The organism is Hydrogenophaga sp. (assembly GCF_025699295.1).
Lineage (GTDB): Bacteria > Pseudomonadota > Gammaproteobacteria > Burkholderiales > Burkholderiaceae_C > Hydrogenophaga.
In genome coordinates, this window is record NZ_JAILWB010000006.1 from 111353 (window position 1) to 169023 (window position 57671).

The 57671-nt window shown below is 68.2% G+C and carries 49 protein-coding genes (1 of these 49 cut by a window edge); 15 read left to right on the plus strand and 34 right to left on the minus strand.

Translation table 11 applies throughout. From position 1 onward, the window contains the following. Nucleotides 1-502: the 3' portion of a fumarylacetoacetate hydrolase family protein gene (locus K5880_RS07890; protein WP_297650514.1), read on the plus strand. It extends 200 nt beyond the left edge of the window; 502 of the gene's 702 nt are visible here — the last part of the coding sequence; its start codon lies off the left edge, out of view; it ends in the stop codon at nt 500-502. Between the two features lie 6 nt (nt 503-508). Here K5880_RS07890 and K5880_RS07895 read toward each other — a convergent pair whose 3' ends face one another. The 17 genes from K5880_RS07895 to K5880_RS07970 form a co-directional block, all read right to left on the minus strand. Continuing rightward, on the minus strand, nt 509-1084 hold the full coding sequence (locus K5880_RS07895; protein WP_297650515.1) for a hemerythrin domain-containing protein: 576 nt from the start codon (nt 1082-1084) through the stop codon (nt 509-511). Between the two features lies 1 nt (nt 1085). Next, the gene (locus K5880_RS07900; RefSeq protein ID WP_297650518.1) at nt 1086-1490 is read right to left on the minus strand and encodes a ribonucleotide reductase subunit alpha; all 405 of its coding nucleotides are present in this window, start codon (nt 1488-1490) and stop codon (nt 1086-1088) included. 13 nt (nt 1491-1503) lie between these two features. Further along, complete coding sequence (locus K5880_RS07905; RefSeq protein WP_297650723.1) at nt 1504-2088, minus strand: nitroreductase; 585 nt, start codon at nt 2086-2088, stop codon at nt 1504-1506. An 83-nt stretch (nt 2089-2171) separates the two neighbouring features. Next, a complete protein-coding gene (locus tag K5880_RS07910; RefSeq protein ID WP_297650520.1) occupies nt 2172-5726 on the minus strand; it encodes an LAGLIDADG family homing endonuclease in 3555 nt (1184 codons plus the stop codon). Nucleotides 5727-5740: 14 nt separating this feature from the next. Next, nucleotides 5741-6973: a nitronate monooxygenase family protein gene (locus K5880_RS07915; RefSeq protein WP_297650522.1), complete on the minus strand. Its 1233-nt coding sequence runs from the start codon at nt 6971-6973 to the stop codon at nt 5741-5743. Then, nucleotides 6951-7652: a carbonic anhydrase gene (locus tag K5880_RS07920; RefSeq protein ID WP_297650524.1), complete on the minus strand. Its 702-nt coding sequence runs from the start codon at nt 7650-7652 to the stop codon at nt 6951-6953. The genes K5880_RS07915 and K5880_RS07920 overlap by 23 nt, the downstream gene beginning before the upstream one ends. Next, entirely contained in the window at nt 7649-8506 is an 858-nt protein-coding gene (locus tag K5880_RS07925; RefSeq protein ID WP_297650526.1) for a peptidylprolyl isomerase, read from the minus strand. Before K5880_RS07925 ends, K5880_RS07920 begins: the two co-directional genes overlap by 4 nt. A gap of 27 nt (nt 8507-8533) precedes the next feature. Continuing rightward, nucleotides 8534-9247, minus strand: a complete 714-nt coding sequence (gene narI, locus K5880_RS07930; protein ID WP_297650528.1) for a respiratory nitrate reductase subunit gamma — start codon at nt 9245-9247, stop codon at nt 8534-8536. Continuing rightward, nucleotides 9244-9957, minus strand: coding sequence for a nitrate reductase molybdenum cofactor assembly chaperone (gene narJ, locus K5880_RS07935; RefSeq protein WP_297650529.1), 714 nt, complete (start codon nt 9955-9957; stop codon nt 9244-9246). Before narJ ends, narI begins: the two co-directional genes overlap by 4 nt. Nucleotide 9958: 1 nt before the next feature. After that, nucleotides 9959-11491, minus strand: coding sequence for a nitrate reductase subunit beta (gene narH, locus K5880_RS07940; protein WP_297650531.1), 1533 nt, complete (start codon nt 11489-11491; stop codon nt 9959-9961). After that, nucleotides 11488-15372, minus strand: a complete 3885-nt coding sequence (locus K5880_RS07945) for a nitrate reductase subunit alpha (protein ID WP_297650533.1) — start codon at nt 15370-15372, stop codon at nt 11488-11490. Before K5880_RS07945 ends, narH begins: the two co-directional genes overlap by 4 nt. A 160-nt stretch (nt 15373-15532) precedes the next feature. Continuing rightward, complete coding sequence (locus K5880_RS23125; RefSeq protein WP_366882674.1) at nt 15533-17161, minus strand: antiporter; 1629 nt, start codon at nt 17159-17161, stop codon at nt 15533-15535. A gap of 27 nt (nt 17162-17188) precedes the next feature. Continuing rightward, on the minus strand, nt 17189-18457 hold the full coding sequence (locus K5880_RS23130; protein ID WP_366882676.1) for a nitrate/nitrite transporter: 1269 nt from the start codon (nt 18455-18457) through the stop codon (nt 17189-17191). A gap of 162 nt (nt 18458-18619) precedes the next feature. Then, nucleotides 18620-18949 (minus strand): cupin domain-containing protein, encoded by a 330-nt coding sequence (locus K5880_RS07955; RefSeq protein WP_297650535.1) that lies wholly within the window; start codon nt 18947-18949, stop codon nt 18620-18622. A gap of 6 nt (nt 18950-18955) precedes the next feature. After that, nucleotides 18956-19654 (minus strand): response regulator, encoded by a 699-nt coding sequence (locus K5880_RS07960; protein ID WP_297650537.1) that lies wholly within the window; start codon nt 19652-19654, stop codon nt 18956-18958. Beyond that, the gene (locus tag K5880_RS07965) at nt 19651-21552 is read right to left on the minus strand and encodes a type IV pili methyl-accepting chemotaxis transducer N-terminal domain-containing protein (protein WP_297650538.1); all 1902 of its coding nucleotides are present in this window, start codon (nt 21550-21552) and stop codon (nt 19651-19653) included. Before K5880_RS07965 ends, K5880_RS07960 begins: the two co-directional genes overlap by 4 nt. Nucleotides 21553-21561: 9 nt before the next feature. Then, the gene (locus K5880_RS07970) at nt 21562-22086 is read right to left on the minus strand and encodes an Rrf2 family transcriptional regulator (protein WP_297650540.1); all 525 of its coding nucleotides are present in this window, start codon (nt 22084-22086) and stop codon (nt 21562-21564) included. Nucleotides 22087-22197: 111 nt separating this feature from the next. Between K5880_RS07970 and ytfE the strand changes: the two genes are divergently transcribed. The 3 genes from ytfE to K5880_RS07985 all read left to right on the plus strand — a co-directional run bounded on the left by ytfE (nt 22198) and on the right by K5880_RS07985 (nt 23788). Beyond that, nucleotides 22198-22896, plus strand: a complete 699-nt coding sequence (ytfE, locus tag K5880_RS07975) for an iron-sulfur cluster repair protein YtfE (RefSeq protein ID WP_297650542.1) — start codon at nt 22198-22200, stop codon at nt 22894-22896. A 68-nt stretch (nt 22897-22964) separates the two neighbouring features. Then, nucleotides 22965-23372, plus strand: coding sequence for a SirB2 family protein (locus K5880_RS07980; RefSeq protein ID WP_297650544.1), 408 nt, complete (start codon nt 22965-22967; stop codon nt 23370-23372). After that, a complete protein-coding gene (locus K5880_RS07985) occupies nt 23369-23788 on the plus strand; it encodes a YbaN family protein (protein WP_297650546.1) in 420 nt (139 codons plus the stop codon). Before K5880_RS07980 ends, K5880_RS07985 begins: the two co-directional genes overlap by 4 nt. Nucleotides 23789-23875: 87 nt before the next feature. On the opposite strand, the gene K5880_RS07990 is transcribed toward K5880_RS07985, so the two are convergent. From K5880_RS07990 to K5880_RS08005, 4 genes are all read right to left on the minus strand, one after another. Further along, nucleotides 23876-25072 (minus strand): phosphoglycerate kinase, encoded by a 1197-nt coding sequence (locus tag K5880_RS07990; protein ID WP_297650548.1) that lies wholly within the window; start codon nt 25070-25072, stop codon nt 23876-23878. Nucleotides 25073-25147: 75 nt separating this feature from the next. Continuing rightward, entirely contained in the window at nt 25148-26911 is a 1764-nt protein-coding gene (locus tag K5880_RS07995; protein WP_297650550.1) for a phosphoethanolamine--lipid A transferase, read from the minus strand. 65 nt (nt 26912-26976) lie between these two features. Further along, on the minus strand, nt 26977-28335 hold the full coding sequence (locus tag K5880_RS08000; protein WP_297650552.1) for a histidine kinase dimerization/phospho-acceptor domain-containing protein: 1359 nt from the start codon (nt 28333-28335) through the stop codon (nt 26977-26979). Further along, nucleotides 28332-29039 (minus strand): response regulator transcription factor, encoded by a 708-nt coding sequence (locus K5880_RS08005; protein WP_297650555.1) that lies wholly within the window; start codon nt 29037-29039, stop codon nt 28332-28334. The genes K5880_RS08000 and K5880_RS08005 overlap by 4 nt, the downstream gene beginning before the upstream one ends. 103 nt (nt 29040-29142) lie before the next feature. Here K5880_RS08005 and K5880_RS08010 point away from each other — a divergent pair, with 103 nt between their 5' ends. After that, a complete protein-coding gene (locus K5880_RS08010) occupies nt 29143-31818 on the plus strand; it encodes a sulfatase-like hydrolase/transferase (RefSeq protein WP_297650557.1) in 2676 nt (891 codons plus the stop codon). A gap of 23 nt (nt 31819-31841) precedes the next feature. Here the strand turns inward: K5880_RS08010 and K5880_RS08015 are convergent, their stop codons facing one another. The 4 genes from K5880_RS08015 to def form a co-directional block, all read right to left on the minus strand. Beyond that, entirely contained in the window at nt 31842-32177 is a 336-nt protein-coding gene (locus tag K5880_RS08015) for an AzlD domain-containing protein (RefSeq protein ID WP_297650559.1), read from the minus strand. Continuing rightward, on the minus strand, nt 32170-32913 hold the full coding sequence (locus tag K5880_RS08020; protein WP_297650561.1) for an AzlC family ABC transporter permease: 744 nt from the start codon (nt 32911-32913) through the stop codon (nt 32170-32172). Before K5880_RS08020 ends, K5880_RS08015 begins: the two co-directional genes overlap by 8 nt. Continuing rightward, a complete protein-coding gene (gene fmt, locus K5880_RS08025) occupies nt 32913-33893 on the minus strand; it encodes a methionyl-tRNA formyltransferase (protein ID WP_297650563.1) in 981 nt (326 codons plus the stop codon). Before fmt ends, K5880_RS08020 begins: the two co-directional genes overlap by 1 nt. A 93-nt stretch (nt 33894-33986) precedes the next feature. Continuing rightward, on the minus strand, nt 33987-34508 hold the full coding sequence (gene def, locus K5880_RS08030) for a peptide deformylase (protein ID WP_297650565.1): 522 nt from the start codon (nt 34506-34508) through the stop codon (nt 33987-33989). A gap of 277 nt (nt 34509-34785) precedes the next feature. Here def and K5880_RS08035 point away from each other — a divergent pair, with 277 nt between their 5' ends. Then, complete coding sequence (locus K5880_RS08035) at nt 34786-36024, plus strand: LysM peptidoglycan-binding domain-containing protein (RefSeq protein ID WP_297650567.1); 1239 nt, start codon at nt 34786-34788, stop codon at nt 36022-36024. A 14-nt stretch (nt 36025-36038) separates the two neighbouring features. Then, nucleotides 36039-37148, plus strand: a complete 1110-nt coding sequence (dprA, locus tag K5880_RS08040) for a DNA-processing protein DprA (RefSeq protein ID WP_297650569.1) — start codon at nt 36039-36041, stop codon at nt 37146-37148. A gap of 27 nt (nt 37149-37175) precedes the next feature. Here dprA and K5880_RS08045 read toward each other — a convergent pair whose 3' ends face one another. The 5 genes from K5880_RS08045 to K5880_RS08065 form a co-directional block, all read right to left on the minus strand. Beyond that, nucleotides 37176-39578 (minus strand): DUF1631 family protein, encoded by a 2403-nt coding sequence (locus tag K5880_RS08045; RefSeq protein WP_297650572.1) that lies wholly within the window; start codon nt 39576-39578, stop codon nt 37176-37178. Nucleotides 39579-39661: 83 nt separating this feature from the next. Continuing rightward, nucleotides 39662-40612 carry a protein translocase subunit SecF gene (secF, locus tag K5880_RS08050; RefSeq protein WP_297650574.1) on the minus strand — a complete coding sequence of 317 codons (951 nt, stop codon included), beginning with the start codon at nt 40610-40612 and terminating at the stop codon, nt 39662-39664. A 15-nt stretch (nt 40613-40627) separates the two neighbouring features. After that, on the minus strand, nt 40628-42499 hold the full coding sequence (gene secD / locus K5880_RS08055; protein WP_297650576.1) for a protein translocase subunit SecD: 1872 nt from the start codon (nt 42497-42499) through the stop codon (nt 40628-40630). Nucleotides 42500-42619: 120 nt separating this feature from the next. Beyond that, nucleotides 42620-42940 (minus strand): preprotein translocase subunit YajC, encoded by a 321-nt coding sequence (yajC, locus tag K5880_RS08060; protein WP_297650578.1) that lies wholly within the window; start codon nt 42938-42940, stop codon nt 42620-42622. Between the two features lie 114 nt (nt 42941-43054). Beyond that, a complete protein-coding gene (locus K5880_RS08065) occupies nt 43055-46654 on the minus strand; it encodes an indolepyruvate ferredoxin oxidoreductase family protein (protein ID WP_297650580.1) in 3600 nt (1199 codons plus the stop codon). A gap of 183 nt (nt 46655-46837) precedes the next feature. On the opposite strand from K5880_RS08065, the gene K5880_RS08070 reads away from it, so the two are divergent. The 7 genes from K5880_RS08070 (at nt 46838) to K5880_RS08100 (ending at nt 52750) form a co-directional block, all read left to right on the plus strand. Further along, a complete protein-coding gene (locus tag K5880_RS08070) occupies nt 46838-47347 on the plus strand; it encodes an Lrp/AsnC family transcriptional regulator (RefSeq protein WP_297650582.1) in 510 nt (169 codons plus the stop codon). Between the two features lie 202 nt (nt 47348-47549). Continuing rightward, nucleotides 47550-48107, plus strand: coding sequence for a hypothetical protein (locus tag K5880_RS08075; protein WP_297650584.1), 558 nt, complete (start codon nt 47550-47552; stop codon nt 48105-48107). Between the two features lie 142 nt (nt 48108-48249). Further along, on the plus strand, nt 48250-48909 hold the full coding sequence (locus K5880_RS08080; protein ID WP_297650586.1) for a hypothetical protein: 660 nt from the start codon (nt 48250-48252) through the stop codon (nt 48907-48909). A gap of 35 nt (nt 48910-48944) precedes the next feature. After that, a complete protein-coding gene (locus tag K5880_RS08085; RefSeq protein ID WP_297650588.1) occupies nt 48945-49367 on the plus strand; it encodes a hypothetical protein in 423 nt (140 codons plus the stop codon). A 7-nt stretch (nt 49368-49374) separates the two neighbouring features. Then, nucleotides 49375-50205: a hypothetical protein gene (locus K5880_RS08090; protein WP_297650590.1), complete on the plus strand. Its 831-nt coding sequence runs from the start codon at nt 49375-49377 to the stop codon at nt 50203-50205. Between the two features lie 8 nt (nt 50206-50213). After that, nucleotides 50214-52187, plus strand: coding sequence for a carboxypeptidase-like regulatory domain-containing protein (locus tag K5880_RS08095; RefSeq protein WP_297650591.1), 1974 nt, complete (start codon nt 50214-50216; stop codon nt 52185-52187). An 86-nt stretch (nt 52188-52273) separates the two neighbouring features. Beyond that, entirely contained in the window at nt 52274-52750 is a 477-nt protein-coding gene (locus K5880_RS08100) for a hypothetical protein (RefSeq protein ID WP_297650592.1), read from the plus strand. 7 nt (nt 52751-52757) lie between these two features. Here the strand turns inward: K5880_RS08100 and K5880_RS08105 are convergent, their stop codons facing one another. Further along, nucleotides 52758-54020 (minus strand): MltA domain-containing protein, encoded by a 1263-nt coding sequence (locus tag K5880_RS08105; protein WP_297650593.1) that lies wholly within the window; start codon nt 54018-54020, stop codon nt 52758-52760. On the opposite strand from K5880_RS08105, the gene K5880_RS08110 reads away from it, so the two are divergent. Next, complete coding sequence (locus K5880_RS08110) at nt 53953-54108, plus strand: hypothetical protein (protein WP_297650594.1); 156 nt, start codon at nt 53953-53955, stop codon at nt 54106-54108. The genes K5880_RS08105 and K5880_RS08110 overlap by 68 nt on opposite strands. A 12-nt stretch (nt 54109-54120) precedes the next feature. Here K5880_RS08110 and K5880_RS08115 read toward each other — a convergent pair whose 3' ends face one another. The 3 genes from K5880_RS08115 to K5880_RS08125 are packed head-to-tail and all read right to left on the minus strand — an operon-like array spanning nt 54121 to nt 57661. Beyond that, complete coding sequence (locus tag K5880_RS08115) at nt 54121-54750, minus strand: response regulator (RefSeq protein ID WP_297650595.1); 630 nt, start codon at nt 54748-54750, stop codon at nt 54121-54123. A 46-nt stretch (nt 54751-54796) separates the two neighbouring features. Continuing rightward, nucleotides 54797-56854, minus strand: a complete 2058-nt coding sequence (locus K5880_RS08120) for a nitrogen regulation protein NR(II) (protein WP_297650596.1) — start codon at nt 56852-56854, stop codon at nt 54797-54799. Continuing rightward, nucleotides 56855-57661 carry a carbon-nitrogen hydrolase family protein gene (locus K5880_RS08125; protein ID WP_297650597.1) on the minus strand — a complete coding sequence of 269 codons (807 nt, stop codon included), beginning with the start codon at nt 57659-57661 and terminating at the stop codon, nt 56855-56857. Between the last annotated feature and the right edge of the window lie 10 nt (nt 57662-57671).

Here is a 57671-nt window from a genome sequence, read left to right on the forward strand (position 1 = left end):
CGCGACCACGCCCTACCCGAGCGAGACCGCCAACTACCACTTCGAGATGGAACTCGTGCTGGCGATCGGCAAGCCGGGTTTCCGCGTGAAGGCCGACGACGCACACGAGATCATTTACGGCTACGCCGCCGGCCTGGACATGACGCGGCGCGACCTGCAACTGGTGGCGCGCGACAAGGGCCGGCCCTGGGACCTGGGCAAGGACGTGGAGCACTCGTCCGTGTGCAGCGAGATCGTGCCCATGCCGGGCGTGGTGATCGAGCACGGCGCGATCCAACTCTCGGTCAACGGCGCGGTGAAGCAGCAATCCGACGTGGACAAGCTGATCTGGAACATCCGCGAAATCATTGCCGACCTCTCGCTTTTCTACCACCTGCAACCCGGCGACCTGATCTACACCGGCACACCCGAAGGCGTGGGCGCGGTGCAGCCGGGTGACCGCATCGCCGGCTCGGTGGAAGGTGTTGGCGGCGTCGAACTGACGGTGGGTCCTGAGGCCTGAACGTCCTCAGCCGGGCTCCAGCCCCCGCCGCCGCATCATGTCGGCGCTCATGGCCTGCAGCGCCTCGGGTGTCAGGCAGGTCCGCGCCGCCGGGTACACCAGACCGTCCTCCTCGTGCAGGTGGCGGTCGTAAAGGCGCGTGAAGTCGGTGAGCGCGGCGGTTTCCAACGGGCTGAAGTGCGCCCATCCGGACGGTGGCGCCTGCGCCACGGACGCCAGCACCTTGCGCGCCGCCACCCAGGCCGCATCCATGTCGCGGTGGTCCTGCTGCAGCCTCAGCACCACCTTGCGCATCACGGCGTCGCCTCCTGCCAGCAGGGGTGCAAACACGTGGCGCTCCTCGTCTTCGTGGTGCAGCGGCGCGGCCACATCGAAGTAACGCATCACGTCGCGCGCCGCGCTGGCCACGCTCTCGTCCCAGCCGCGCACCAGCACGTGTTGCTGCAGTCTGGCCAGCAGACCCAGCATGCGTTCAACGCGTTCGTGGCAGGCCTCCAGCATCTCGAACGGCGCCTCGAAACCGGCGGCGGGCGCTCGGTGCCCGGGCAGGCCGATGGATGACAGCGGGATCGAGCTGGCCATCTCAGCCCAGGGCCACGGCCTGGCCTTGCGGATCGAACGGGATGAAGGCGTGCAGCTGGCCCTGGCGGATCGCCTCGACCATGTCCTGCAGCGGCTGCTCGGCCTCGACTCTGCCGGGCGGGCGGCCGGGTGCGCCCGCAAGCGCGGCGGCGAACACCATGCCCCAGGGTTGACCGAAGGCCTCGGCCTCGCGCACCAGCTGGTCGAACGAGGCGAGTTCGTCCAGCCCCTTGTCCACACACATCCGCGGCACCAGTGCGCCGCCTTCGCCGCGTTCGAATCCGAGCCGCTGGGCTGGCGTGGCGTCGTCGGGCAGTTCCACACCGGCAAACACGAACAGCAGGCGCTGCGGCAGCGGCTGGCTGCGCGCGGCGCTCAGCAGGTCATCGAAGGTCTGTATGTTCACGGGGTCTCCAGGTTCATGGGGCGTTGTCGGGCGCGGGGCCCAGCGTGCGGCAGTAGTCGGCCACGGCCGGGCGCGCGCGCGCGGGCCGGCGCGCTGCCACCGTGCCCACACTCAGGAAGCACAGGGCCTGTTCGCCCGCATGCAGACCGAAGCGCTGGCGCAGGGCGGTGGAGCCGAGCGCCTTGCCGCTGGTGAGCGCCGAGCCGTATCCCATGGCGGTGGCCATGAGCAGCATGTTCTGCACCGCGCACCCGGCCGAGAGGATGCGCTCGGACAGGTCCACCGCCGGGTCGCCGCGCTGGCCATCGACCACCACCAGCAGCAGCAAGGGCGCGCGGTGCGCCTTCTCTCGCGCCTGGTCCAGTTGCACGGGCGTGGCACCGGCATCGCGCTCGCGCAGGGCCTGGGCGAACACCTCGGCCAGCGAGCCGCGTTCGCTGCGGGGCACGATGACGAAGCGCCAGGGCAGCAGCTGCCCGTGATCGGGCGCGGCGGCGGCCGCGCCCAGCAAGACCTGCAGCTGGTCGGCGTCGGGCCCGGGCGCCAGCAGGCGTTTGGGCAGCACGGTCTGGCGCGCGTGGATCAGGTCGGCGGCCATGCGCGCGCATTCGCGTTCGACGGCATGGCCCCCCGTCTCACCCAGGTCGTCGGCGCGCGGTGGTCGGGCGTGCAGCGCCGTGTTCATCCGCAGACCCCGAGGTGGCCGCACTGCGTGCAGTAGTCGCAGCCGTCCTTGCGGATCACCGCGTGCGCGCCGCACTCGCCGCACTTCTTGCCCGGCATCACGCCCGGCGTGAGCGCCACCGCCACGGGTGGCGCGGGCAGGGTTGTGGGCGTGACACCGGCACGCTGCGCGATCAGGGTCTGCACCGCGTAGGCGATGGCGGCCACCACCGAGTCGTGCCACATCGGCACGTGCGTGCCGTCGGCCTTCTGGTGCGTGCCCATGCGCACCGGCCCCCGGTCCCACACCACCTTGCGCATGTCGCGCAGGGCGCGCTCCAGGAAACCACCGCGCGCGGCCAGCGAGAGCAACCGCATGCTGGACGACACCCACTGCTGCGACTCGCCGCTCTGCCCCACCGGCATGAAGAACTCGATCGCGCGTTCGACCGTGCCCGATCCATCCGCCGTGGGCACCGGCAAAAAGGACACCAGCAGGTACAGGGTCTGGTGGCCCTCCTGCGTCCAGTACTCGATCTTGTCGGCCACCGCCGGCAGCGCGCCGGGCGGGCGGCTCTCGATCACCGTGCGCATCGGGTCCACGGTGGCCACGCTCGCGGTCGTCTCGGGCGTGGGACCGGTGTCGAGCACCGAGCCCAGGACGGCGTTGGGCCGGTAGGTCGCCAGGCCCTTGAGCTGCGCGCGCCAGGCCTGACGGTACAGGTCCTTGAAGTCGTCGTAGGGGTAGTCGGCCGGCACGTTCACCGTCTTGGAGATCGCCGTGTCCACGAAGGGCTGCACCGCCTCCATCATGGCCAGGTGGTCGGCGGCCGGCATGGACAGCGCGCTCACGAAGTACTCGGGCAACTGCGCCATGTCGCCGCCAAGCTCGCGGTAGAGCCGCCAGGCGTGGTCTTCCACCGCGTAGTCGGTGGTGCTGCCGTCGGCCTCGCGCTTCTTGCGCCGGTACATCCAGGAGAACGGTGGCTCGATGCCGTTGGAGGCGTTGTCGGCAAACGCCAGGCTGACAGTGCCGGTGGGCGCGATCGACAGCAGGTGGCTGTTGCGGATACCGTGCGCGCGGATCGCGATGCGCAGCGCCTCGGGCAGGCGGCTGGCGAAAGTGCCTTCGGCCAGGTAGCCCTCGGCGTCGAACTTCGGGAACGCGCCCTTCTCCTGCGCCAGCGCCACCGAGGCCGCGTAGGCCGCGTCGCGCATGCGCTCGGCGATCCGCGCCGCCAGGGCGCGGCCCTCGGCGCGGTCGTAGCGCACGCACAGCATGGCCAGCGCATTGCCCATGCCGGTGAAGCCCACGCCGATGCGGCGCTTGGCCATGGCCTCCTCGCGCTGCTGCGGCAGCGGCCAGAAGGTCAGGTCCAGCACGTTGTCCAGCGCGCGCACCTGCAGCGCCACCACCTGTTCGAAGGCCTCGAAGTCGAAGCTGGGCAGGCCACCGAAGCCGAAGGGGTGGCGCACGAAACGCGGCAGGATCACCGGCCCGAGGTCGCAGCAGCCGTAGGGCGGCAATGGCTGCTCGCCACAGTTGTGCACCACGAGTCCGTTGGCGTCGAAGGCATGCACGTCGTCCACCGTCACGTCGTACACGGTCTCTTCGCCATCGGGCTGCAAGCGATCGACAGTGGCCACGAAACGCTCACGGTTGGGCGTGCGCCGATAGTCGCTGAGTACCTGATCCAGACGAGCCGCCTTGTCGGAGTCCCTGAAGCCGATGCGCTCGGCGAACACTTGCAGGTTGTCGCCACTGATCACCAGTTCGTGCTGGGCCTGCGTCGGGTAGTCGGCCTCGCCGCCGCGACCGTTGGGCAGGTTGCGCAAGCCGGCGGGCCGCCGTTCCCGATACACCGTCGAGACAATGCCCAGGCGCAGCAACATGCGCTGCGCCGCCTGGAGCAGTGCGTCGTCGCTCTGCGAAAGACGCACACTCACCCCTTTTTCCTGCGCACCCTGCACGCTGCCGTCAGCATCGAACAGTCCTCCCAGCAAACCTTCGGCAAAGTCGGAAGAACGTTGTTCCATCGCGGGCGTGATGCCCTTCGCCCCGGGCGCCATGCCCAGTGAAAAAGCAAGATCGCGCAGCGGCGCGCTGGACAGGCGGGTCTCGCCCCGCCCAGCCAGTGGACGCTGAAATCCCCGAAAGTCGGCACGGTGCGCGAGGCTGGCCGCTGCCGCCTCCGCCGCTTCCACGATGCCTGCGGCACCCGTCGCGGCGAACGCCACAGTCTCCCGGCCCACGACGCGCAACTCGGGCGCCCAGACCGACAACACAGCCTTGTCGGCCTTGAGCGTGCCGTCGCCGATGAGCAATCCCAGCAGATAGCCTTCGTCGCGGGTTCCTGCACCGCCCCACCCTCGCAATGCCCGGTGATTGTTCAGCACGATCTCGTCACCCGGCTTGAGACGGTTCGCCTCGGTCCAGTCCAGCTCCATGCTGTATCGGGTTTTCCGGGCCACACGCCGCACCCTATGGTCTGCGGTCAGGCGCAGAGTTTGGCCTTCGCGAGTCGTCAGGCGCCACACGGGCTTGTGTCCGGTGGCAAAAAACCCTTTGCTTCGCACCGCATGGCTGCGGCCATCAACGACGGCGTGGAACGGCTGTCCGACGAGTTCGCTCACGGTGCGGGGACCATGCTCGGTCAGAACCCAGGTGTCGGCCGTCACACACGGATTCGTCGCCTCGATGGTCTCGCAGTAGCGCAGGTTGTTGTCCTGCTGGATGGGGTCGAGGAACAGGATGCCGGGTTCGGCGAAGTCGTAGGTGGAGCGCATCACCGTGTCCCACAGCTCGCGCGCCGGCAGACTGCGGTAGACCCACAGGCCGTCGGCCCGCTGGTGCGCGCCCTGGGCCAGCAGCGCGGCGCCGGGGCGCGCGCGGTGCACCAGCTCCCAGGGCTGGTCGTCGGCCAGGGCCCGCATGAAGGCGTCGCTCACGCCCACCGAGACGTTGAAGTTGTTCCAGCGCCCGGGCGTGCGCTTGGCGGTGATGAACTCGAGCACGTCCGGGTGGTCGATGCGCAGCACGCCCATCTGCGCGCCGCGGCGCGCGCCCGCGCTCTCCACCGTGGCGCAGGACTGGTCGAACACGTTGATGTAGCTGCACGGACCCGAGGCCAGCGAGGCGGTGGCCTTCACCTGCGCGCCGCGCGGGCGGATGCGCGAGAAGTCGTAGCCCACGCCGCCGCCCCGGCGCATGGTCTCGGCGGCTTCGCGCAGGGCTTCGTAGATGCCGGGGTAGCCGCCGTCGTCCACGCCCTGGATGCAGTCGCCCACGGGCTGCACGAAACAGTTGATCAGCGTGGCCTGTATCGCCGTGCCGGCCGCGCTCATGATGCGGCCGGCCCCGATGGCGCCGGCCTGCAGGTTGTCGAAGAAGCGCTGCTCCCACCGGGCGCGGTCGGCCTCGGGCTCCACCGAGGCCAGGACGCGCGCCACTCGGCGGTAGATGTCGGGCGCGCCGGTCTCGCCTTCCTTGAGGTACTTCTCCTGCAGCACGTCCAGCGTGATGGGTTGCTGGCCGATGGCGGTGCTGGCGTTCTTGATCGCGTCGCGTTTCATGTTCGAGGATTCCTTCAGACGGCCAGGGCGGGCCGCACGCCGCCCAGAAGCCACATCATGAGGTCCTGCACCGGGCGGATCTGCTGGCCAAAGGGCAGCACACCCGCACCCCGGAAGAACAGGCCCTTCTGCGCGTCACCGTCGAGCGCATGGCCGAGTTGCTGGTCGATGCAGAACTGGCCCATCTCGCCCTTGCCGTCGCGCAGGCCGCAATGGGCCAGGCAGTCAAACGCCATGTTGCACTTTTTCTTCACATGCGCAACCGCCTTCAGTCGCGGCTCCAGGCGCAGGTATTTGTCCAGCCAGGGCGTGCGCACGGCCCGCGCGGGCAGGCCGGCCACGCTGACGAACTCCACCAGGTCTTCAGGTCCGGCCTCGGCCAGCACGCGCTTGAACCCGGCATCGGCGTCGCACTCCAGGGTGACGGCAAATGCCGTGCCCAGTTGCACGGCGCTGGCGCCCAGGCCCTGCAGGCGCAGGATGTCGTCGCGGCTGCCGATGCCGCCGGCGGCGATCAGCGGGATCTCGCGCTCGATGCCGGCGGCCCGGAAGAATTCGAGCACCTGCGGGATCACGACCTCGAAGTCGAAGCGGGTGTCCCGCAGGTCGTCCACCTTCGCCGCCCCGAGATGGCCACCGGCCAGCCGCGGGTGCTCGATCACGATGGCATCGGGCAGGCGACCCTTCTTCTCCCACTTGCGCACCAGCAGTTGCACGCCACGCGCGTCCGACAGGATGGGGATGAGCGCGGCGTCCGGGTGGTCGCGCGCGAGCTCGGGCAGGTCCAGCGGCAGGCCGGCGCCCACCACCACCGCGTCGGCGCCGCTTTGCAGCGCCTGGCGCACGTACATCTCGTAGGCACTGAGCGCCTTCATCACGTTGACGGCGACCAGGCCACGCCCGTGCGCGATCGCCTTCGCGCCCCGGATCTCGCGGTCCAGCGCGATCAGGTTGGCCGCGTCGATGCGCTCCCGCGCGTCGGCTTCCTTGTCCAGGTGGCCGGTGCGCGCCATGAGGTCCGGGTGCAGGCGGCGCAGGTCGACCGAGGAGACCGTGCCCACGCCGCCCAGGCCGGCCACCGTGCCCGCCAGCGAGGCCGCCGATACCCCCACGCCCATGCCGCCCTGCACCACCGGCAGCAGCTCGCGGCCGCGCAGCCGCCAGGTGCGCAGGCCGCCCTGGCTCGCCAGGGCCCGCAGTTCGGCCGCCCGTGCCACCGCGTCGTCAGTCGCTGATGATTTGTCCATCGTGCTCCACATAAGGTTGGTACGGCCCGGTGCCGCTGTTGGAGGCTAACGAGGCCGCGATGAAATCGCCTTGCTGTGCATCAAACACATGCACTTCCCCGTCCTCGATCACGTAGTGCCAGCCGTGCAGGGTGAGCGCGCCGGCCTCGACCTGGCGGCGCACCATGGGGTAACCCATCAGGCGCTCGAGCTGCAGCACCACCGCGCGCTGTTCGGTGCGGCGCAGGGATTCCGCACACGCCTGCACCGGCAACAGGGCTTCGTCCACCAGCTTGAGCCAGGCCGTGAGCGCCACCGCCTCTGCGGGTGCGCCGTCGTAGGCGGCGCGGATCGCGCCGCAGTGGCTGTGGCCACAGACCACGATGCGCTCCACCTGCAGGCTGAGCACGGCGAACTCGATCGCTGCCATCGTTCCGTGGAGCCCGTGCGACCGGTCATGAGGCGGCACCAGTGCACCGACGTTGCGCACGATGAAGAGTTCGCCCGGGCCGGCGCCGGTGAGCAGGTAGGGCACGAGGCGCGAGTCGGAACAGCCGATGAACAGCGTCTTGGGGTGCTGGCCCTCGGCCACCAGGTCCTGGAAGCGCTGCTGGTGGCGCGGGAAGTAGTCGGAGCGGAAATGCCGCAGGCGCAACAGCAGCTCGTCCGCTGCTGCTGCGTCGGCGGCCGGTCCGCTCATTGAACGAGAGGCGTGTCGGCCCCCTCCAGCTCCACACCCTCCAGTTGTGCCTGGCCCACCAGCAGCTGCAGGTACTGGCGCAGCGCCGTGGCCTGCGACTGCAGGGCCAGCCGCGCACCGATCTGTGCCTGCAGTTCGGCGAAATCGGGCAGGCGGCCTTCCTGGCGCTCCAGCACCTCGACGATGTGCAGGCCGAAGCGGCTGTGCACCAGGCGCGGGTGCAGGCCCACAGCCTGGATGGCGTCGTTCTGCAGGAACAGGGCCCTGGCCAGCTCGGGCGCGCAGTCTTGCGGCGTGATCCAGCCGAGGTCGCCGCCCTGGGCGCTCGACGGGCAGTTGGAGAGTTCGGCCGCGAGCTGCGCGAAACGATCGGCCGGCACGCCCTGGCGCGAGAGTTCCAGCAGCGCGGCCTCGGCGCGCTGGGCCAGCGCGTTCACCGGCACGCCCGGCGTGACCGCGAACAGGATGTGCCGCACATGCAGCGCCTGGCCGACCACGAAGCGCGGCTTGTGGGCCTCGTAGTGGCGCCGGCATTCCTCCGCGCCCGGCTCGGGCGAGTGCACCTCGGCTTCGAGCAAGGCCTCGATGGCCGCGCGCGTGTCGGCATCGGGCTCGGGCGCGCTCAGGCCGGTGAAGCGCGGCAGCAGGCCGGCGCGCACCGCCTGCTGGCGCAGCAGCTCGGCACAGGCGCGTTCGCGCAAGGTCTGCGCGTCCAGCATCTCGCCAGCTTCGTGCAGGGCGATGCCGTTGACGCTGGCGATCGCGGCCGGGGCCGCAGCGGCCTCTGTGCCTTTGCAGGCGCAGGCGCTGCTGCCGCAACCGGTGGAAGCAGAGGCGGAAAGGTCGTGATTCATGGCGGACTCCCTTCTGGGTGACTGGTATCAGCGGGGCTTGTTCGGGCTTTGCGGCACACCCAGGCGGCGGCTGCGCACGACCTGGTAGGGCCGCACCAGGTAGGCCACGCTGGCGAAGCCGCTCCACACATGGACCAGGCGCGAAAACGGGAACAGCAGGAAGATCGTCATGCCCAGCACCAGGTGCACCTTGTAGGGCCAGTCCATGTCGACCAGTGCGGCCGCGTCGGGGCGGAAGGTGACGATGCGCTGCGCCCACTCGGCCAGCACCAGCATGGCGCTGCCGTCGGCGTGCGCATACGAATACGGCAGGGTGATCAGGCCCAGCACCAGCTGCACCCACAGGATGACGAGGATGGCGAGGTCGGTGCGGTGGCTGGTCAGGCGGATGCGCGGGTCGAAGATGCGCCGGTGCAGCAGCAAGGACAGGCCCACGAAGCAGATCACGCCGGCGGTGCCGCCCGCATAGATGGCCAGGCGCTGCTTGACCGCGGCATCCATGAAGCCTTCGTAGAAGAAGTGCGGCGTGAGCAGGCCCACGAAATGGCCGAAGAACAGGAACAGGATGCCGATGTGGAACAGGTTGCTGCCCCAGCGCAGCTGGCCCCGGCGCAGCAGCTGCGAGGAATCGCTTTTCCAGGTGTACTGGTCGCGGTCGAAGCGGGCCAGGCTGCCCATGAGGAACACGGCCAGGCAGATGTAGGGATAGACGCCGAAGAGGAAGTGGTGCAGAGAGGTCATGCCTGCGCTCCTGGTGAAGGGGTAGGGTGGCGGCCGGGGGCCGCCTTCAGGATGCGGATCGGTTGTGGCTGACCGGGTTTGGCCTGGCCGTCGGTGGAACAGCCGCCGAACACCTCGGGCTCGGCCCAGCTCTCGTCGATGCCGGGGTCGGCGGCCACCGGCACGGGCTCGGCCTTCTCGCCCGCGAGCTCGAGCACCGCGGCCAGTGCGCTGGCATACGGACTCTGGCGCTTGAGCAGCGCGCTGAAGATGGCGCGCACGATGTGCGCGCTCTCGGCCAGGAATTCACGCGCCACGGGGGCGGGCTGGGTGGAGGCGAACTCCAGCAGCACGCTGAGGTGGTCGGGCAGCTCGGCCGCATCGAGGCAGAGGCCCGCCTTCTCGTAGGTCTGGATCAGGTCGATCATGGCCGGACCCCGGTCGCGCGAATCGCCGAGCACGTGCTCGAACAGGTGCAGCGCGGTGCTGCGCCCGCGGTCGAACAGCTCGACGTAGTCGGCTTCGACGTCCAGCGCCGGCTGCTGGCTCAGATGCACCAGCAGCGCATCGAGCTCGACCAGGCGTGCGGGCGCCAAGGCGGCCTCGGCGCGCAGCGCGTCGCGCAGTTCGGCGGCGTGCTCGCGCAACGCGGTGGTGGGGTAGCGCAGCAGGTGGGCGAGCACACGCAGCGTGTGCACGGCGGGCTTTTGAGCGGATGAGAAGAACGCCATGTCAGACCCCCGCCTTGATCGGGATGGTGCGCTTCTTCTCGCTGCCGAACAGACTCGTTTCCGTTTGTCCTTCCGAGCAGCCGTTGCCGAAGCTGAAGCCGCAGCCACCCTTGATGTTGAAGGTGTTCTCGGCGTACTCGCGGTGGGTGGTGGGAATCACGAAGCGGTCCTCGTAGTTGGCGATCGCCATGGTGCGGTACATGTCCTCGACCTCGCGCACGCTCAGGCTCACCTGGTCAAGCACGTCCTGGTTGACCACGCCGTCCACGTGCTTGGCGCGCTGGTAGCTGCGCATGGCCAGCATGCGTTCGAGCGCGCGCACCACGGGGATCGTGTCGCCCGCGGTCAGCAGGTTGGCGAGGTACTTCACCGGGATGCGCAGCTGGCTCACGTCCGGGATCTCGCCGTTGCTGCCCACCTGCCCGGCATTGGCCGCGGCGGTGATGGGCGAGAGCGGCGGCACGTACCAGACCATGGGCAGCGTGCGGTACTCGGGGTGCAGCGGCAGCGCCACCTTCCAGTCCACCGCCATCTTGTAGACCGGGCTGTGGCGCGCGGCCTCCAGCCAGTTGTCGGGGATGCCGTCGGCGCGCGCCTGTGCGATCACCGCCGGGTCGTGCGGATCCAGGAAGAGGTCGATCTGCGCCTTGTAGAGGTCGATCTCGTTGGGCACGCTGGCGGCCTCCTGGATGCGGTCGGCGTCGTACAGCAGCACGCCCAGGTAGCGGATGCGGCCCACGCAGGTTTCGCTGCACACCGTGGGCTGGCCGGCCTCGATGCGCGGGTAGCAGAAGATGCACTTCTCGGCCTTGCCGCTTTTCCAGTTGTAGTAGATCTTCTTGTACGGGCAGCCGCTCACGCACATGCGCCAGCCGCGGCACTTGTCCTGGTCGATCAGCACGATGCCGTCTTCCTCGCGCTTGTAGATCGATCCCGAGGGGCAACTCGCCACGCAGGCAGGGTTGAGGCAGTGCTCGCACAGGCGAGGCAGGTACATCATGAAGGTGTTCTCGAACTCCCCCACCATGGCCTTCTGCGCGGCCTCGAAGCCGTCGAAGTTGGCGTCCTTGCTGCGCTTGGAAAACTCGCCGCCCAGGATCTCCTCCCAGTTCGGGCCCCACTCGATCTTCTCCATGCGCTGGCCGGTGATGAGGCTGCGCGGGCGCGCGGTGGGCGCGTGCTTCATCTCCGGGGCCGACTGCAGGTGGTCGTAGTCGAAGGTGAAGGGCTCGTAGTAGTCGTCGATCTCCGGCAGGTGCGGGTTGGCGAAGATCTTCATCAGCAGCTGCCACTTGCCGCCCTGCCGGGGCACGATGCTGCCATCGGCCTTGCGGGTCCAGCCGCCGTGCCACTTCTCCTGGTTCTCCCATTCCTTGGGGTAGCCGATGCCGGGCTTGGTCTCGACGTTGTTGAACCAGGCGTATTCCACGCCGGGCCGGCTGGTCCAGACGTTCTTGCAGGTGACGGAACAGGTGTGGCAGCCGATGCACTTGTCCAGGTTGAGCACCATGCCGATTTGCGCGCGGATCTTCATGGGTTTTCTCCCTGGGATTGATAGGCTCGAATGAGGTGGTCGTCGGCCGGTGTGTCGAGCCAGTCCACCTTGTCCATCTTGCGCACCACGACAAACTCGTCGCGGTTGGTGCCGATGGTTCCGTAGTAGTTGAAGCCGTAGCTGAGCTGCGCGTAGCCGCCGATCATGTGGGTCGGCTTGAGCACGATGCGCGTGACCGAGTTGTGGATGCCGCCGCGCACGCCGGTGATCTCCGAGCCCGGGGTGTTGATGATCTTTTCCTGTGAGTGGTACATCATCACCATGCCCGGGTTGACGCGCTGGCTGACCACCGCGCGCGCGGCCACCGCGCCGTTGATGTTGAACAGCTCGACCCAGTCGTTGTCCTGGATGCCCGCGCTTTTCGCGTCGTCTTCGCTGAGCCAGACCACGGTGCCGCCGCGGTTAAGCGTGAGCATCATCAGGTTGTCGCTGTACGTCGAGTGGATGCCCCACTTCTGGTGCGGCGTGATGAAGTTCAGCTGGATCTCTTTGTGGCCGTTGGGCTTGATGTTGTGGATGCCCTCGGTGGTCTTCAGGTCCACCGGCGGTCGGTAGCTGCCCAGGCCTTCACCGAAGGCGATCATCCAGGGGTGGTCCTGGTAGAACTGCTGGCGCCCGGTGAGGGTGCGCCACGGAATCAGTTCGTGCACGTTGGTGTAGCCGGCGTTGTAGCTCACCGTCTCGCTCTCGATGCCGCTCCAGGTCGGGCTGCTGATGATCTTGCGCGGCTGCGCCTGGATGTCGCGGAAGCGGATCTTCTCGTCCTCGCGGTACAAGGCCAGGTGGGTGTGGTCGCGCCCGGTCTGCTTGCCCAGCGCCTGCCAGGCCTTCACCGCCACGTGGCCGTTGGTCTCGGGCGCGAGCTGCAGGATCACCTCGCAGGCGTCGATGTCGCTCACGATCTTCGGCATGCCCTTGCTCACGCCTTCGTCCTGCGTGGTGCCGTTGAGCTGGCCGAGCTGCTCGACCTCGGTGCCGGTCTTCCACGCGATGCCCTTGCCGCCGTTGCCGATCCTGTCCATCAGCGGGCCCAGCGCGGTGAAGCGCTTGAACACATTGGGGTAGTCGCGCTCGACCACGGTGATCTGCGGCGCGGTCTTTCCCGGGATGAGTTCGCAGTGGCCTTTGCGCCACTCCTTCACGTCGAAAGGCTGCGCGAGTTCCCCCGGCGTGTCGTGCATGATGGGCGTGAGCACCACCTCCTTCTCCACCCCCAGGTGGCCCACGCAGACCTCACTGAAGGCCTGGGCGAATCCCTTGTAGATCTCCCAGTCGCTGCGGCTCTGCCACACCGGGTCCACCGCCGCCGACAGCGGGTGGATGAAGGGGTGCATGTCGCTGGTGTTGAGGTCGTTCTTCTCGTACCAGCTCGCGGTGGGCAGCACGATGTCCGAGTACAGGCAGGTGGTGCTCATGCGGAAGTCGAGCGTGACCAGCAGATCGAGCTTGCCCTGCGGCGCGTGCTCGTGCCAGACCACCTCTTCGGGAAACACCCCCGATCGGGCTGAGCTTGTCGAAGCCCCTTCTCGCGCATGCCCTTCGACAGGCTCAGGGCGAACGGAGTCCGAGCCCAGGTCCTTGCCCTGCACGCCGTTCTCGGTGCCCAGCAGGTGCTTGCAGAAGTACTCGTGGCCCTTGCCGCTGGAGCCCAGCAGGTTGCTGCGCCACACGAACATGTTGCGCGGCCAGTTCTGCGGCGCGTCGGGGTCCTCGCAGCTCATGGCCAGCGTGCCGTCCTTGAGCGCGCGCACCACGTAGTCTTTCGTGTCCAGGCCGGCCGCAGTGGCGTCCTGCACCACCTGCAGCGGGTTGGTCTTGAGCTGCGGCGCGCTGGGCAGCCAGCCCATGCGCTCGGCGCGCACGTTGAAGTCGATCATGCTGCCGCCGAACGCGGCCTTGTCGGCCAGCGGGCTCACGATCTCTTCCATGCCGAGCTTTTCGTAGCGCCACTGGTCGGTATGGGCGTAGAAGAAGCTGGTGCTGTTCATCTGGCGCGGTGGGCGGATCCAGTCGAGCGCGAAGGCCAGCGCGGTCCAGCCCGTTTGCGGGCGCAGTTTTTCCTGGCCCACGTAGTGCGCCCAGCCGCCACCGCTCTGGCCGATGCAGCCGCACATCATCAGCAGGTTGATCACACCACGGTAGTTCATGTCGGCGTGGTACCAGTGATTCATGGCGGCACCGATGATCACCATGGACTTGCCGTGCGTCTTGTCGGCGTTGTCGGCGAACTGCTGCGCCACGGTGATGACCTGGTCGCGCGGCACGCCGGTGATGCTCTCCTGCCAGGCGGGCGTGTAGGCGGCGTTGTCGTCGAAGTCCTTCGCGCCACTGCCCAACCCGCGGTCGATCCCGTACTGCGCGACCTGCAGGTCGAACACGGTGGCCACCAGGGCGTGGCGTTCCTCGCCGGCCTTGCCCAGGCGCAGGCGCACGGCCGGCACGCGGGCGTGGTTGATGGCGCCGTTCTGCGCATTGGCGGTGAAGTGCGGCGCGGCGTTGCCACCGAAGTACGGGAAGGCCACGTCCACCACCTGGTGGTCCTGCTCCCCGTCCTCGATTACCGAGAGCTTGAGCCTGACCTCGGTGTCGCTGCGGGCCTCCCTGGCCTCCAGGTTCCACTTGCCTTCGTCGGCGCGTCCGGCCTCGCCCCAGCGAAAGCCGATGGATCCGTTGGGCAGCACGGCCCGTCCGCCGGTGTCGAAGGCCACGGTCTTCCACTCGGGGTTGTTCTTCTGGCCGAGCTGGCCGTTGAAGTCGCTGGCGCGCAGGTAGCGGTCGGGCACCAGGGTCTTCGTGCCGTCGGCGAGCACATGCTCTTTCAGCATCACCAGCAACGGCAGGTCGGTGTAGCGGCGCGCGTAGTCGTCGAAGTAGCTGCTTCTGGGCTTTCCGCCATCGGGGAAATAGAAGTTCTTCAGCACCACATGGCCCATGGCCATGGCGAGCGCGGCGTCGGTGCCCTGCTTGGGGTGCAGCCAGAGGTCGGAGAGCTTGGCGACCTCGGAGTAGTCGGGCGTGACGGCCACTGTCTTGGCACCCTTGTAGCGCACCTCGGTGAAGAAGTGCGCGTCGGGCGTGCGCGTCTGCGGCACGTTGGAGCCCCAGGCGATGATGTACGAGCTGTTGTACCAGTCGGCCGACTCGGGCACGTCGGTCTGCTCGCCCCAGATCTGCGGACTGGCCGGCGGCAGGTCGCAGTACCAGTCGTAGAAGCTCATGCATACGCCACCGATGAGCGAAAGGTAACGCGAGCCAGCGGCGTAGCTGACCATGCTCATGGCCGGGATCGGGCTGAAGCCGATGATGCGGTCGGGCCCGTGCTGTTTGATGGTGTAGACGTTGGCCGCGGCGATCAGCTGGTTGACCTCGTCCCAGGTGCTGCGCACGAAGCCGCCCATGCCGCGCACCTGCTGGTAGTCGCGGCGCGCCTCGGGGTTCTCGACGATGGAGGCCCAGGCGTCGACCGGGGTCTTCGCCACGTTCAACGCGGCGCGCCAGCGCTCGAGCAGGCGGCCGCGCACCATGGGGTATTTCACGCGGTTGGCGCTGTAGAGATACCAGCTGTAGGAGGCGCCACGCGCGCAACCGCGCGGCTCGTGGTTGGGCATGTCCCAGCGCGTGCGCGGGTAGTCGGTCTGCTGGGTTTCCCAGGTGACGATGCCGCCCTTGACGTAGATCTTCCACGAGCACGAGCCGGTGCAGTTCACGCCGTGGGTGCTGCGCACGATCTTGTCGTGCGCCCAGCGGTCGCGGTAGGCGTCTTCCCAGGTGCGGTCTTCGCCGGTGGTCTGGCCGTGGTTGCCCGAAAAGGTTTCCCTGGGCAGAGAGAAGTGGGTCAATCGGTCCAGAAAGTGGCTCATGGGTGGCTCCGGTTGGGGGGTGTTGTTGGGGTCATGGTTGTTTGTTGTTGGGCTGCCTTGGCATGCCTGCTTTTGTGGGGGCCGATGGCAGCGGGGGACACGGACGAAGCGGAGCGCCACGCCGTCCTGAGTCCCGAAGCAACCGTGGAGCGAAATGTCTTCATGGGTTCCTGATCTCAGCGCCGGCACGGAGGTAGAACCACCAGTTCAGCACCAGGCAGACGGCATAGAAAATCGCGAAGCCGTACATGGCGTATTGCGGTGTGCCGGCCTTGATCTGCGCGCCGATGACCACCGGCGCGACGAAGGCACCGTAGGCGGCGACGGCCGAGGTCCAGCCCAGCACCGGGCCGGCCTGCTGGCTGTCGAAGATGACGCCGATGGTGCGGAAGGTGGAGCCGTTGCCGATGCCGCTGGCCACGAACAGCACGATGAACAGGCCCAGGAAAGCGGGAAAGTACTGCTCGGGCGTGGCCGAGCCGTAGGCCTGCATCATCACGTAGCCCACCGCGCCCGAGGCCAGCACCATCACCGCCGAGATGACCTGGGTGACGATGGAACCACCGACCTTGTCGGATATCCAGCCCCCCAGCGGCCGCACCGCCGCGCCGACGAAAGGCCCGATCCAGGCGTAGGTGAGGGCCGAGGGTGCGTTGGGGTTTTTCAGCGTGTGCTGCATCACACCGGCCGCGTCGGCCACGTGCTGGAAGCCGAAGATCACCGTGATGGCCAGCGGCAGCACCATGGAGAAGCCGATGAACGAACCGAAGGTGACGATGTAGAGCGCGGTGAGCGACCAGGTGTGCCTGTTGCGGAAAATCGCGAACTGCCGGGCAACGCCCTCCTTCATCGGGCCGAAGGCGGCCAGGCGCATCACGGCCAGCGCCAGCGCGATGTCCAGCGGGATCGCGATCCACATGTTGAGGATGCCCAGGCCGGTAGGCGCCGGCAAATAGAGGTAAAGGATGAAGATCGCGGGCACGAAGGCCAGCGTGTAGAGGTAGGTGACCTTGGCAAACGCCGCCATGGGGTGACCGGCGTCGGGCGAGACGGTCTTGAGGTTGTTCATGCCGAACCAGCACAGCGCGCCCAGGGGAATCAGCGAGAGCACCCAGGCGAAGCCGGCGTTCTGGATGTACGTGGGTGTGCCGGCGGCGATCTTGCCGAAGATCCAGCCGCTGTCCTTCACCAGCGTCATGGGCTCGCCGCCGAAAGCGCCGAAGATGCCCACCGTCATCACGAGCGGGATCACGATCTGCATCGTGGTCACACCGAAGTTGCCCAGGCCGGCGTTGAGGCCCAGCGCCGTGCCCTGCAGCCGCTTCGGGAAGAAGGTGCTGATGTTGGACATGGACGAGGCGAAGTTGCCACCGCCCACGCCCGACCAGAGCGCGAGCAGCTGGAACACCCACAGCGGCCACTCGGGGTGCTGCAGCGCGACGCCGGTGCCGATGGCCGGCGCCAGCAGCATGGTGGTGGTCAGGAAGATGGTGTTGCGGCCACCGGCCAGGCGCACCAGGAAGGACGCCGGGATGCGCATGGTCGCGCCCGATATGCCTGCGATCGCGGTCAACGTGAAAAGCTCGGCCGGTGCGAACGGGAAGCCCAGGTTGAGCATCTGCACCGTGATGATGCCCCACATGCCCCAGACCGCGAAGCCGCAGAGCAGCGCGGGTACCGAGATCCAGAGGTTGCGGTAGGCGATCTTCTTGCCAGTGCTTTCCCAGAACTTCTGGTCTTCGGGGCGCCAGTCCACGATGTCGGCGCCACTGCGGTTGGGGGTGATCATGGATCGGGCTTTCAGGAAGAAGAGGGTTCAGTTCTGCAGCGAGAACGGTTTGGCGTTGGCGCCCATGACCTCGGTCTGGCGCACCTCGGTCCAGTACATCCAGATGAGCGAGACCCAGACCACGCCGTACATCAGCATGAAGGCGCTGGAGCGGATGCCGGTGAGGTCCATCAACACGCCGAACAGGATGGGCAGCACGAAACCGCCCAGGCCACCGGCCAGGCCGACGATGCCGCTGATGGCACCGATGTTCTTCGGGTAGTCGTCGCTGATGTACTTGAAGACGCTGGCCTTGCCGAACGCCCATGCAATGCCGAGGACGAACATCAGCGCGGTGAAGACGTAGACGTTGAGGCCGATGTGGAAGGTGCGCGGGCCGTTGACGGTGAGCACGGTGAAGTCGGTCTGCGGGTACGACAGCAGGAACAGGCAGATCCAGCTCACCCACATCACCCACCAGGTGACCTTGTGCGCGCCGAACTTGTCCGACATCACGCCGCCCACCGCGCGCAGCACGCCACCGGGCAGCGAGAAGCAGGCCGCCAGCAGCGCGGCCACGCGGATGTCCAGCCCGAACTCGCCCACGTAGTACTGCACCATCCACAGCGAGAGCGCCACATAGCCCCCGAAGACGATGCTGTAATACTGGCAGTACTTGAGCACCTTGGGGTCCTTGAGCGCCTTGAGCTGGTCCACGAAGGACACATTGCTCGGCACCCGATGCGAGGGATCGCTGTGGCTGAACAGCCAGAACAGCACCACCGTGCCCAGCATGATGGCCGCGTACACCCGCGGCACCATGGTCCAGCCGAAGGCCACCAGCAGCACCGGCGCGACGAACTTGTTGACCGCCGCGCCCGAGTTGCCCGCGCCGTACACGCCCATGGCCATGCCCTGGCGGTGCCGGGGGAACCAGCGCGCCACATAGGGCGTGCCGACCGAGAACGATCCGCCGGCCAGGCCCACGAACAGGCCGATGGTGAGGAAGTGCCAATAGGCGGTGGCGTAGCTCATGAGCCAGATCGCCGGCACGGTGATGGCCATGAGGATGGCCATCACGATTCGGCCACCGTAGCGATCGGTCCAGATGCCCAGCGGCACGCGCACCAGGGAGCCGGTGAGCACCGGCGTGGCCATCAGCAGGCCGAACTGGGTGGAATTGAGGTCCAGCGCCTTCTTGATCGGGATGCCGATGACGCCGAACATCATCCAGACCATGAAACACACGGTGAAGGCCAGCGTGCTGACGATCAGCACCGACCACGCCTTCTTGTCTTGGTTCAGTTCAGGGGCCATGTTGTGTTCTCCACGCGGGACATGGCATGACTGTCGGCGCTGCGGGCGCGGCTGCCTATCCACCGGCTGGCTGGCCGGTCGCGGCGGAAGAACGATGGCGCAAGGACGCGGCGCGTCCGGAAGAACTACGGCCGCCGGTTTGTGGCCGTCACTTGATCTGGATCAAGGCGCCAGAACGATCGTGACCAGCACGCTGGCGTCTTCCACAGCGCGCAGGCCATGCGGCACGCCGCCGCGCAGGAAGAGCAGTTGCCCGGCCTGCAACCGTCGCACGCCCTCGGGCGTCTCGAAGTCGATCACGCCTTCGAGGCATTGCACCGTGATCTCGCCCGGGACCTGGTGCATCGGCATGGCCTTGCCCAGCGGCAATCGGAGGCGAATGACTTCCAGCTGCTCCGACTTGAACAGGGCAACGGACTGCATGCTGAGCGCGTCACCGCCCTGGTTCGCGAGGGTGGCGATTTCGCCCGATTCGAGGTGGTGCAGGGCCATGGCGTTTCAGGTGGGCAATGGGGCGTGGCGGGCGGCGAACACCGCCGCCTGCACGCGCGAGGTGATGTGGAGCTTGCGCAGGATGTGCTGCACGTGGATCTTGACCGTGGTCTCCGCGATGTCGAGCTTGCGCGCGATGTGCTTGTTGCTGTCGCCGCGCGCGATGAGATCGAGGATCTCGCGCTCGCGCGCGGAGAGCAGGGCGAGTTCGGCCTCGGCTGCACTCCGAGCCGCGACGGGAACCTCCTCCTGCGCCGGTCGATCGGGTGGCTGTGCGCGCAAGGCCGCCACAAGCTTGGTGGTCATCTCGGGACTCACCACCGATTCGCCCGCCAGCACCTTCATGATGGCTTCGCACAGCTGGTCCGACTCCACGGTCTTGAGCAGGTAGCCGTCAGCGCCAGCCTTGAGCGCGGCCACCAGGTCGGCCTCGTTCTCGCTCACGGTGAGCATGAGGATGCGCGTGCCCGGCGCGGCCTCCCGCAGCGCGGGGATGGCGTCCACCCCGAGCACGCCCGGCAGATGGTTGTCCAGCAGGATCACGTCCGGGCGTTGCCGCGCCACGCAGCGCAGCGCCTCGCCCACGTCGCCGGCCTCGCCGCTCACCTGCAGGCGTTCGTCCTGCGACAACAGCGCCGTCAGGCCGCGCCGGAACAGGGAGTGGTCGTCGACCACGAGCAACTGGGTGGGTGGGGTGGTGGTCATGCGGTCGCGGCAAGGACGGGTGGCGCGGGTGCGGCCACGGGGTGGGGGGGCAATGTGAGCGTGACGGTGGTGCCCCGGCCGGGCTCGGAGCTCACCTCCACGCTTGCGCCGATCAGCGTGGCGCGCTCGCGCATGATTTTCAGGCCCACGTGGGACTGGTCCGGCAGGTCCCCTGCATCGAAGCCCGCGCCGTCGTCGCGCACACGAAAGCACCACTGCGGCCCCTTGATCACGTCGAGCTGGATCTGGCTCGCTCCAGCGTGCTTGCGCACGTTGGAGAGCGATTCCTGCAGCACGTGCAGCACCTGCACCTGCACGTCGGCCGGCAGCGGCAGGCCGTGGCCTTCGACGTGCAGGCGCGAGGCCAGGCCGGTCTGGTGCTGGAACTTCTGCAGGGTCTCCTGCAGCGCGCGTTCGATGTCGTCGGTATTGGTGCGGGTGCGGAAATGCACCAGCAGTTCGCGCACGTCGTTGATGCTCTCGCGCAGCCCCTCGTCGAGCTCGTCGAGCGTGAGCCGGACCTGCGCCGCCTGCTCCTTCTGCACGGCGGTGCGCAGCAGTTGCACCTGGATCTTGAGGAAGGCCAGCGACTGCGCGATGGAGTCGTGCAGCTCGCGCGCGATCAGGGCCCGCTCCTCGCCCACCGCGGCCTCGCGCTCCAGCGCCGCCGCGCGCAGGCTCTCCAGTGCGTTGGCCAGGTGGCTGGCGAGGGCATCGAGCAGCTCGATCTCGCCCACGCCCAGGCTGGTGGGCGAACGGTAGAACAGGTCGATCTCGCCGATGAGCCGGTGCTGCAGGCGCACGGGGACGCTCACCAGCGTCTCGTAGCCCGCGCGCGCGCAATGCCGCACGCCGGCTGCCTCGTGGCTGTGGATGGGGATGACGCGCGTGCGGGCATCGGGTTGCAGGTTGCCGCAGGCGCAGGCACCCGCCAGCAGGCTGCGCTCTTCCTCCACCATGTCCTGCGGGAAACAGTCGGAGGCCAGCATGAGGTAGCGCTGGTTGGCCTCGTCGCTCCAGCGGATCGCCACCGCGTCGGCCTTGACCACCGCGCGCACGCGTTGCGCGAAGCCGCGCGAAAGCTCCTCGATGCTGCCGGCGTCGACCAGGAAGGCGCTGACTTCGTAGAGCGTCTCCAGCCGCGCGCGCTGCGCCTCGATGTGGCGCGTCTTGGTCTCGACCTGGGACTCCAGCCCGGCGTACATGGACTGCAGGGTGGACGCCATGCGGTTGAAGCCCGCGGCCACCTGGCCGAATTCGTCGTGCGTCTCGACTTCCACGCGCGCCTTGAAGTCGCCCGACTCCAGCCGTCGCAGGCTCTGGCGCAGCGTGGCCAGGGGGTTGATGACGTACATGTAGCCGGTGTAGAGCATCACCACCGCGCCACCGATGGCCAGGGCCATCATGAGGAACTGGAACAGGTTGAGGATGGCGGTGAAGGCCGAGAGCTGCTTCTCGATCGCCAGCACAAGGCGGTCGATGGCGTTCACGAAACGGTCGGCCGCGCCCAGGGCCTCCTGCGACGGTGGCGCGCCTTCCTGCAACCAGATCACGCGCTGGCTCTGCCAGAGCGCCTCCACGTTGGCGAACTCGCGGCTGACCGCCTCGTCCCGGGGCACGAACAACGGGCGGCTGGCGTCGCCGCTGCGCAGCAGGCCCAGGCTCTGGTCGAACTGCCCCACCAGCGCCGCCACCTCGGCCATCGGGCGCTGCGCCTGCACGGCGCTGGTGAGGCGCCAGGTCTGCATGCGCATGCGCCCGGCCTCGTTGACGGCCGCCGCGCCGCCTTCGAGCTGCCAGGTGACCCACAGCGTCAGGCCGATGGAGGCCAGGGCCACGATGAGCAGGCCCGCGCCGATGCGCACGAGCTTGGTCGAGAGCGAGGCGGTGGACTGCATGGCGCGAGGCTATCGGCTTTTGCCGCGCGCCGATACCCGTGGCCGTCGGATCGGCCCCACGGGCGGCCCCGGCAGGCCGGGCACCAGCCGCAGGCGATGCACCGTCCGCTCGCCGGGAGCGGCTTCCACGGGCGCGACCAGGTCGGCCAGCGTCAGGCCGTCGAGCACCTCCAGGTAGCGTTCCATGGCCAGGCTCAAGGCGCCCTTGAGGCGGCAGTGGCCGTCCAGGCGGCAGGTGTTGTGCGCCGCGTCAAAGCACTCCACCAGGGTGAAGTCGCTCTCGGTCTGGCGGACCACCTCGCCCAGCACGATGGCTTGCGCCGGCTTGAGCAGGCGCAGGCCACCACCACGCCCGCGCGTGGTCTCCAGCAAGCCCAGGCCGGAGAGGGTCATCACGATCTTGGTGAGGTGGCTGCGCGAGATGCCGTGGGCCTCGGCGATCTCGCCGATGGTGGCGGGCTGCTCGCGCTGCGCGCTGGCGGCGCAGTACATCAGCACGCGCAGGCTGTAGTCGGTCCATTGGGTCAGCCGCATGTCGCATCCTCCTCATGACCGATGGCCGTCTGGTCGCTGGAAATATTCATGTCGGGTGCATTTTATGCGCTAATATGTTCATCTCATATGAATGTTTAAAGGAACCATGCCATGAACCAGATCACCGACCGTCCCGACACCCTGGCCCGCGCCACGCAACCGATCGGACAGATCGCCGTCGACCTACCAGGCGCAACCGCCGTCTTCCGCCGCCTCAAGCTTGATTTCTGCTGCGGTGGCCAGATCGCCCTGCAACAGGCCTGCGACAACAAGGGCCTGGCGCTGGACGCGGTGCTGGCTGAACTGGACCGGCTGGACCGATCCGATGCACCGGTCGCGCCGCAGACGCCGCACGACATGATCGACCACCTGCTCGCGCGTTACCACGCGGTACACCGCGAACAGCTGCCCGAGCTGATCCGCATGGCGCGCCGGGTGGAGGCGGTGCACCGGGATCACGCCGAGGTGCCCGCGGGACTGGCGGACCACCTCGAGACCATGGAAAGCGAACTGCTCGACCATATGGACAAGGAAGAACAGGTGCTGTTCCCCCTGCTGCGGGCCGGTGGGCGCGGCAGGGCCGAGATGCCGATCGGCGTGATGCGGGCCGAGCACACCAGCCACGGCGCGCAGCTCGAACGCCTGCTGGCCCTGGCGCATGACACCACGCCGCCACAGGGCGCCTGCAACACCTGGCGCGCGCTGTACGCGGGCATCGCGCAATTCCGCGACGATCTCATCGCCCACATCCACCTGGAAAACAACCTGCTGTTCCCGCGGTTCGAACCCGCGCGCGCGGCCTGCTGCTGAGGCGGCTCCCGCGGCGGGAGCGACTATGCTTGTGGCGTCACCCCTGAAAGCCACACCCGCCACCACCCATGCCCGTTCCGGACATCGCCTGGGCTTACCCGCTGCTCCTCAAGACCCATGTGAGCCTGGTCGTGGGCAGCGTGGGCCTGTTCGCGCTGCGGGGCATCGGCGTGCTGTGGCGCCACGCCTGGCCCATGCGGCCAAAGTGGCGCCGCCTGAGCGTGGTGATCGACAGCGCGTTGCTGCTCGCCGGCGCCAGCCTGTGGTGGCTGCTGCAGCTCAACCCGATCCACCAGACCTGGCTGGGCGCCAAGCTCGTGCTGCTGCTGGTCTACATCGCCCTGGGCACCATGGCGCTCAAGCGCGCACGCACCGCGCGCGCTCGCGCGCTGTTCCTGCTCGCAGCGCTGGCCTGCGTGGCCTTCATGGCCTCGGTGGCCCTGGCGCGGCACCCGCTGGGCTGGTGGGCGCCGTGAGGCCGGCGCGCATACCGCCACCCACGAGCGCCGAGCTGCACCGCTCGCGCGTGGTGCGCGGGCTGCTGTGGCTGGCCGGCAGCGTCTCGCTGGCGCTGGGCCTCATCGGCGTGGTGCTGCCGGGCCTGCCCACCACGCCCTTCGTGCTGCTGGCCGCGGCCTGCTATGCCAAGGCCTCGCCACGCCTGCACGGCTGGCTGCTCAACCACCGCTGGATGGGGCCGATGATCCGTGACTGGGAAACCCACCGCAGCCTGACCCGGCGCACCAAGACGGTGGCGCTGGCGAGCATGGTGCTGATGGTCGGCCTGTCGGCCTGGGGCTTGCGCCACCAGCCCGTGGTGCTGGCGGCGCTGCTGGTTGCGGCCCTGATCGGTGCCGTGGTCGTGGCGCGCATCCCGACCAGACAGAAATGATGCCCCCACGCTCCACCGCTGCGCGGGTCGCTGCCCCCCGAGGCGGCTGATCCGCCTTGGGGCGGCCCGGCGGCGGATCGCTCTGAATCAGCCTGCCGCCCGGCGCGCGAGCACCTCGAACGCCGGCAGCGTCTTGCCTTCGAGCACCTCCAGGAAGGCGCCACCGCCCGTGGAGATGTAGCCCACGTCCTTCTCGATGCCGTACTTGGCGATCGCCGCCAGCGTGTCGCCACCGCCGGCGATGCTGAAGGCGCTGCTCTTTGCGATCGCCTGCGCGATGGCCTTGGTGCCACCCTCGAAGGCCGCGAACTCGAACACGCCGACCGGGCCGTTCCACACGATGGTGCCGGCCTGCATCAGCTGCGCGGCCAGCTTCGCGGCGGTCTCGGGCCCGATGTCCAGGATCAGGTCGTCCTCGGCCACCTCGGTGGCCTTCTTCACCGAGGCCGGCGCGTCGGCGCTGAAGGCCTTGGCGGTCACCACGTCGGTGGGGATCGGCACCTCGGCGCCGCGCGCCTTCATCGCCTCGATCACCGCCTTCGCCTCGCCCAGCAGGTCGGCCTCGGCCAGGCTCTTGCCGATCTTCAGGCCGGCGGCCAGCATGAAGGTGTTGGCGATGCCGCCACCGACGATGAGCTGGTCCACGTTGCCGGCCAGGCTTTTCAGGATGGTGAGCTTGGTGCTGACCTTGCTGCCGGCCACGATGGCCACCAGCGGGCGCTTGGGCGCAGCCAGGGCCTTGGCAATCGCATCCATCTCGGCGGCCAGCAGCGGGCCAGCGCTGGCGATGGGCGCGGTCTCGGCGATGCCGTAGGTCGTGCCTTCGGCGCGGTGCGCGGTGCCGAAGGCGTCGTGCACGAAGATGTCGCACAGGCTGCCGAGCTTCTTCGCGAGTTCGGGGCTGTTCTTCTTCTCGCCGACGTTGAGGCGGCAGTTCTCCAGCAGCACGACCTCACCGGGGGCGACGGAGAAGTCGCCATCGATCCAGTTCGAGACCAGGCGCACCGGCCGGTCCATGAGTTCGCCCAGCCGCGCGGCCACCGGCGCGAGCGAGTCCTCGGGCTTGAAGGCGCCTTCGGTGGGCCGGCCCAGGTGGCTGGTGACCATCACGGCCGCACCGGCGTCCAGCGCCATCTGGATGGCGGGGATGCTGGCGCGGATGCGCGTGTCTTCGGTGATGCGCCCGGCGTCGTCCTGCGGCACGTTGAGGTCGGCGCGGATGAAGACGCGCTGGCCCTTGGCCTGGCCACGGGCACACAGATCGGAAAAACGGATGAAGGACATGTTGGGCGGGCGCGGGAGCGCGTGGTCGTCTGACGGAAGCCCGCATTGTAGGAAACAGAGACCACAGCCTCCCGCTTACATCGCCCGGGGCATCGCGGCCGGCCGCGCACCCGGCGCCTGGGCCAGCGCCGCGGCACTGCATGGCATCAGAGCGTCCAGCGTGGGTGCGTACGCGCGGGTGCGCACGTCCAGCAGGCCCAGCACGGAGTGAAAGAAGTGGTCGTGCGTGATCGGGTCGGACGCGTGCTCACGCAGACAGCCGGCCGACAAGCCGGTGCGCTGCCGCAGACCCGGCGAGAACCAGGCCACCATGGGCACGTGCGTCTGCTGATCCGGCGCGATGGCATAAGGCACGCCGTGCAGGTACAGGCCGTTCTCGCCGAGCGATTCGCCGTGGTCGGAGACGTAGATCAGGCCCGTGTCCTCGACACCGCCGGCCGCGCGGGCCTGCAGCCACGTCAGGGTCCGGTCCAGGAAATGGTCGGTGTAGGCGATGGAGTTGTCGTAGGCGTTGACCAGCTGGTCGTGCGGGCAGTCGGACAGGGTGACGCTGCGGCACTCGGGCTGGAAGGGCTTGTGGTCTGCCGGGGCGCGGCGCGAATACGCCGGCCCGTGGCTGCCTATCTGGTGCATCACCACCACGGTGCCACGCGCGCGCCGCTGCGGGTCCAGCGCGGCAAGGCGCTGGTCCAGCCCGTCGAGCATCGCCTCGTCCAGGCACTCGGTGCCGTCGCACAGGCCGGGCACCGGGGGGTCTGCCGCGCGGACATGCGGCACACGGTCGCACACGCCCTTGCAGCCGGACTGGTTGTCGATCCAAAGCACGGCCAGGCCAGCGCGCTGCAGCACATCGAGCAGGTTTTCGACCTCGGGCGTCCTGTCGCCACCCTGTTGCCGCGTGAGCGGCGAGAACAAGCAGGGCACGGACACCTGGGTGTTGGCGCCGCAGGAGCGCACCTCGCTGAAGTTCACCAGCTCGCCGCGCGCCTGCCAGCGCGCGAGCGCGGGTGTGGTCTGGCGCGCATAGCCGTCGAGTCCGAAATTCTGCGCGCGCGCGGTCTCGCCGATCACCAGCACGAGCAACTGTGGACGCACCTGACGCGCGTAGCTCGCACCCAGGGCGGCGTCTTCGCCCAGCGCGCGCAGCGCGGTCACCTGGCGCGGCAGCTGATCGACGGCCAGCCGCACACCGGCGTACACGGTGTTGAGCGGGTTGGCCATGTAGCGCAGATCCTTGTGGTTGCGCATCAGCGAAGCCAGCCCCTGGTAGCTCAGCAGCGCGGCCAGCACCACCAGCGACAGCCCCGCCAGGACACCCATCGCATTGCGGCCGGCCTGTGCGTGCCAGCGCCGCGGGGCCAGGGGTCGGCGCCACAGCGCCCACAGCGGCGGGCCCGCGACCACCAGCACCGTGCCCGGCAGCGACCAGGACAGCAGGTCGCGCACCTCGTTCGCGTCGGTGTGCAGCACATTGGCCAGCATGGTGGAATCGATCACCACGCCGTACTGGCGCATGAAGTGCATGTTGAGCGCGCTGATCAGCAGCAGGGCGCTGGCCACCGGCCGGAACAGGCGCGGCCACGCCGCCAGCGACAGCAAAGCCGCGGTGACACCCAGCAGCACCACGCCCAGCCCACCGATCAGCGCGGCGCGTTGGGCGAGCGATCCGCCCAGCGCGTCGATGCGCTGCCACAACGCGAGGTTGCCCACGCTGGCCAGCCACAGGGCCATGCCCCACACGGCCAGCACGGGTCGTGTGGCCGGTCGGGCACAGGCGTTGCGCGGCGGATGGGCGACACGGGGAACGCGAAAGAACGGGGGCGAAAACGAAACAGGCATGAACAGCGTCCGAGGGCCGGCACGCACCGGCACGCGGACTGTGCCCAGACGGCGTTAAGCGAGCCTTATGCGCCGCGCCAGCGCAGCGAGAAGCGCGTGGTCATGGGCGCTTCGCCGTGATCGGCCACGAGGCGCGCGCCCAGTTGGTCGGCAATGCGTTCGACCAGGCGCAGCCCGAGCCCCAGACCTTCCGACTCGGCTGCGCGCGGCACCCCGACCTGGGGCCGGCGTCCATCGTCGCTGACCGAGACGCCGCGCTCGTCCGCCGTCTGCCAGACATCGATCACCACCTGCGTACCGGAGGGGGTGTGGCGAAGCGCGTTTTCGATGAGATTGCGCAAGGCCAGTTCAAGCAGCATGGGCTGCGCCGGCACGACCACCGCCCTGTCGGGTTGCTGCAGCGAGAGCTCGTGCCCGCTGGCATCGGCCCCGGGCGCGTGCGCTGCGATCAGGCGCTCGGCGAGTTCGCCCAGTGCGACCTGTCCCTGCGTTGGCGCGGCCAGGCCTGCTGCGCCGCTGCGCTGTGCACGCGCGAGATCCAGCAGCTGGTGCAGGATGCGGCCCGCGCGCAGGGACTCCTGCTCCAGCTGCGCCAGACGCACGGGTGACGGGTCGTGTTGTGCCGCCCTGGCCTGCAGTGCCATGGCCGCCAGCGGCGTGCGCAACTCGTGCGCCACATCGGATGCGAACTCGCGCTCACGCTGCGCGCGGGTCTGCAAGGTGTCCACCAGCGCATTGATGGCCGTGACCGTGCTGGTGAATTCGCGGAAACGGTGCTGTGTATCCAGCCGCTGCCCGGCAAAGCCGTCCAGCGCGGCCACTTCGTGCGAAAGCCGGTCGAGCGGGCGCAGGCCGCGGCGGATCGCCCACCACAACAGAATGGCCACCAGCGGCAGCACCAGCAACGCGGGCTGCGCCACATGCTCGGCGATGTCTTTGCCCAGTTCGTGGCGCTGGCGCATGTCGGTGAACACCACCACGCGGCGATGCTGCGCCCCTTGTCCGGTCTGCGCGGCGAAGGCCCGCCACACAGGCGCGCGTCCGGCAGCGCCGATCTCCACCGTCGCGAAACCCTGCGCCGGCAGCGCGGCCGTGTTCAACCCCGGCACCAGCCCGTGCGTGTCGGTGACAAGGCGCTCGCCATCCCAGGCCACCACTGCCACGTCCTGCAGGAATTCGTGCGACAGATCGGGCAGTGCCTGCAGTGGCCCGCTCGCGGTGGCGGATGGTGCGGCCGTGAGCCACAGCTTGGCCACGGCCACCATCTGCCCGTCCGAAAACTTGCGGGCTTCATGAAATGCCGTGAACCAGGCCAGCGCGATCACCAACAGCCAGATCACCAGCAGCACGCCCAGCGCCCAGCCCAGCAAGTAGCGTCGCAACAGACGCGGGGACCCTGCCATGGCCGGGGCGTCGGTGTTCATCGGCGAACCGGCTCTTGCGTCGGCACGAAGTACCCCACGCCGCGCACGGTCTTGATCAGCGAGTCGCCGAGCTTGCGGCGCAGGTGGTGGATGTGCACCTCGATCGCGTTGCTCTCCAGCGCCTCGCCGAAGCCGTACAGCGCCGATTCCAGCCGCGACTTGGAGAGCACCTGCGGGCGCGCCTGCAGCAGCGTGAGCAGCAGCGCGAATTCCTTGCCGCCCAGCGCCACCGCTTCGCCCGCGCGCAGCACAGTGTGGGCAGCTGGGTTCACCACCAGGTCGCCGTGCTCGATCACCGGGCTGCTGCGCCCGCCCGCGCGGCGCAGCATGGCCCGCAGCCGGGCCAGCAGCTCGTTGGCGTCGAAGGGCTTGACGATGTAGTCGTCGGCGCCGCTGTCCAGGCCGCTGATGCGGTCGCTCACACCGTCGCGCGCGGTCATGATCAGCACAGGCATGTCGCTGTGCGGCAGGTTTTTCCTGCCTGCGGCCTGCGCAGGCTGACGCCGCAGCCGTGCCAGCAGGTCCAGGCCTTCGCCGTCGGGCAGCCCGAGATCGAGCAGCATCACGTCGAAGGGTTCGACCGCAAGTGCGAGCCACGCCGCATCCAGCGTGGCGCACAGGTCCACCGCATAGCCCGCCTGGCGCAACGAAGCCTGCAGGCCGCTGGCAATGCCGGGATCGTCTTCCACCACGAGAGCGCGCATGTCGAGGAAATGGGGTCCGCTGAATTGAACCCGCCCATTATGGTTTCACGCCTTATCCCCGCCTTAAGGCGCATTTAACCCAGGGTCTGCACATTGCGGGCCCATGCACGCACCGACCCTGCGCCTGGCGGCTCCGACCCGCCGCACCTCCCTGCCCGTCTTCTGGCTGTTCGGCCTCCTGCTTGTCACCCTGCTCTGGGACCTGAGCGGCCTGGACCTGCCAGTGATGCAGACCATCGGCAACCCGCATGGCTTCGCGCTGCGCGACATCTGGCTGCTCGAGCACGTACTGCACGACGGCATGCGCCAGGCCATGACCGCGGCCTTTGCCTGGCTGTGCATCTGGGCGCTCTGGCCCGACGCGTCGATTCCCCGCCGCGAGCGCTGGCTGGTGGTGGGCCTGGTCGCGTTGTCGCTGCTGGTGGTGAACCTGATCAAGAACGCCAGCCTCACCAGTTGCCCCTGGGATCTGCGGACCTTTGGCGGCAGCGCCCGCACGGTGTCGCACTGGGCCTGGGGTGTGGCGGACGGTGGCCCGGGGCGCTGCTTTCCGGGGGGCCATGCGTCCAGCGGTTTCGCCTTTCTGGCCACGTCCCTGCCCTGGCTGCTTCCACCTGATGGCGCCACGCGGCGGCGCGTGGTGGGGCTGCGCTGGCTCGCTGCCGTGCTGCTGACCGGCGCGCTCGCAGGTGTGGTGCAGACGCTGCGTGGTGCCCACTTTCCCAGCCATACCCTCTGGACACTGCTGATCTGTGCCAGCGTGTCGCTCGCCGGCTGGCGGCTCGCCCTGCCGTGGCTTGCTGTGCAACCACGCGCCGCACGCCCGGGCAACACGCCTTCGCGCCCCTCGCCCGTCGCCCAGACACTGGCGGTGCTGCGTCCCCTTGCCGTGCCCATCGCCGGCACGCTCGCAATGTTGTGGCTGTCGCGACTCGGGCTGGCGTGGTGGCAGGCCGATCGCATCACCGAGGCTCAGGCCTGGACCCATGTGTGGCAGCAGGGTCTGCGCTTCGACGCGGTGCTCACCGGCATGATCTGGGTGCTGCCGGCCGCGATCACGCCATGGATGGCCCTGCACCGGCGCAGCCAGCGCGGGTGGTGGGTGTTCCTGCGCTGGTACGGCGGTCTGGCCCTGCTGCTGGTGGCCTTCATGGAACTGGCCACACCGGCCTTCGTGGCGCAGTACGACAGCCGGCCCAACTACCTGTTCGTCGAATACCTGGGCTATGCCAGGGAGGTCGGCGGCACACTGCTGAAGGACCACTGGCCGCACCTGATCGCCACCGCGCTGTTGCTGCCGGCACTTGCGTGGGCCTACGCCCGGCTGAGCCGTCCGGCGCAGGCGCCCACACCGATCCGCATCTGGGTGGCGCTGCCGCTGTCGGCGCTGTTGTTCGCCGCGCTGGCGCTGAGCGCGCGCGGCGCGCTCGGGCACCGCGCGGCCAACCCGGCCAGCGTGGCGGTGACCAGCGACCACCTGGTCAATGAGCTGCCACTGAATTCGCTCTACACGGTGGCCTACGCGATCTACCAGTCGCGCAAGAGCGAGGCCGGCGTGGTGTACGCCGAGTTGCCGCGCGCGCAGGTGATCGATACCGTGCGCCGCGAGACCGGACTGCCCGCCAGCGACTTCGTGGACGACCCGGCCTCGCCCACGCGGCACCGGCAGATCAGCCTGTACCCGCGAACGCGGCCCCTAAACCTCGTGATCGTGCTCGAGGAGAGCCTGGGCGCGGAGTTCGTGGGCCGCCTGGGCGGTCTTCCCCTCACGCCCAACCTGGACCGGCTGGCCGGGCAGGGCCTGTGGTTCGAGAACCTCTACGCCACCGGCACGCGCTCGGTGCGCGGCATCGAAGCGGTGGTGGCGGGTTTTCCACCCACATCGGCGGTGAGCACGGTGAAGCTGGCGAAATCGCAGCGCGATTTCTTCACGCTGGCGAATTTCCTCAGGCAACAGGGCTACGAGTCCACGTTCTTCTACGGCGGCGAGTCCCATTTCGACAACATGCGCAGCTTCTTCATGGGCAATGGTTTCGACCGCGTGGTGGAGCAGAAAGACATGCCCGCTGGCGCCTTCATCGGCACCTGGGGCGCGTCGGACGGCGATCTCCTGGACATCGCGCACCGGCACTTCAGCCAGCAACCGGCGGACAAAGCTTTCTTCGGCCTGGTGTTCACCTCGTCCAACCACGCGCCGTTCGAGTTTCCCGACGCCCCCATCGAGCTGTACGAACAGCCCCGCAGTACCGTGAACAACGCCGTGAAATACGCCGACCACGCACTCGGCCGCTTCTTCGACCAGGCCCGGCAGTCCGCTTACTGGGACAACACGCTGTTTCTCGTCGTGGCCGACCACAACTCGCGCGTCTACGGACCGTCGGTGATCCCGATCGAGCGCTTCCACATCCCGGGCCTCATCCTCGGTGGCGCGGTGAAGACCCCGGAGCGCATCACCACCGTGGCCAGCCAGATCGACCTGGCGCCCACGCTGATCTCGCTGATGGGTCTGAGCGGCGAGCATCCCTTGATCGGTCGCGACCTGAGCGACCCGGCGCAGCGCGCCCGCCCGGGCCGCGCGATCATGCAGTTCGACCGGACCCAGGCCTACATGGAGGGATCGGACGTTGCCGTGCTGCAAGCCGACACGGCGGCCCGGTTGATGCGTTATGAAGACGGCCGCCTACACGAGCGCCAGGGCGGCGACCCGGCACTGATCGCGAAAGCGCAGGCGCACGCACGTTTTGCCCAATGGGCCTACCAGGAAGGCTGGCACCACTGAGTCCGGCCCACCGGCGGGCCGCGCTACCAGCCCAGGCCCAGCCGCAGCGGCAGGTAGACCGCCATGCCGCAGACGATGGTGCCGAGCACACCGCGCTTCCAGAAGAACCAGGCCATGCCGGCGGCGGCGGCGAACAGCCGCGCATCCTGCCAGGTCGTGATGAGCGCGCCCTGGCTCATCACGATCTCGGGTATCACCACCGCCGAGAGCGCGGCGATCGGCGCGTACTGCTGGCCACGCTGTGCCCAGTGCGGCAGGCTCCAGGGTTTGCTGGAGATGAAGAAGAAGCCGCGCGTGATCACCGTGATGCAGCCCAGCAGCACGATGGTCAGCAGGGTCCAGAGGTCGAGATCAAGCACGGTGCGCACCCTCCCCGGGGCCGGCGGGCCGTAGCTTCTCCAGCACCAGGCACATGGCCACCGCACTCGCGATCGCCACCAGGATGTTCAGTTTGAGCGGCAGCGCCCAGGCCGCCACCGCCGCCGCGCCGGCGATGCCGGCCGAGACGACGCGCAGCTTCGACGAGGCCAGCGAACACAGCACTCCCAGCAGCGCCAGGATGCCGGCGAAGCCCAGGCCCCAGGCCACCGGGATCGCATTGGCCAGCGCGATGCCCACCAGGCTCGCGCCCATCCAGGCGACGTAGTTCACGGCGCAGTTGCCCATGAGGTAGGCCTGCTGCTGCAGGAGCTCCTCGGGGGTGGCGCCCGGGTGCGGGTAGCGGCGCGCGAAGAACACATAGCTCAGGTCGCCGGTGATGTAGCCCTTGAGCAGGCGCTCCCAGCGCGGCAGGTGCATGAGGTAGGGCCGCAGGTGCGCCGAGAACACCACGAAGCGCAGGTTGACGCAGAAGGCAGCCGCCAGGATCACCCACAGCGGCGCGCCCGCCGCGATCATCGGCACGGCGGCGAGCTGGGCGCTGCCGGCATAGACGATCAGCGTCATCAGCACGGCCTCCAGCGCGGAGAGGCCCGACTGCACCATGGCCACGCCCGTCATCAGGCCCCAGGCGCCGATTCCCATGGCCACGGAGAACTGGTCGCGCACGCCTTCCCAGTACTGAGGGCGCTCGCGGTAGACACGCCGGTGGAACATCAGTGCTGCGCCTTCGATGGTGCAGCCGCATCCAGCACCTGCCCGGGCGAGAGCGCAAAGCCGTGCAGGAAGTCCGCCGCCGTCAGGCGCTTGCCCCCCGCGCGCTGCAGCTCGGTGAGCACCAGCGCACCCTCACCGGTGGCGACATGGATGCCCTCGGCGCCTGCCGCCAGCACCTCGCCGGGCGCGGCGCGGGTGGTGGTGCGGTCGGCGTGCGCGGCCCAGATCTTGATGGCTTCACCGCCCAATGTGGTGACCGCGCCGGGGAAGGGGTTGAAGGCGCGCACGCGCCGCGCCAGCGCACAGGCCGAGGCCGTCCAGTCCAGCGCGGCCTCGGCCTTCTCGATCTTGTGCGCGTAGGTCACGCCGTCCTCCGGCTGCGACTCGGGGCGCAGGCCGCCGCAGGCCGTGATCTCCAGCGCCTCCACGATCAGCCGCCCGCCGAGCACGGCGAGGCGGTCGTGCAGGCTGCCGGTGGTGTCGTCGCCCCGGATCGCGAGCCGCTCCCTCAACAGCATGGCACCCGTGTCCAGGCCGGCATCCATCTGCATGATGGTCACGCCCGTTTCGGCATCCCCGGCTTCGATCGCGCGGTGGATCGGTGCCGCGCCGCGCCAGCGCGGCAGCAAGGAGGCGTGGATGTTGAGGCAGCCCAGGCGGGGGGTGTCGAGCACCCATTGCGGCAGGATGAGACCGTACGCGGCGACGACCATGGCATCAGCCTGCACGGCTTCGATGGCCGCGCGCGCGGCGGCCGCGTCCTGCGGGTGCTTGCCATCCAGGCGCAGGCTGCGTGGCTGCGCGAGCGCGATCTGCCGCTCCAGCGCGAGCTGCTTCACGGGCGAGGCCTGCAGCTTCATGCCGCGGCCGGCGGGTCGGTCGGGCTGAGTCAGCACCAGCAGCACCTGGAAGCCGGCGGCCAGCAGGCGCTCGAGCGCGACACGCGCAAAGTCCGGCGTGCCGGCGAAAACGATCTTCATGAATGGCAAAGTGGTTGCAACGGGCCGCTGATGACTGTCGACCACGCGGATGCAGGCCTCAATGTCCGACGGGTCGGGTTTCGTCGAAGAACGTCATGCGCGCAGGGCCTCGCGCTGGGCTTTCACCAGCTTGGACTTGATGCGCCCCTGCTTGAGCGGCGAGAGGTACTCGACAAACACCTTGCCGAGCAAATGGTCCATTTCGTGCTGGATGCACACGGCCAGCATGCCCTGGGCGTCGATCACGCGCTCCGCGCCCTGGGCGTCGAGCGCGCGCACGCGCACCGCGATGGAGCGTTCCACGCCGTCGTAGATGCCGGGCACCGAGAGGCAGCCTTCCTCGCCCTTGCGCTTTTCCGGGCTGGACCATTCGATCTCGGGGTTGATCAGCACCAGCGGTTCGTCGCGCGTCTCGCTGACGTCGATGACGATCAGGCGCTCGTGCACGTCCACCTGCGTGGCGGCCAGGCCGATGCCGTTGGCGTCGTACATGGTGGCGAACATGCGCTCGATCAGCGCGCGGATGCGCTCGTCCACCGCCTGCACGGGCCTGGCCACGGTGTGCAGGCGCGGATCGGGGTAGCGCAGGATGGGCAGTAGCGAAGGCGGATTCATGAAAGTCGGCGGTGGTTTCGGGTCCGATCAGGACAGGGCTCCGACTGTACCCGGGCGACGGCTGGCAGCGTGCCGGTGACAGGCGGATGGCGATGTCGCTATTTTCGCGACTTTTGCGACGACGCGTGTGACCCTCCCGCCATAAACATTGCCTAATCAAAGGCTTGGGCGCAAAATCAAAAGCGACTTGTCAAGACACGAGCGCCGTCGGCGACCGGCTGTAGGTTCTCCGGAACGGCAGTCTGGACACCGGCGGTTGCCGCCCAGGGGCCACCTCATGCCATTGAAATCCAGCCAGTCCGCCAACCCATTCCAACCCCTGCGCAAGCTGCGTCCGCTGGCCTGTGCCACTGCCGTGCTGGCCACCCTGGTCGCCAACGGCGCCGCGGCCCAGAACTACCCCATCACCGCCGGCCAGCGCGCCATTGCCGACCAGGTGGCGCAGGCCGGCGTGCCCCTGTCCGAGCTGGCGCCGAATGCGCCCGACAGCTACACCATCAAGCGCGGCGACACGCTGTGGGCGATCTCCGGTGTCTTCCTCAAGACACCGTGGCGCTGGCCCGAACTCTGGGGCATGAACCGCCAGGACATCCAGAACCCGCACCGCATCTACCCCGGCCAGATCCTGTACCTCATCAGGTCGGGCGACCGCGCCATGCTCAGCACCCGGCCTGGCGGCGATGGCGACCCTGCCACCGTGCGCGTGACGCCCCGCACCCGCTACGAAAGTCTGGGCGATTCGGCAATTCCGCCGGTGTCGCTCCAGGCCATCGAGTCGTTCCTGACCGAGCCCATGATCGTGGACGAGGCCACCTTCGCGCGTGCACCGCGCATCGTGGCCACCCAGGAGAACCGCGTCCTGCTCACACGCGGCGACCGTGCCTACGCCCGCGCTCTGTACAGCGACAGCGCGCAGGGCGAACCACTGACGGTGGTGGACGGCAAGTCGATCGACTACCGCGTGTTCCGCAATGCCACGCCGCTGAGGGACCCCACCACCGGCGAGATCCTGGGCTACGAAGCGCAGTACGTGGGCAAGGCGCAGCTCGTCGACGGTGAGACCAGGCGCCCGGGCGCGGACGACAAGAGCGCCACCGAACTGGTGCCGGCCAAGATCGACATCGTGTCGGCCAAGGAAGAGATGCGCATCGGCGACCGCCTGCTGCCCGAACCCGAGCGTGAACTGAGCAATTACGTGCCGCGCGCGCCCGAGTCGGCGCAAAGCGGCCAGATCGTCTCGGTCTATGGCAATGCCGTGCGCTACGCGGCGCAGAACCAGGTCGTCACGATCAACCGGGGTCGCGAACACGGCATCGAACGCGGCCATGTGCTCGCCCTTCAGCGCGAGAGCAGCCTGGTGACCGACACCACCGATCAGGCCCGGCCTCAGTTGCGTCTGCCAGGCGAACGCAACGGCCTGATGATGGTGTTCCGCACCTTCGACAAGGTGTCCTACGCGCTGGTGCTGCAGATCACCGACGGCGTGAAGGTCGGCGACCGCTTCGTCAATCCCTGAGTCGCGCCAACGCCATGCTCCGGCCCGAGCTGGCCGCCTGGATGCGGCTGCTGCTCTCGCCCGGCGTGGGCCTCGAATCCGCCCGGAAACTGCTGGCGGCATTCGGGCTTCCCGAGGCCATCTTCGCCCAGCCGCTCGCCGCCTGGCAAACCGTGGTGGGTGCCCGCGCGGCGAATGCGCTGGATGCCCGGCCTGAAGACCTCGACACCCAGATCGATCGGCTGCTGGCCTGGCTGGACGCCGGTGCCGACCACCATGTCCTGACCCTGGGCGATCCGCTCTACCCGTCCGAGTTGCTGCAGATGGCCGACCCGCCGCTGATGCTGTATGTACTCGGCAGCGTGCAGGCCCTGCATCACCCTCGCCGACTCGCCATCGTCGGCAGCCGCAACCCCACACCCCAGGGCGAGGCCAACGCGCGCCAGTTTGCCCAGGCGCTGGGCCAGGCCGGCGTTTGCGTGGTCTCGGGCCTGGCACTTGGCGTAGACGGTGCAGCCCACGATGGAGCGCTCCTCGGTGGCGCCCCCACCGTGGCCGTCGTCGGCACAGGTCTGGACCGCGTTTACCCCAAGCGCCACCTTGCCCTGGCGCACCGGATCGCCCAGCATGGCGCCATCGTCAGCGAGTACCCACTCGGCACACCGGCTCTGGCGGCCAACTTTCCGCAGCGCAACCGCATCATCGCGGGGCTCTCGCAGGGCACACTGGTGGTGGAAGCGGCCGTGAAATCGGGCTCGCTGATCACCGCGCGACTGGCCGCGGAGCAAGGGCGCGACGTGTTCGCCATCCCGGGCTCCATCCATGCACCGCAGGCGCGAGGCTGCCACGCACTGATCCGCCAGGGTGCCAAGCTGGTGGAGTCGGCTCAGGACATCCTGGAGGACCTGCGATTCACAGATCCGGAGGCACTCGGCAATGCCACGGCGGAGGATGATGACACCGCCACGCGCGATGAAGACGCTCTTTTGCAAGCCATGGGCTACGACCCGGTGAGCCTGGACGCATTGCAGGCACGTACGGGAATGGACACTGCGCATCTGCAGGCCCGCCTGCTGGAGCTGGAATTACAGGGCGACGTGGCCCGGCTTCCTGGGGGCCTGCTGCAGCGGCTGGGCCAGGGCTGACCGCCCTGTCGCAGCGAGCCGGGGGCCTCAGTTCAGCAAGCGCTCGGGGTTGGCCTCGAGCTTGGCCATGGCGTCGCGCGTGGCGCGCACGGTGAGCGCCTCTTCCTCGCTCGGCACCAGCAAGCCCGCCTGCAGGTAGGCGGCCACGCGCGTGGCCTGGATCAGGAAGCAGCGGCCGCCATTCGTCACGAACAGGTAGAGCTGCCCGCGCTCGCTGCGCCAGGCCAGCTGCACGCTGTTGAGCTTGCCGTTGTGGTCCAGCCCGAACCACGAGCCGATCTGCAGCTCCACCGCCCAGGAACGCATGGCCTCGTTGGGTTGGCTGCCGCCCTGGTTGATGACCTCGATGTTGCTCGCATCGACCCCGGTGATCATCTCGATGCTTTCGGTGTCCAGGTCGAGGTCGCCCACGCCGTTTTCCGGCAGGTAGTCCTCCAGATTGGCCAGCCGCTCGGACAGGTTGTCCAGGCTTTCCTGCGAAATCGCCTCGGTGCGCGACATGAAGGCGTCGGCCAGCGTGTCGCTGACCGACTTGATGTGCTGATCCTGCAGCGTGGTCGGAAAACCGAGCAAGCTCATGCCCTGGCGCAGGCGTTGCAGCAATCCAGGCAGTTGCTGGATGACGCGCGCGCGGTCGTTGCGGTTGGGCTTGGCGCTGGCGGCCCACAGCAGGTCGGACGCCACCTGCTTGAGCGCGGTGGTTTCCTCGTGCCTCAGGCCATGCTTCACGCTGGCCACCGCGAGCACGTCAACCCAGACCTTGAACAGGAAATCGCGCACCTCATCGCGCACCGGCACGTCATCGAGCAGCTTGCGCAACTCGATGGTGTACTGCACCGACAGGGTCTCCTTCTGCTCGACCTGCTGTGCCACGCTCACAAAGCGACTGGCGCTGCTCTGCTCGCTGAGGTAGGTCGAGAGGAACTTCTGGAACTCGTCGAACACCAGCTGGAACACCCGCCGGCCGGTCTCGGGGTACTGCTCGATCACCTGTACCACACGCTTGATCTCGGCCTCCAGGGCCGCCGAGCCCACGTTGGATTCGAAACCCATGACGCAGGAGCCCATGCGGTCGATCAGGCGACGCGCCGGGTGTTGCAGGGCGCTGAAGAATTCGGGCTCGGCCAGCGCGACGCGCAGCACCGGAATCTGCAGGCGCGCAAACCAGACCCGCACGCTGGGCGGAATGCGTTCCTCGGCCAGGATGCTCTGGAACATCAGCGCCACCACCTCGATCGTGGCCTTCTCGGTCGGTGTGCTGGCGGCTTGCTTGAGTTCGGCCGTGCGCTGGCGAAGCGATGTGGCCGCACGTTCCACATGCCCGGCATCGACATACACCGCGCCAGTTCCCGACGCGCCGGACACATAGAGGCCCGCACCCACGCTGGGTGACGCAATCTGCTGCTGGATCGCCTGCTGCAGGCGCGGTGAAGGGGGCAGCAACTGGGTGGCCTCGAAGTCACCGCCGACCCGATCAACCAGCATGCGCTTGAGCCGGCCAACCACGCCCTGGGCACGCATGCGGGCGCGCGCCAGCGGAGAGGTGCCGGTCATGAGCCGGGTCTCGTCGTGCACACCCATGCCGGACGAATGCGGGCCACGTCGAGCCGCGCCGCCCGATCCCGCGCCGGGGCTCGCACCCTGGCCTGACGCCGCGCCGGAGGCACCCCCCATGCCCGAAGACGGGCCTCCCGCCGACTGATGGGAACCGGCCGCAGCCGCACGGGCGCCTGCCGCCGAGGCATCGCGCCGTGGCACCGGCGGCGCATCGCTGCGGCTGCCGGGCACCCGTCTGACCAGCGCCTGCAGATCGATTTCCTTCATGACGCCGCTGGCCACGAGAAACTCGTTGGCGGCCTTGTAGGCCTCGTGCAGCTTGCTGGCCAGGATGGGCGACAGGGCATCCTGCACCAGCGCCCAGGCTTCGCGCGTCATGTGCGCGTCAAGCCACTGGTCAACCAGGATGCGCGCGGTCACGTCGGGCAACAGCACGTCACCCCGCGGCAACTCCTGCCGGCCTTCGAGATGCTGGATGCGCAGGCGCAGTTCATTGAGTTCGGTGGACGACTTGTCGAGCACCTGCATGGCCAGGCGCGAGGCCAGTATCTGGTCGTCGATGGCGCCCTCGGCCACCAGTTCGAGTTGCCCCGACACGCTGGTCGGGCTCCCTGAGTTGGAGAAGCGCGGCAGCAGCGTGCGCTGCAGCGACTTGCGGGTCTGGTTGAGCCAGGTGGTCTGATTTTTCTGGAACCCGGTCCAGGCATCGCGTCGCAACTGCATCTCGCGCGCGGGGCCTGCCTGGTCGAGGATGGACGTCAGGCGCGTGTCGCAGGCCTTGACCAGTTCGGGAAGTGCGCGGCCCACGTGAACCACGAAGAGTTCACGTGCCTGTTTGGCCAGGGAGGAAACGTGCTGATCGGGCGGCGACACAATGCGTGCAGTATGACACGGTTGGCGTCAATGCCTGGTGGCCAACGCCCCGAACACCGCCATCCTGGCGCCCCGGTTCGCGCTTATACGACAGCCCCGGCATTCGGGTCGTCCGGGTCGCCGTCCGTCCTGGCGGCCTTGACCAGGTCCTCGCGCTTGATGCCCAGCCACATCGCCACCGCCGCGCCGACGAACACCGACGAGTAGATGCCGAAGCAGATGCCGATGGTCAGGGCCAGGGCGAAGTAGAAAAGCGTGGGGCCGCCGAAGATGAGCATGGACAGCACCATCGCCTGGGTCGAGCCGTGGGTGATGATGGTGCGGCTGATGGTCGAGGTGATGGCATGGTCGATGACCTGCTGCGTGCTCATCTTGCGCTGGCGACGGAATGTCTCGCGGATGCGGTCGAAGATCACCACCGACTCGTTGACCGAGTAGCCCAGCACGGCCAGTACCGCCGCCAGCACGGCCAGCGAGAACTCCCACTGGAAGAAGGCGAAGAAACCCAGGATGATGACCACATCGTGCAGGTTGGCGATGATGGCCGACACCGCGTACTTCCACTCGAAGCGGAACGCCAGGTAGATCATGATGCCCACGATCACCAGCGCAAGTGCCTTGAGGCCGCTGGAAACCAGTTCCTGCCCGACCTGAGGGCCGACAAACTCGGTGCGGCGCAAAGTCACCGTCGGGTCCTGGGCTTTCAGGGCCGCGAGCACGGCCTCGCTCTGCTGACCGGACGACTGGCCCGCCTGCGCCGGCAGACGCAGCAGCACGTCGCGCGAGGTGCCGAAGTTCTGCACCGGCACGTCGGCATACCCCAGGGAATCGATGACCTTGCGCACCGATTCCAGATCGGCGGGTTGTTCGTAGGCCACTTCCATGACGGTGCCACCGGTGAACTCCACCGAGAGGTGCAGGCCGCGCGTGGTCAGGAAGAACACGGCCGCCAGGAAGGTGAGGAAGGAGATCGCGTTGAGCAACAGCGCGTTCTTCATGAACGGGATGTCGCGGCGGATGCGGAAGAATTCCATGATGGTGATCCTGGTTCAGTCGGCTTTGACGGCAGGAGTCTGCCCATCCGCGCGCCAGACGGTGCCGATGGCCACTGTCTTGAGCTTCTTCTTGCGGCCGTACCAGAAGTTCACCAGGCCGCGCGAGAAGAACACGGACGAGAACATGCTGGTGACGATACCCAGGCAGTGCACCACCGCGAACCCGCGAACCGGGCCGGTGCCGAAGATCAGCAGCGCCAGGCCGGCGATCAGCGAGGTGACGTTGGAGTCCAGGATGGTGCCCCAGGCGTGGTCGTAGCCGGTGTTGATGGCGACCTGCGGCGAGGAGCCCCGGCGCAGCTCCTCGCGCACCCGCTCATTGATCAGCACGTTGGAGTCGATCGCCATGCCCAGCGCCAGCGCCATGGCCGCGATGCCCGGCAGGGTCAGCGTCGCCTGCAGCATGGACAGCAGCGAGACCAGCAGCAGCAGGTTGAAGCCCAGCGCGATGCTGGAGAACATGCCGAACAGCATGTAGTAGGCGCACATGAACACCACGATGGCAACAAAACCCCAGACCACGCTGTTGAAGCCCTTGGCGATGTTCTCCGCGCCCAGGCTGGGGCCGATGGTGCGTTCTTCGATGATTTCCATCGGCGCGGCCAGCGAACCCGCGCGCAGCAGCAGGGCGGTATCGTTCGCTTCGACCGTGGTCATGGCGCCCGAAATCTGCACGCGCCCGCCGCCGATCTCGCCACGGATCACCGGCGCCGTGACCACTTCGCCCCGTCCCTTCTCGAACAGGATGATGGCCATGCGCTTGCCGACGTTCTCGCGCGTGACGTCGCGGAAAATGCGCGCGCCCTTGGCATCGAGCGTGAGGTGCACCGCTGCTTCCTGGGTCTGGTTGTCGAAGCCGGCCTGGGCATCGGTCAGGTTTTCGCCCGTGAGCAGGACCTCGCGCTTGACGATGACCGCCTGGCCATTGGGTTCCGGGTAGCGCTCGGCCCCGAAGGGGACTGGACCGGTGCCGCGCGCGGCGGCCTGGGCCTCCACGCTCTCGTCCACCATGCGGACTTCCAGCGTGGCCGTGCGGCCCAGGATGTCCTTGGCTTTGGCCGTGTCCTGCACGCCAGGCAACTGCACGACGATGCGGTCGGCGCCTTGCTGCTGGATCACGGGTTCGGCCACGCCGAGCTCGTTGATGCGGTTGTGCAGCGTGGTGATGTTCTGTTTGAGCGCCTGCTCCTGCACCCGGCGCGCGGCCTCGGGGGCGAAGGTCGCCACCAGCCGATCCGTGGCTTCGCTGACTTCCAGATCCGGGAACTGCTCGCCAATCAAGTCGCTCGCCGCCTGCAGGGTCTGGGCATCGGTGGCACGCAGCTCGATGCTCTGGCCGTTGCGGCTGATACCGCTGTGACGCACGCCCTTCTCGCGCAGCAGGGTGCGCAGATCGGCGGTGAGCACGTCGGCACGGCGTTGCAGGGCCGCAGCCATGTCCACCTGCAGCATGAAGTGCACGCCGCCGCGCAGGTCCAGGCCCAGGTACATGGGTGAGGCGCCCAGCGCCGCGAGCCACGCCGGCGTTCGTGGCAACAGGTTGAGCGCGACCACGTACCCGGCGGCGTCGGCCTCGGGATTGAGCGCCTTCTCCAGGGCATCACGCGCCTTGAGCTGTTGATCGGTGTTCTCGAAGCGGGCCTTCACCGAGGTGGCATCGAGCTGGATCAGCGCGGCGTTGATGCCCTGCGCCGCCAGCACCTGTTCGACCTGCGTGACTGTGCCGCTGTCGATGCGCACCGTGGAGCGGGCCGCCGACACCTGCACTGCGGGCGATTCGCCGAACAGGTTGGGCAGGGCATAGAGGGCACTGATCAGCAAGGCGACCAGAATGATCGCGTACTTCCACAGCGGGTATCGGTTCATGGCAATGCCTTGAGGGGGAATGGGTCCAGGGCGTCACGGGTCCGGTTCCGCCGGCCCGTCAACGCCGCCCCCTCGAGGGGGAGCGGGTCCGGCGCCCGCTGACCCGGGCGGGGATAGGCCTTATTTGAGCGTGCCTTTGGGCAGCACCTGCACGACGGCGGTGCGCTGCATCTGGACTTCCATGCCATCGGCAAGTTCCACGCCCACATAGATCTCGCCGATCTTCGACACCTTGCCGAGCAAGCCGCCCGCGGTGACGATTTCGTCGCCCTTGGCCAGCGCCTCGACCATGGCCTTGTGCTCCTTCTGGCGTTTGAGCTGGGGGCGGATCATCACGAAGTACAGCACCACGAACATCAGCACCAGCGGCAGCAGGCCCAGGATGGTGGATTGGGTGTCGCCGCCGGAGGCGGCCTGGGCGTAAGCGGAGGAAATGAACACGGGGGTCTCCAACAGGTTCAAGGGTCACGACAATGCCGAAGGCCCGGGACGCGCAGGGCGCCGCCGGGCACTCCGGACTCAACCAGGGATTGTATGCCGGGGGGTCCGGCCCGTTCAGGCAGCCCGGGCCAGGTCGCTTGCCTGCGCGGGCTGGCGCCACTGCTGCAGCAGGTTGTCGCGGCGCGTCCTGGCCGCGGCCAGGTGGCGCGCCTTGACGTGGCCGAAGCCCTTGATCTGTTCGGGTACGCAGGCAATGTCCACCGCCAGTGCGTGGTTGTCGGCGTTCAGCCCGGTCAGCAGCGCCTCGATGTCGGCGCGGTACTCAACGATCAAGGCCCGCTCGGTGCGTCGCTCCTCGGTGCGGCCAAAGACGTCCAGCGCCGTGCCGCGCAGCCCCTTGAGGCGCGCCAGCACCTTGAAGACCGTGAACATGGCGGGGCCGAAGGGTTGCTTGACCAGCTCGCCACGCTCGTTCTTCCTGGCGATCAGTGGCGGCGCCAGATGCAGCCTGAGCTTGTAATCGCCCTCGAACTGGTTCGCCAGCCGCGCATGGAAGGCCGGGTCGCTGTGCAGGCGCGCCACTTCGTACTCGTCCTTGTAGGCCATGAGCTTGAACAGGTAACGCACCACCGCTTCGGTCAGCGCGCTCTTGCCCAGCGGAGCCTCAGCCGCGCGCACGCGCTCCACAACGCTGCGGTACTGCGCGGCGTAGGCGGCGTTCTGGTAGCCAGTGAGGAACTCGACCCGGCGCGCGATCAGCTCGTCGAGCGAGTCGCGCTTCCTGAACTGGATCACCTGCTCGCCGCTGCCGGCCTTCTGCCAGAGGGCGGCCACCGCCTGCGGGTCGTGCGCGGCGCGGCGACCCCATTCGAAGGCGGCCTTGTTCTTGTCGATCTGCACCGCGTTGAGCTCGATCGCGCGCATCAGCGATTCCAGCTCCAGCGGCAGCCAGCCCTTCTGCCAGGCGTAGCCCAGCATCATGGGGTTGGTGTACAGGCTGTCGCCCATCAGGCGCGTGGCGGCGGTCTCTGCGTCGAAGGTACCCACGGCGTCGGCGCCCAGGCTGTGCACCAGCGCGTCCACGCAGGCCTGCGCCGGGTTCTGCCAGTCGGGGTTCTTCACGAAGGCCGCCGTCGGCGTGGCGTTCACGTTGAGCGCCACGTGCGTGCGCCCCGCGCGCAGGCGCTGCCAGGTCTCCTTGTTGGCGCTGACGATCGGATCGCAACCCAGGACCAGGTCGGCCGACGCGGCCGAGACGCGCGTGGTGCGGATGTCGTCCTGCCGCGCACCGATCAGCACATGGCTCCAGGTTGCGCCACCCTTCTGCGCCAGACCCGCCGCGTCCTGCGTGACGATGCCCTTGCCTTCCAGGTGAGCGGCCACGCCCAGCAGCTGGCCGATGGTGATGACGCCGGTGCCACCCACGCCAGCGACGATCACGCCCCAGGCTTCCGCGCCCAGCGCAGGCAGGGCGGGATGGGGCAGCGTGCCGCCGGTCCATTCGATCTTTGCGCCACCCTTGTCCTTCTTGCGCAGCTGACCGCCTTCGACGGTGACGAAGCTCGGACAGAAGCCCTTCAGGCAGGAGTAGTCCTTGTTGCAGGTGCTCTGGTTGATGGTGCGCTTGCGGCCGAACTCGGTCTCCAGCGGCTCGACCGAGAGGCAGTTGGACTGCACGCCGCAGTCGCCGCAGCCCTCGCACACCAGTTCGTTGATGACCACGCGCTTGGCCGGGTCGACCAGGGTGCCGCGCTTGCGGCGGCGGCGCTTCTCGGTGGCGCAGGTCTGGTCGTAGATGATGACCGTCGTGCCCTTGATCTCACGGAATTCGCGCTGCACGGCATCCAGCGTGTCGCGGTGCAGGATCGCGATGCCCTCGGGCAGGCCCTTCACGCTGCCGTACTTCTCCGGCTCGTCGGTGACGATGGTGATCTTCACCGCGCCCTCGGCGCGCATGCTCTGCGCGATCTGCACCACGCTGTGGCCCTCGGGCCGCTCACCCACCTGCTGGCCACCGGTCATGGCGACGGCGTCGTTGTAGAGGATCTTGTAGGTGATGTTCACTCCGGCCGCGATGGACTGGCGCACCGCCAGCAGCCCGCTGTGGAAGTAGGTGCCGTCGCCCAGGTTGGCGAACATGTGCTGGTCGTGGCTGAACGGCTGCTGGCCGACCCATGGCACGCCCTCGCCACCCATCTGGGTGAAGCCCACGGTGGCGCGGTCCATCCAGATGCTCATGAAGTGGCAGCCGATGCCGGCCATGGCGCGCGAGCCCTCGGGCACCTTGGTGCTGGTGTTATGCGGGCAGCCCGAGCAGAACCAGGGCTGGCGCTCGGCACCGGCCACGCCCTGCGTGAGCAGGGTCTGCATGGACTGCTCCTGCGCGGTGAGGATCGCGAGTTGCGCGTCGATGCGCGCCATCACGTCCTCAGGCACCTGGCCCATCTTCTTCAAACGCCTGGCAATCGCGCGCGCGATGAGGGCGGGCGAGAGGTCGGCATTGGCACGCAGCAGTGTGTGCGTGCTCGGGTTGGGCACGCTCCACTCGCCACCGGTGAAGTCGCCCTCGCCTTCGTCGAACTTGCCCAGCACATTGGGCCGCACATCGGGCCGCCAGTTGTAGAGCTCTTCCTTCAGCTGGTACTCGATGACCTGGCGCTTCTCCTCCACCACCAGAATTTCACGCAAGCCGGTGGCGAACTCGCGCGTGGTCTGCGCTTCCAGTGGCCAGACCACCGCCACCTTGTGCAGGCGCAGGCCGATGCGCTGGCAGGTGGCGTCGTCCAGTCCCAGGTCGAGCAAGGCCTGGCGGGTGTCGTTGTAAGCCTTGCCGCTGGCAATCAGGCCGAGGCGGTCGTTCGGCCCGGCGATCACGTTGTGGTTGAGGCGGTTCGCGCGGATATAGGCCAGTGCGGCGTACCACTTGTAGTCGAACAGGCGCGCTTCCTGGTCCAGCGCGTGGTCGGGCCAGCGGATGTGCACGCCACCGGGCGGCATCTCGAACTCGGGGATCACGATGCGCACACGATCGGGATCGATGACGGCCGTGGCGCTGGATTCCACGATTTCCTGGATCGTCTTCATGCCGGCCCACACACCGCTGAAGCGGCTCATGGCAAAGGCATGCAACCCCAGGTCGAGGATGTCCTGCACCGAGGTCGGGAAGAACACGGGCAGGCCGCAGGCCTTGAAGATGTGGTCACTCTGGTGCGCGGCGGTCGAGCTCTTCGCGACATGGTCGTCGCCAGCGACCGCGATCACGCCCCCCCAGGGTGTGGTGCCGGCCATGTTGGCGTGCTTGAACACATCCGAACAACGGTCGACGCCGGGGCCCTTGCCGTACCAGATGCCGAACACACCATCGAATTTGTTGGTACCGGGCGGTGCAAAGCCCAGTTGCTGCGTGCCCCAGAGCGCGGTCGCGGCCAGCTCCTCGTTCACGCCGGGCTGGAAGACGATGTTCTGCGCCTTCAGATAGGGCGCCGCCTTCTGCAGCGCCTGGTCGTACCCCCCCAGCGGCGAGCCGCGGTAGCCACTGACGAAGCCGGCCGTGTTCTTGCCCACCAGTGCGTCGCGCTGACGTTGCAGCATGGGCAGCTTCACCAGCGCCTGCACACCGCTCATGAAGGCACGACCCTGATCGAGCGCGTATTTGTCGTCGAGGGTGACCGTTTCCAGCGCGCGGCGGATGTGGTCGGGCAGGGGGGCGTTCATCGGCTTGTCTCCGTGGGGAAAGGTGGGGCCCGCTTCGTGGGCGGGTCGTGAACAGGGCCTTTGCCGGATAGGCGCACGCCCTCAGTGTGGCGCACAGTGTATGCCCCGCTGCGCGATAGGTGTTTGCGTTCCATGCCCGATTTATTGATGATCGAGAAAGATTCGTTCTCAAATACAGCAACCATGGAAACACTCGACAAGTTTGACATCGCCATCCTGCAAGAACTGCAAAACGATGGACGCCTGACCAACGCCGAACTGGCGCAGCGCGTGGGTCTGTCGGCAGCGCCCTGCTGGCGGCGCGTGCGAGCCCTGGAGGAGTCGGGCTTCATTCGCGGCTACCGGGCCGAGATCGACCGGGAGAAGATCGGCCTGGGCGTGCTCGCTTTCGTGCGCCTGGACGCCGACCGCAACAGCGGTGAAGTCACGCGCAGCCTGGAAAACGCGATCCGTGGCATCCCAGAGGTGGTGTCCTGCCACTACATCAGCGGCTCGGGCACCTTCGAACTCCAGGTGGTCAGCCGCGACCTGAACCATTTCAGCCAGTTCGCCCGGGAGGTGCTGCTCAATCTGCCCAACGTGAAGGACCTGCACACCAGCTTCTCCCTGGGTGAAGTCAAGTCCGGCAGTGCGCTGCCGCTGTCTCATCTGTTAACCGGAAGTACCACCACGGCAAAAAGGCCTCGAACTTGAGTACTTTTTCCGCCGTTCGTCTTCCGTTTTTAACCGTTGACTAACAAAGTCGCCGTAAGTGCTTGAAATGTGTGAAGTTTTTCCCACGGCAATCTTGCTCGATCCAGTGACTTTCCGTAACATCGCGCCACCAACCACCCGTGGGCCGCGTACCGAAAAGTGCACAGACCACATTTTTGCACCCACTTTTGAAGGAAACGCCGTGAAAAATGCTCTGCTGCTCAAGTCCACCCTGGCCCTGGCTCTGGCCACCCCGTTGCTGGCCTCGGCCGAATCGCAACTCGTCAGCGGCTCCGGCACCGCCACCGCCCGCCTGAACCTGCAGGTCGTGATTCCGGGCTTCATCGCGCTGAAGGTCGGTACCGGCGCCATCCTCTCCAACACCGCCACGGTGGATCTGGTGGACTTCGTCCTGACCGATCCGCAGGCCAGCGTCGACGGCAACGTCGCGGCCACCTCGGGTGGTGTGGTCGAGGTGCAACTGCTGTCCAACATCGGCAACGTGAACTTCTCGTCGGCGGGCGCAGCGCTGACCGATGGCACCGAATCCATCCCCCTGTCGCGCATTGCCGTCGCATCCGCCGGTACCTTGGCCCACCCGACCTTCGGCGCGGCGGCGGCCACGGTGACCCCCACGTCGGGCCGGATCATCAACCGCACCAGCGACTGGACGTTCAGCTACAACCACCAGGGCGCCACCGCGCCCGTGGGCGCCGGCACCTACCAGACGCAGGTGACCTATACCGCCGTGGCTCCCTGACTCACCAGTGAATGCAGGCAGGCCAGATGGTGACCCTGGCCGCGACGACGGAGGGGCCGCAGATCGCGACCCTCCGTTTGCTTTTGGCGCCAGCGCCAGGCCTGCCTGAAACCGTCAGCACACCTTTGGCCAGAATGACGCCATGAAGCGCGCTCCTTGCTCCAGCACACCCCGACACCTCGTCGGTGCCTGCCTGGCGCTGCTGTGCGTGGCGGAAATGGCGGCCGCACATGCCTGGTCGCTGACCGTCAACTCCGGTTCACGTCGACTGTTCCTCCATGTTGGCAACGGCGCCCTGAGCGGCTCACAGGGCACGCTCAATGGCTCCACGGGCCGCAGCGGCATCGTCAACACGGTGCAGGTGGCACCCACGGTCGCCCAACTGATCAGCGGCACCCCCCTGGCCATGACCAGCGACAGCACCCAGAACATCAGCCTGTATGGCGACGGCAACAACACCTGCCCGACGCCTGCCAGCCAGGTCATGATCGGCGCGGGCTATCGCCGCAACGGTGGCGCGGCCAATGCCACGCTGACGGTTGCATCCCCCGCCACGCTCACCAACCTGGTCACGGGCGACACCATCCCGATCACCCAGATCAGCTGGACCGTCTCCGCACCTGGCAGTGGTGTTCCGAACGTGATCCCAGCGGGCGCTTTCAACGGAGGCACCCAGACGCTGGCCACCGTGCCGGGAAATACCTACATCGAAAACTGCCACACGTTCAACTACGCCAACAGCGCCGTTCGAGGCGCGGGCACCTACACCGGCCAGGTCACCTACACCCTTGCAAGCCCATGATGCGGTTCAAACCCTTTCTCACGGTAATGGCGTGCATGTTGATGACCGCCACGGCCGGGGCCAACCCGCACCGGCTGGACGACTCGCTGAGCCACACCGTGCCGCCCAACGTGCAGATGCAGTGGCTGCCTTTGAAATCGGGCCAGGCTTTCGCGGGAGGCATGGAGGCCTGGGTGCGCGTCAACATCCGCATCGACACCCGCGACTGGATGGGTCGCAGTGGGCGCATCTACATGGTGCTGCCCCGTGACCAGGCCTCCGACATCGAAGCCGTGTGGACGACCCAGGGGCGCCTGCAGGCCGGACGCCTGGTGTCGGGAGAACGCACCCTCGTCTTCGCGGGTACCATCCCCGCGGCCACCCTGGAAGACCAGATCCACGTGCGGCTGCGCTCGAACGCCGACTGGACATCCAGCAGCAGGCGCCTGAACTTCCATTTCGAACTCGACGTCGACTGAATCCGTCATGCCCATTGCGTCCTCGAGATCCTTGTTCCGCGCGTCGCATGCCTGGCTGGGCTGGGCATGCTCCGGTATCCTGACCTGTCTGCCTGTCATGTCGCAGGCCCAGGGCTTCGCGGCCTACATCACGCCGCCGCGCTTCGAGGTGCAGGCCACACCCGGTCAGGCGCTGCGCCAGGTGCTGGAGATCCAGCACGTGGGGCAGCAACCGGGTCGCTTCCGCATCTACACGAGCGACTGGACGCTCAACCCCGACAACTCCGTCACCTTCAGCACCGATCTGGCCGCAGACAGCTGCCGGCCCTGGGTGGCCATCGAAAAGCGCGAGTTGGTGATCGAACCCGGCTCGCGCTACCGCTACCGGTTTGAAATCACCCCACCCCCTGGCACGACGGCGCGCGAGTGTCGCTTTGCCCTCATGATCGAAGGCCTGGATGTCGCCAGGGCACAGGGCAGCCTGGACCTGCCGGTGGGGGGGCGCATCGGTGTCGTCGTATATGTCGCCATCGGAGACGCGGCGCCTCTATTGGAAATCGCGGCCACCAAGGTCACCATGGTCGACGGCAAGCCCACCGCCATGATCGAGGTGCGCAACCGTGGCAACGCCCATGGGCGGCTCGACGGTTTCGTCAATGGCACCGATGCCTCCGGCGCGCGGTTCGAGATGGCGCCCGCCGACCTGCCGATCCTGTCTGGCGAGACCCGCGGCGTTGCGATCACGCCAGTGATCGAAGACGGCAAACCCACGCCCGAGATCCGCTTCCCGCTCACCATCAAGGGCACCCTTGAGTGGGGCAAGAACCGCCTGCCGCTGGACGCCAGCTTCACCCCATGAGGGGCGGGGTGACACGCTCATCCCGCTGCCTGCTGGCCTTCCTGGGCTTCCTGATCCAGCTGCCGGGGGTCGCGGCGCAGGGCACCTCCACACCATCCGGCACCAGCGAGCCTGCACCCGCCTACGTGGACCGGGTGATCGAGAACCTGCCACCGCAGGCCGCCATCGACGGCGAAGCCTATGTCTACGACCGCGAGGGCCTGCCGCGTTTCCTGCGCCTGGAAACCCGTCTGGGCACCGAACCGTTCGACCAGCGGCACGCCACCCGCATCGGCTACGGCATCTACGGTCTGCTCGAAACGCCCAACCACGGCACGCTCTCGATCGATGGCACCTACGCGCCACGCGGCAGCAGCGGCAGCATCACGCTGCGCCAGCGCGCCATGCCGCTGGAGGGTGGCTGGTTGACCAGCAACGAGCTTGGCGTGATCAACACGCCCGCCCCCGCCATCTCGCGCCTGCCTTCCCGCGTGTACGTTCCCTCGGCCCTCCTGCAGGGCGTGAGCACCGAGTGGGAAAACCCGGGGCAGGGTATCCAGTTGCAGGCCTCCGCTGGCGAACCCGGGCAACTGGAGTTTCTGCCGGCAAGCGGCTTTCGGGGCTTGCCGGGGCGGCGCACCACATTGGGAGGGCAGTGGCGGATCAACGCAGCAGAAGCCGACCCGCTGTCCTCCGAGGGCTGGACACTGGCAGCGCGACACGAGGACGCGCGCGGCGTGTCGGTCTTCGACACGCCCCAGCAGCCCGGTGGCATCGTCGATGTGAATTCGACCCTGCTGGCCTTGAGGCACGATGGCGCGCAACACCGCATCCAGGGTCAGGTGGTGAGCACCCGGGCCAGCCAACTGAGCGGTAGCCGAAACGGTTTCTGGATCGACGGCGAGTGGGACGATGGTCCACGCAAGCACGGGGCAGGCGCGTACCGCCTGGAGCCCGACCTGAGCTGGGCGCAGTTGCCGCTGGCGAACAACGTCGTCGGCGCCTACCTGCGCTCGAGCTGGCGCACGCGCCAATGGTCGGCGGAAGGCTCGGTCGACTGGCTCGATTCCATCGTCGGCCGCAGCGACAGCGGTTTCTTCGCGACAGGATCGGCGCGCTGGCGACTCAACCGCGACCACTCGCTGGGCGTGGGCACGGCGGTGCGCCAGTTCAATGGCAACGCCTGGAGCACCTATGGCGACTGGCGCTTCCGCAACGGCTGGGGTTCCAGCGGCCTGCGCCTGGAATTCACCGGCGACGACAGCCAGGCCGACTCGCGCGGGTTGACCTGGGACCAGGAATGGGAGGTGCCACAGGGCTGGGCGCTCTCCACCAGCCTGGGCGCCACCGCGTACACCGCCACCGAGTTCCAGACAGCTGAAACCACGTGGAGCGCGGCCATGAGCCTGGCCGCACCGCTGAGCGGCAAAGCCAGCATGCGCGGCAACCTCATCACCGAGCGCAGCAACACCGGACGGACGCGCCACAGCCTGAACCTGGGCGCCCAGTGGCGCATGAACCCGCGCTGGAGCCTGGAAGGCAACTACTACCGCTCCACCGGGCGCAGCCGCGTGAGCCGCACGCTCGACCCCCTGGCCCCGGTGCCGCAGACGATCGCGGATTCAGACCGCTCGTTCTACGCCGTGCTGCGCTACGAATTCGAAGCCGGCAGCCGCAACGTGCCGCTTGGCGGCAAGGCGGCCGACGGGGGCGGCCGCATCGAGGGTACGGTGTATTTCGACGCCAACCGCAGCGGCACCCAGGAAGCCAGCGAAACCGGCGTGCCCAATGTCACCGTGTATCTGGACAACCGCTACGCGGTGCGCACCGACAACCAGGGCCGCTTCGAGTTCCCGTTCGTCGCCCAGGGCCCTCGCACGGTGAGCGTGCGCAGCGACACCCTGCCGCTGCCCTGGAACGTGGTGGACGAGGGCCAGGCACGGGTGGACGTGCGCCTGCGAGAAGGCGTCAGCCTCACCATTCCGGTGCAGCGCAGCGAGTGACCTGAGGCCTTTTCGGGGTTCACCGCCTCCGGTGGCCTACACGAAACGGGGATTCAAGTTCGGGGGGGAGGGGCCGATAGTGGGACATGAGCGCCGCAAAACACCCCCTTTTCCCCGCTTTGGCCGCCGGCGTCCTGGTGCTGGCTCCATCGACCAGCATCGGTGAAAGCGTGCTGACCAGCGCGGGAAAGGCCAGCGCGACGCTGGAACTGCGCATCATCATCCCGCCCGTCATGCAGGTACTGGAAAACAGCCACCCCGTGCGCATGGACGCAGAAGCCAGTGGCGACTGGAGCGCCGAGCAGCGGTTGGTGGTGGTATCCAACATGAAGCGCGGCTTCTGCGTCACCCTGCGCATGAGCGCACCGGAAGTGGAAAACTGGCGCCTGCGGTCGCCGCAGTCCGGTGGCATCACCCTCAACCCGGTGAGCGATGGCTATCGACTGTGCACGCCACGCCCGGGACGGTACACGCTGCTGCTGCAGCACGAGTTCGACGCCACGCAAAAGACCGCCAACAGTGAGCTGCGCTGGCCTGTGCGGACCGACATCACCGCGCTCTGATCCGCGCCTACCGGGGCACCAGCACCCACATCTGCAACGGCTGCTTGAGCGCCGCGGCGGTGACGTAGGCCTCGTCCGTCCAGCCGCCCCAGCCGGTGAACAGGTCGGCGCGCACCGCGCCCACGATGGCGCCACCGGTGTCCTGCGCCATCACCAGCCGCTGCAGGTTCAGCGTGGCCCCTTGCGTGGCCAGCCAGACCGGCGTGCCGTACGGAATGCTCTGCGGGTCGACCGCGATCGAGCGGCCGGGCGTGAGCGGCACGCCCTGCGCGCCACGCGGGCCAAAGCGCGCATCGAGTTCGGTCAGGGCCTCTTCGCGGAAGAACACGGTGCGCGGGTTGCTCCACAGCATCTCGTTGAGGCGCTGCGGGTTCTGTGCTGCCCAGGCCTTGATCGCGGCCCACGAGGCCTCGGTGATGGCGCGCTGGTCGAGCAGCCAGCGCCCCACGCTCTGGTAAGGCTGACCATTGTGCGCGGCAAACGCCACGCGCACCTGGCGCGTGCGGCCATCGGCTTCCACGAAGTTGAGCCGGCCCGATCCCTGGATCTGCAGGATCAGCGCGTCGATCGGGTCGGCCAGCCAGGCCACGGCACGACCCTGCAGCGCTGCCTGAGCCGCGGGCAGGGTGTCGATCTCCTGGCGGCTGTACCAGACCTGCCCGGGGCGCAAACCCGCCGGCGGCGCGTACAGCGGCACGCGGTAGGTGGCTGTGGGCACGCGGCTGGCGGCCATGATCGGCTCGTAGTAGCCCGTGAGCAGCCCGGCGGGCAGGCTGCCGTCGGCCTCGCTCACGCGGTAGGGCAGGAAACGGCGTTCCACCCAGGCCTGCTGCTCGGCCGGTGTGCCGATGGAGAGCTGGCGCACCTCGGCGCACAGCGCGGCGTGACCAGGCACCGGTTTTTCGCAGCCGCGCACCCAGGCGTTCCACACCTCGTGCAGGCTGTCCTGTCCCCAGCCGGGCAGTTCGCTCCAGCGCACCGGCACCCACCGGCTCTTGCCGCGCTGCAACGGCGCGGGCAGCACCGTGTCGTCGGGCGCGGTCACCACGGGCGGCGGCGCATCGGGCACCGGCGTCGCGGGCGGCGGAACGCGCACGGAGGTGCAGGACACCAGGCTTCCTACAATCAAGGCACCCGCCAGCCGGCGCCACGCCACCTGGCCCCACCCCCGACCATCCACTGCGAAAACCCCTGTTCGTTCCATGACCCTGTTACTGCTCGAGGCGCTCGGTGCGCTGGTATTGCTGGTGTTCATCGTGTGGTGGACCATGTTTTCCGGTCGCAAGAAGGGCGAGTTGCCCGACGAGGTGCAGCGCGAGAAAGAGCGCGACGGCTCCGCGCCCCCGAAGCGCGACTGAGGCGCTCGCCCGTCATTGCGGGCGCAGCACATTGGCCAATTCGACAGCCGACTTCACGCCCATCTTGTCGAACACGCGCGAGCGGTGCACCTCCACCGTGCGCACGCTGATGTGCAGCTGGTCGGCCACCAGCTTGTTGGGCAGGCCGGCGATCACGAGGTCCATGACATCGCGCTCGCGATCGGTCAGGCTGTCCAGGCGTTGCCGCAGTTCGCGTTGCGCGCGCTGCTGCGCGATCACCTGGGCCGAACGGTCCAGCGCCTGCTCGACGCGATCGACCAGTGCGTTGTCGGAAAACGGCTTCTCGCAGAAATCGAAGGCGCCGCGCTTGACGGCGTCCACCGCCGTGGGCACATCGGCATGGCCGGAGAGGAAGATCACCGGCACCGCGGCCTGCCAGGGCAGGGCGAGCAGCCGCTCGAACAGCGAGAGGCCGCTCATGCCGGGCATGCGCACATCCAGCAGCACACAGCAGGGCGCCGCCGGCATTTCGGTCCAGATCGTCGCCTCGCCTTCGAAGGCCTCGGCGCTGTCGTAGCCTTCGCTCAGCAGCCGCCGCGTGCGCAACAGCCAGGCCAGCGCCTCGCGCACGCCGGCGTCGTCGTCGACCAGGTAGATCTTGGCATCCGGGTGCTGCGTCATGCGCGGATGATAAGGGGCACCCCCCGCCGCGCCGCGAGGGAAGCGGTCATGCCGCGCCGGGCAAGGTGAACCGGAACACGGTGCCACGCGGCTGCGCGGGTTCGTGCGTGAGGGCGCCACCATGCTGCTCGATCACGGTGCGGCACAGGCTCAGACCCAGGCCCATGCCTTCGGCCCGGGTGGTGAAGAAGGGCGTGAACAGTTTGTCCGCGACCTCGGGGCTCAAACCCGTGCCATGGTCGGTGACGGCGAAGGACACCCATGTCTTTTGCGCCTGCCCGCCCGGCGTTTGCCCCGAATGCAGGCGCAGCTGGCCCACCTCCAGGCGCAGCAGGCGCAGCCCCGAGTGGGTGGACGGATCGCCCGGTGGCATGGCCTGCACGCCGTTGCGAGCCAGGTTCAGCAGCACCTGCTCGACCATGGTGCGGTCGCACAGCACCGGTGGGCAATCGGGTGCAATGTGGATCTGCAGCCGGATGCCCTGCTTCTTGACCTGCAGGCCCAGCAGCGGCTGGATGGCGTCGATCAGGCTCTGGGGCGTGACCACCTCGCGTGCCTGCTCGCGCCGACGCACGAAGTCGGCCACGCTCTTGATGACACGCCCGGCGCGATCGGCCTGCTCGCCAATGCGCCGCATGGCCTGCACCAGATCGGCCTGCACCGGCGCGACCGCCAGCTCGGCGCCCTGGGGCGCCTCCAGCAGATTGAGGGTGCCACTGGCATAGCTCGCGATCGCGGCCAGCGGCTGATTGAGTTCGTGGCTCAGCAGCGAGGCCATCTCGCCTACCGTGGCCAGGCGCGCCGTCGCCTGCAGGCGCTCCTGCGAGGCGCGGTTGAGTTCTTCGACGCGGCGCTGCTCGGTCAGATCCAGGATCGCGCTCATGAAGCCGGTCTGCTGCCCCTGCGCGTCGATCAGCGGCGCCTCGATGATGAGCACGGGAAAGCGCGTGCCATCGGGACGCTGGAACACCGACTCGTAACCCTCTCGCGGCAGGATCTGTCCGGCCAGGCGCACCATCTGCCGCTGCTGGTATTCATCGACCAGCTCGGGCGGCCACCACGGCGCGGGCAGGCCGCTGCCCACGAGTTGCTCGGCGCTCAGGCCCACCATCTCGCAGAAGGCGGGGTTCACGTAGGTGATGCGGCCCTGCATGTCGCGCGCGCGCAGGCCGGTCACCAGCGAGTCCTCCATCGCCTTGCGAAAGGCCAGCGCCTCGGCCACGTCGAGCTCGGCGCGCTGGCGGCGGCGGATGTCGCGCCCGAGCAGCAGCAGCACCGAGAGCAGCGCCAGCGAGAGCGCACCCACCACCGCGGTGAGCACATTGGGGAACAGGCCGCGTACCAGGCGCGGGCTCTGCAACTGCAGCAGCAGCGTGTGGCCTGGCAGGTCGAGCACGGCGCGGGCCGAGAGTGTGCGGCGCGTGCCGGCCACCGTGCTGTGCAGCGCCAGGCGGGTGCCGTCGGCCTCGTTGAATGCCAGGCCACGGCCGCGCAGGATGTCCTTGTTGGTCAGCTCGGCGAGCATGCCGGGCAGGGAGTAGGTGGCCACCAGGAAACCGGCCGGGGTTCCCGCGCGCGTCACCGGCAGGCACATCTCCATCATCTCGATGCCCTTGCCATCGCGCAGCGGCCAGAAATAGCTGCTGGAGTAGGCCGGCCCCGACTGGCGCACCGCGTTGTCGCAGGCCAGGTTCACCTCGGGCAGCGCCTGGGCGCGATCCAGGTAGCTGAACAGGTCGGGAATGTAGAGGCTGTCGCGGTGGGCGAGCAGGCGCCTGCCGGTGTCGCGCCACTCCAGCCGCACCAGCTCGCGGTGCAGGGCCAGCAGGTCGGCCGCCGGGGCGCTCCAGCTATCCACCGTCGGCGTCACGCTGTAGAGCGTCTGCAGCGTCTGCACATTGCGCAGCAGGTTGCTGCGGATGTCGCCGGAGATGGTGGCCGCGTCCTGCTCCAGGGCGGCCTGATCGCGCGCCTCCTCGTACTCCGCCGCGAGGAACACCAGCACCGCCAGCAGCGACACCACCAGCAGGATCAGCGCCGCCCAGAGGCGCCAGCGGCGCGAGCGCAGGCGCTGGCGCCAGGGGCTGCGCGGGTGCGGGAGCATTCAGAGACGGCGGTGCTGCAGAGAGGGCAGTTGCTCGCGCACGCTGCGAAGGCGCTCGATGTCCAGGTCGGCCAGCACCACGCCCGGGCCCGTGGCCTGCAGGGCCATCACCTCGCCCCAGGGGTCGATGACCATGCTGTGGCCCCAGGTGCGGCGCCCGTTCTCGTGCTTGCCGCCCTGCGCGCTGGCAATGACGAAGGCCTGGTTCTCGATCGCGCGCGCGCGCAGCAGCACCTCCCAGTGGGCCTGGCCCGTGGTGTGCGTAAAGGCCGCGGGCACGAGCAGGATGTCGGCCGCGAGCATGCGGTAGAGCTCGCCAAAGCGCAGGTCGTAGCACACGCTCTGGCCCACGCGCCATTCCTGGCCGCCGCGGTCGCGGCACTCGAACACGGTGGGTGTCTCACCCGCCATCAGCACGGCTGCCTCGTCGTAATGCTCGCGGCCGTTGTCGTAGCGGAACAGGTGGATCTTGTCGTAGCGGCTGATACTTTCTCCGCGCGGGTTGTAGACCATGGAGGCATTCGCGGCGTGGCTGGGGTCCTCGGTGGCCATGGGCAGCGTGCCGCCCACCAGCCACAGCTTGAGGTCGCGCGCGGCATCCGACAGGAAGTCCTGCACCTTGCCCAGGCCGGGCGTCTCGGCCAGCACCAGCTTGTCCTCGTCGCGGGTGCCCATGAAGCAGAAGTACTCGGGCAGCACCGCGAGTTCGGCACCGGCAGCGGCGGCCAGGCGCAGCAGCCGCAGGGCTTCGCTGAGGTTGGCGTCCAGGCTGATGCCCGAGACCATCTGGATGGAAGCGACTTTCATCCGGACTCCC

Bases quoted from the DNA above. Each gene is read 5' to 3' on its own strand.
- K5880_RS07895 (WP_297650515.1), bottom strand. From the start codon at position 1,084: ATGGCCAGCTCGATCCCGCTGTCATCCATCGGCCTGCCCGGGCACCGA.
- K5880_RS07905 (WP_297650723.1), bottom strand. From the start codon at position 2,088: ATGGCCGCCGACCTGATCCACGCGCGCCAGACCGTGCTGCCCAAACGC.
- K5880_RS07910 (WP_297650520.1), bottom strand. From the start codon at position 5,726: ATGAAACGCGACGCGATCAAGAACGCCAGCACCGCCATCGGCCAGCAA.
- K5880_RS07915 (WP_297650522.1), bottom strand. From the start codon at position 6,973: ATGGACAAATCATCAGCGACTGACGACGCGGTGGCACGGGCGGCCGAA.
- K5880_RS07920 (WP_297650524.1), bottom strand. From the start codon at position 7,652: ATGAGCGGACCGGCCGCCGACGCAGCAGCAGCGGACGAGCTGCTGTTG.
- K5880_RS07925 (WP_297650526.1), bottom strand. From the start codon at position 8,506: ATGAATCACGACCTTTCCGCCTCTGCTTCCACCGGTTGCGGCAGCAGC.
- narI (WP_297650528.1), bottom strand. From the start codon at position 9,247: ATGACCTCTCTGCACCACTTCCTCTTCGGCGTCTATCCCTACATCTGC.
- narJ (WP_297650529.1), bottom strand. From the start codon at position 9,957: ATGGCGTTCTTCTCATCCGCTCAAAAGCCCGCCGTGCACACGCTGCGT.
- narH (WP_297650531.1), bottom strand. From the start codon at position 11,491: ATGAAGATCCGCGCGCAAATCGGCATGGTGCTCAACCTGGACAAGTGC.
- K5880_RS07945 (WP_297650533.1), bottom strand. From the start codon at position 15,372: ATGAGCCACTTTCTGGACCGATTGACCCACTTCTCTCTGCCCAGGGAA.
- K5880_RS23125 (WP_366882674.1), bottom strand. From the start codon at position 17,161: ATGATCACCCCCAACCGCAGTGGCGCCGACATCGTGGACTGGCGCCCC.
- K5880_RS23130 (WP_366882676.1), bottom strand. From the start codon at position 18,457: ATGGCCCCTGAACTGAACCAAGACAAGAAGGCGTGGTCGGTGCTGATC.
- K5880_RS07955 (WP_297650535.1), bottom strand. From the start codon at position 18,949: ATGGCCCTGCACCACCTCGAATCGGGCGAAATCGCCACCCTCGCGAAC.
- K5880_RS07960 (WP_297650537.1), bottom strand. From the start codon at position 19,654: ATGACCACCACCCCACCCACCCAGTTGCTCGTGGTCGACGACCACTCC.
- K5880_RS07965 (WP_297650538.1), bottom strand. From the start codon at position 21,552: ATGCAGTCCACCGCCTCGCTCTCGACCAAGCTCGTGCGCATCGGCGCG.
- K5880_RS07970 (WP_297650540.1), bottom strand. From the start codon at position 22,086: ATGCGGCTGACCCAATGGACCGACTACAGCCTGCGCGTGCTGATGTAC.
- ytfE (WP_297650542.1), top strand. From the start codon at position 22,198: ATGAACCAGATCACCGACCGTCCCGACACCCTGGCCCGCGCCACGCAA.
- K5880_RS07980 (WP_297650544.1), top strand. From the start codon at position 22,965: ATGCCCGTTCCGGACATCGCCTGGGCTTACCCGCTGCTCCTCAAGACC.
- K5880_RS07990 (WP_297650548.1), bottom strand. From the start codon at position 25,072: ATGTCCTTCATCCGTTTTTCCGATCTGTGTGCCCGTGGCCAGGCCAAG.
- K5880_RS07995 (WP_297650550.1), bottom strand. From the start codon at position 26,911: ATGCCTGTTTCGTTTTCGCCCCCGTTCTTTCGCGTTCCCCGTGTCGCC.
- K5880_RS08000 (WP_297650552.1), bottom strand. From the start codon at position 28,335: ATGAACACCGACGCCCCGGCCATGGCAGGGTCCCCGCGTCTGTTGCGA.
- K5880_RS08005 (WP_297650555.1), bottom strand. From the start codon at position 29,039: ATGCGCGCTCTCGTGGTGGAAGACGATCCCGGCATTGCCAGCGGCCTG.
- K5880_RS08010 (WP_297650557.1), top strand. From the start codon at position 29,143: ATGCACGCACCGACCCTGCGCCTGGCGGCTCCGACCCGCCGCACCTCC.
- K5880_RS08020 (WP_297650561.1), bottom strand. From the start codon at position 32,913: ATGTTCCACCGGCGTGTCTACCGCGAGCGCCCTCAGTACTGGGAAGGC.
- fmt (WP_297650563.1), bottom strand. From the start codon at position 33,893: ATGAAGATCGTTTTCGCCGGCACGCCGGACTTTGCGCGTGTCGCGCTC.
- def (WP_297650565.1), bottom strand. From the start codon at position 34,508: ATGAATCCGCCTTCGCTACTGCCCATCCTGCGCTACCCCGATCCGCGC.
- K5880_RS08035 (WP_297650567.1), top strand. From the start codon at position 34,786: ATGCCATTGAAATCCAGCCAGTCCGCCAACCCATTCCAACCCCTGCGC.
- dprA (WP_297650569.1), top strand. From the start codon at position 36,039: ATGCTCCGGCCCGAGCTGGCCGCCTGGATGCGGCTGCTGCTCTCGCCC.
- secF (WP_297650574.1), bottom strand. From the start codon at position 40,612: ATGGAATTCTTCCGCATCCGCCGCGACATCCCGTTCATGAAGAACGCG.
- secD (WP_297650576.1), bottom strand. From the start codon at position 42,499: ATGAACCGATACCCGCTGTGGAAGTACGCGATCATTCTGGTCGCCTTG.
- K5880_RS08065 (WP_297650580.1), bottom strand. From the start codon at position 46,654: ATGAACGCCCCCCTGCCCGACCACATCCGCCGCGCGCTGGAAACGGTC.
- K5880_RS08070 (WP_297650582.1), top strand. From the start codon at position 46,838: ATGGAAACACTCGACAAGTTTGACATCGCCATCCTGCAAGAACTGCAA.
- K5880_RS08080 (WP_297650586.1), top strand. From the start codon at position 48,250: ATGAAGCGCGCTCCTTGCTCCAGCACACCCCGACACCTCGTCGGTGCC.
- K5880_RS08085 (WP_297650588.1), top strand. From the start codon at position 48,945: ATGTTGATGACCGCCACGGCCGGGGCCAACCCGCACCGGCTGGACGAC.
- K5880_RS08090 (WP_297650590.1), top strand. From the start codon at position 49,375: ATGCCCATTGCGTCCTCGAGATCCTTGTTCCGCGCGTCGCATGCCTGG.
- K5880_RS08100 (WP_297650592.1), top strand. From the start codon at position 52,274: ATGAGCGCCGCAAAACACCCCCTTTTCCCCGCTTTGGCCGCCGGCGTC.
- K5880_RS08110 (WP_297650594.1), top strand. From the start codon at position 53,953: ATGACCCTGTTACTGCTCGAGGCGCTCGGTGCGCTGGTATTGCTGGTG.
- K5880_RS08105 (WP_297650593.1), bottom strand. From the start codon at position 54,020: ATGGTCCACCACACGATGAACACCAGCAATACCAGCGCACCGAGCGCC.
- K5880_RS08115 (WP_297650595.1), bottom strand. From the start codon at position 54,750: ATGACGCAGCACCCGGATGCCAAGATCTACCTGGTCGACGACGACGCC.
- K5880_RS08120 (WP_297650596.1), bottom strand. From the start codon at position 56,854: ATGCTCCCGCACCCGCGCAGCCCCTGGCGCCAGCGCCTGCGCTCGCGC.
- K5880_RS08125 (WP_297650597.1), bottom strand. From the start codon at position 57,661: ATGAAAGTCGCTTCCATCCAGATGGTCTCGGGCATCAGCCTGGACGCC.